At 48.2% G+C, this 57671-nt stretch carries 53 protein-coding genes (2 of these 53 cut by a window edge); 27 read left to right on the plus strand and 26 right to left on the minus strand.

All coding sequences use genetic code 11. The features are described 5' to 3' along the window. Nucleotides 1–595: the end of a UDP-N-acetylmuramate:L-alanyl-gamma-D-glutamyl-meso-diaminopimelate ligase gene (mpl, locus tag BMY62_RS02130; protein ID WP_090655907.1), read on the plus strand. Its footprint begins 791 nt before the window's first position; the window shows 595 of its 1386 coding nt (coding positions 792–1386); its start codon lies beyond the left edge, outside the window; it ends in the stop codon at nt 593–595. A 31-nt stretch (nt 596–626) separates the two neighbouring features. Here the strand turns inward: mpl and BMY62_RS02135 are convergent, their stop codons facing one another. From BMY62_RS02135 to BMY62_RS02150, 4 genes are all read right to left on the minus strand, one after another. After that, nucleotides 627–1070 (minus strand): DMT family transporter, encoded by a 444-nt coding sequence (locus tag BMY62_RS02135; protein WP_090655911.1) that lies wholly within the window; start codon nt 1068–1070, stop codon nt 627–629. 64 nt (nt 1071–1134) lie between these two features. After that, nucleotides 1135–1662 carry an adenine phosphoribosyltransferase gene (locus tag BMY62_RS02140; RefSeq protein WP_090655914.1) on the minus strand — a complete coding sequence of 176 codons (528 nt, stop codon included), beginning with the start codon at nt 1660–1662 and terminating at the stop codon, nt 1135–1137. A 366-nt stretch (nt 1663–2028) separates the two neighbouring features. Next, nucleotides 2029–3132: a copper-containing nitrite reductase gene (nirK, locus tag BMY62_RS02145; protein WP_090655917.1), complete on the minus strand. Its 1104-nt coding sequence runs from the start codon at nt 3130–3132 to the stop codon at nt 2029–2031. A 311-nt stretch (nt 3133–3443) separates the two neighbouring features. Then, nucleotides 3444–5426 carry a monovalent cation:proton antiporter family protein gene (locus tag BMY62_RS02150; protein ID WP_090655920.1) on the minus strand — a complete coding sequence of 661 codons (1983 nt, stop codon included), beginning with the start codon at nt 5424–5426 and terminating at the stop codon, nt 3444–3446. Nucleotides 5427–5885: 459 nt separating this feature from the next. Between BMY62_RS02150 and BMY62_RS02155 the strand changes: the two genes are divergently transcribed. Further along, on the plus strand, nt 5886–6116 hold the full coding sequence (locus tag BMY62_RS02155; RefSeq protein ID WP_090655923.1) for a DUF2798 domain-containing protein: 231 nt from the start codon (nt 5886–5888) through the stop codon (nt 6114–6116). Between the two features lie 177 nt (nt 6117–6293). Here BMY62_RS02155 and BMY62_RS02160 read toward each other — a convergent pair whose 3' ends face one another. Further along, nucleotides 6294–7400 carry an SMP-30/gluconolactonase/LRE family protein gene (locus tag BMY62_RS02160; RefSeq protein WP_090655926.1) on the minus strand — a complete coding sequence of 369 codons (1107 nt, stop codon included), beginning with the start codon at nt 7398–7400 and terminating at the stop codon, nt 6294–6296. 143 nt (nt 7401–7543) lie between these two features. Between BMY62_RS02160 and BMY62_RS02165 the strand changes: the two genes are divergently transcribed. Beyond that, nucleotides 7544–7966 carry a response regulator gene (locus BMY62_RS02165; RefSeq protein WP_256207393.1) on the plus strand — a complete coding sequence of 141 codons (423 nt, stop codon included), beginning with the start codon at nt 7544–7546 and terminating at the stop codon, nt 7964–7966. 46 nt (nt 7967–8012) lie between these two features. Here BMY62_RS02165 and galU read toward each other — a convergent pair whose 3' ends face one another. Further along, a complete protein-coding gene (galU, locus tag BMY62_RS02170) occupies nt 8013–8945 on the minus strand; it encodes a UTP--glucose-1-phosphate uridylyltransferase GalU (protein ID WP_090655929.1) in 933 nt (310 codons plus the stop codon). Nucleotides 8946–9638: 693 nt separating this feature from the next. On the opposite strand from galU, the gene BMY62_RS02175 reads away from it, so the two are divergent. Together BMY62_RS02175 and BMY62_RS02180 are read left to right on the plus strand one after the other, a co-directional pair. Beyond that, nucleotides 9639–10565 (plus strand): glycosyltransferase, encoded by a 927-nt coding sequence (locus tag BMY62_RS02175; RefSeq protein WP_218142919.1) that lies wholly within the window; start codon nt 9639–9641, stop codon nt 10563–10565. Nucleotides 10566–10569: 4 nt separating this feature from the next. Beyond that, the gene (locus BMY62_RS02180; RefSeq protein WP_090655934.1) at nt 10570–11805 is read left to right on the plus strand and encodes a glycosyltransferase family 4 protein; all 1236 of its coding nucleotides are present in this window, start codon (nt 10570–10572) and stop codon (nt 11803–11805) included. A 26-nt stretch (nt 11806–11831) separates the two neighbouring features. Here BMY62_RS02180 and galE read toward each other — a convergent pair whose 3' ends face one another. Beyond that, nucleotides 11832–12890 (minus strand): UDP-glucose 4-epimerase GalE, encoded by a 1059-nt coding sequence (gene galE / locus BMY62_RS02185; protein WP_090655937.1) that lies wholly within the window; start codon nt 12888–12890, stop codon nt 11832–11834. Nucleotides 12891–13389: 499 nt separating this feature from the next. On the opposite strand from galE, the gene BMY62_RS02190 reads away from it, so the two are divergent. Continuing rightward, a complete protein-coding gene (locus tag BMY62_RS02190; protein ID WP_090655940.1) occupies nt 13390–13827 on the plus strand; it encodes a host attachment protein in 438 nt (145 codons plus the stop codon). Nucleotides 13828–13857: 30 nt separating this feature from the next. Further along, nucleotides 13858–14172 (plus strand): HPF/RaiA family ribosome-associated protein, encoded by a 315-nt coding sequence (locus BMY62_RS02195; protein ID WP_090655943.1) that lies wholly within the window; start codon nt 13858–13860, stop codon nt 14170–14172. A gap of 38 nt (nt 14173–14210) precedes the next feature. Here BMY62_RS02195 and BMY62_RS02200 read toward each other — a convergent pair whose 3' ends face one another. The 5 genes from BMY62_RS02200 to BMY62_RS02220 form a co-directional block, all read right to left on the minus strand. Then, complete coding sequence (locus BMY62_RS02200) at nt 14211–14744, minus strand: CNP1-like family protein (protein WP_090655946.1); 534 nt, start codon at nt 14742–14744, stop codon at nt 14211–14213. Further along, nucleotides 14744–15334: a DUF3501 family protein gene (locus tag BMY62_RS02205; protein ID WP_090655949.1), complete on the minus strand. Its 591-nt coding sequence runs from the start codon at nt 15332–15334 to the stop codon at nt 14744–14746. The genes BMY62_RS02200 and BMY62_RS02205 overlap by 1 nt, the downstream gene beginning before the upstream one ends. A gap of 5 nt (nt 15335–15339) precedes the next feature. After that, nucleotides 15340–16731, minus strand: coding sequence for a heterodisulfide reductase-related iron-sulfur binding cluster (locus BMY62_RS02210; RefSeq protein WP_090655952.1), 1392 nt, complete (start codon nt 16729–16731; stop codon nt 15340–15342). Nucleotides 16732–16857: 126 nt separating this feature from the next. Continuing rightward, nucleotides 16858–17277: a rubrerythrin family protein gene (locus BMY62_RS02215; protein WP_090655954.1), complete on the minus strand. Its 420-nt coding sequence runs from the start codon at nt 17275–17277 to the stop codon at nt 16858–16860. A gap of 217 nt (nt 17278–17494) precedes the next feature. Then, nucleotides 17495–18727, minus strand: a complete 1233-nt coding sequence (locus tag BMY62_RS02220) for an NnrS family protein (protein WP_090655957.1) — start codon at nt 18725–18727, stop codon at nt 17495–17497. Nucleotides 18728–18876: 149 nt separating this feature from the next. On the opposite strand from BMY62_RS02220, the gene BMY62_RS02225 reads away from it, so the two are divergent. The 6 genes from BMY62_RS02225 (at nt 18877) to scpB (ending at nt 23874) form a co-directional block, all read left to right on the plus strand. Then, on the plus strand, nt 18877–19716 hold the full coding sequence (locus BMY62_RS02225; RefSeq protein ID WP_090655959.1) for a 3',5'-nucleoside bisphosphate phosphatase: 840 nt from the start codon (nt 18877–18879) through the stop codon (nt 19714–19716). 111 nt (nt 19717–19827) lie between these two features. After that, the gene (locus tag BMY62_RS02230) at nt 19828–20463 is read left to right on the plus strand and encodes an L-threonylcarbamoyladenylate synthase (protein WP_090655962.1); all 636 of its coding nucleotides are present in this window, start codon (nt 19828–19830) and stop codon (nt 20461–20463) included. After that, the gene (locus tag BMY62_RS02235; RefSeq protein WP_090655965.1) at nt 20453–21124 is read left to right on the plus strand and encodes a site-2 protease family protein; all 672 of its coding nucleotides are present in this window, start codon (nt 20453–20455) and stop codon (nt 21122–21124) included. Before BMY62_RS02230 ends, BMY62_RS02235 begins: the two co-directional genes overlap by 11 nt. An 80-nt stretch (nt 21125–21204) precedes the next feature. Then, nucleotides 21205–22407 (plus strand): tryptophan--tRNA ligase, encoded by a 1203-nt coding sequence (locus BMY62_RS02240; RefSeq protein ID WP_090655968.1) that lies wholly within the window; start codon nt 21205–21207, stop codon nt 22405–22407. Between the two features lie 14 nt (nt 22408–22421). Then, nucleotides 22422–23246, plus strand: a complete 825-nt coding sequence (locus BMY62_RS02245) for a segregation and condensation protein A (RefSeq protein ID WP_090655971.1) — start codon at nt 22422–22424, stop codon at nt 23244–23246. Further along, nucleotides 23221–23874: an SMC-Scp complex subunit ScpB gene (gene scpB, locus BMY62_RS02250; protein ID WP_218142920.1), complete on the plus strand. Its 654-nt coding sequence runs from the start codon at nt 23221–23223 to the stop codon at nt 23872–23874. Before BMY62_RS02245 ends, scpB begins: the two co-directional genes overlap by 26 nt. 156 nt (nt 23875–24030) lie before the next feature. On the opposite strand, the gene BMY62_RS02255 is transcribed toward scpB, so the two are convergent. Beyond that, the gene (locus BMY62_RS02255; protein WP_090655974.1) at nt 24031–24873 is read right to left on the minus strand and encodes an inositol monophosphatase family protein; all 843 of its coding nucleotides are present in this window, start codon (nt 24871–24873) and stop codon (nt 24031–24033) included. Nucleotides 24874–25144: 271 nt separating this feature from the next. Between BMY62_RS02255 and BMY62_RS02260 the strand changes: the two genes are divergently transcribed. The 7 genes from BMY62_RS02260 to BMY62_RS02290 all read left to right on the plus strand — a co-directional run bounded on the left by BMY62_RS02260 (nt 25145) and on the right by BMY62_RS02290 (nt 33167). Beyond that, nucleotides 25145–26185 (plus strand): type IV pilus twitching motility protein PilT, encoded by a 1041-nt coding sequence (locus BMY62_RS02260; protein ID WP_090655976.1) that lies wholly within the window; start codon nt 25145–25147, stop codon nt 26183–26185. A 22-nt stretch (nt 26186–26207) separates the two neighbouring features. After that, on the plus strand, nt 26208–27347 hold the full coding sequence (locus BMY62_RS02265) for a PilT/PilU family type 4a pilus ATPase (protein WP_090655979.1): 1140 nt from the start codon (nt 26208–26210) through the stop codon (nt 27345–27347). 43 nt (nt 27348–27390) lie between these two features. Next, nucleotides 27391–28092 carry a hypothetical protein gene (locus BMY62_RS02270; RefSeq protein ID WP_090656178.1) on the plus strand — a complete coding sequence of 234 codons (702 nt, stop codon included), beginning with the start codon at nt 27391–27393 and terminating at the stop codon, nt 28090–28092. A 100-nt stretch (nt 28093–28192) separates the two neighbouring features. Then, a complete protein-coding gene (amrB, locus tag BMY62_RS02275; RefSeq protein WP_090655982.1) occupies nt 28193–28990 on the plus strand; it encodes an AmmeMemoRadiSam system protein B in 798 nt (265 codons plus the stop codon). Nucleotides 28991–29012: 22 nt separating this feature from the next. Next, nucleotides 29013–29612 carry an AmmeMemoRadiSam system protein A gene (amrA, locus tag BMY62_RS02280; RefSeq protein ID WP_090655985.1) on the plus strand — a complete coding sequence of 200 codons (600 nt, stop codon included), beginning with the start codon at nt 29013–29015 and terminating at the stop codon, nt 29610–29612. Continuing rightward, nucleotides 29605–30756, plus strand: a complete 1152-nt coding sequence (gene amrS, locus BMY62_RS02285; protein WP_090655988.1) for an AmmeMemoRadiSam system radical SAM enzyme — start codon at nt 29605–29607, stop codon at nt 30754–30756. The genes amrA and amrS overlap by 8 nt, the downstream gene beginning before the upstream one ends. 23 nt (nt 30757–30779) lie before the next feature. Continuing rightward, nucleotides 30780–33167, plus strand: a complete 2388-nt coding sequence (locus BMY62_RS02290) for a DNA internalization-related competence protein ComEC/Rec2 (RefSeq protein WP_090655992.1) — start codon at nt 30780–30782, stop codon at nt 33165–33167. A 214-nt stretch (nt 33168–33381) separates the two neighbouring features. Here the strand turns inward: BMY62_RS02290 and BMY62_RS02295 are convergent, their stop codons facing one another. The 4 genes from BMY62_RS02295 to BMY62_RS02310 form a co-directional block, all read right to left on the minus strand. Then, nucleotides 33382–34017, minus strand: a complete 636-nt coding sequence (locus BMY62_RS02295; protein ID WP_256207394.1) for a DUF938 domain-containing protein — start codon at nt 34015–34017, stop codon at nt 33382–33384. Then, the gene (locus BMY62_RS02300) at nt 34018–35178 is read right to left on the minus strand and encodes a PQQ-dependent sugar dehydrogenase (RefSeq protein ID WP_256207395.1); all 1161 of its coding nucleotides are present in this window, start codon (nt 35176–35178) and stop codon (nt 34018–34020) included. A 91-nt stretch (nt 35179–35269) separates the two neighbouring features. Next, entirely contained in the window at nt 35270–37348 is a 2079-nt protein-coding gene (locus BMY62_RS02305; RefSeq protein ID WP_090655999.1) for a TonB-dependent receptor family protein, read from the minus strand. Beyond that, a complete protein-coding gene (locus BMY62_RS02310) occupies nt 37335–37712 on the minus strand; it encodes a VOC family protein (RefSeq protein WP_090656002.1) in 378 nt (125 codons plus the stop codon). Before BMY62_RS02310 ends, BMY62_RS02305 begins: the two co-directional genes overlap by 14 nt. A gap of 155 nt (nt 37713–37867) precedes the next feature. Here BMY62_RS02310 and BMY62_RS02315 point away from each other — a divergent pair, with 155 nt between their 5' ends. The 3 genes from BMY62_RS02315 to gshB all read left to right on the plus strand — a co-directional run bounded on the left by BMY62_RS02315 (nt 37868) and on the right by gshB (nt 42012). Next, nucleotides 37868–39463 (plus strand): hypothetical protein, encoded by a 1596-nt coding sequence (locus tag BMY62_RS02315; RefSeq protein ID WP_090656005.1) that lies wholly within the window; start codon nt 37868–37870, stop codon nt 39461–39463. A gap of 299 nt (nt 39464–39762) precedes the next feature. Further along, entirely contained in the window at nt 39763–41037 is a 1275-nt protein-coding gene (gshA, locus tag BMY62_RS02320) for a glutamate--cysteine ligase (protein ID WP_090656009.1), read from the plus strand. A 30-nt stretch (nt 41038–41067) separates the two neighbouring features. After that, nucleotides 41068–42012 (plus strand): glutathione synthase, encoded by a 945-nt coding sequence (gene gshB / locus BMY62_RS02325; RefSeq protein WP_090656012.1) that lies wholly within the window; start codon nt 41068–41070, stop codon nt 42010–42012. Nucleotides 42013–42027: 15 nt separating this feature from the next. Here gshB and hemH read toward each other — a convergent pair whose 3' ends face one another. Together hemH and hrcA are read right to left on the minus strand one after the other, a co-directional pair. After that, nucleotides 42028–43113: a ferrochelatase gene (hemH, locus tag BMY62_RS02330; protein ID WP_090656015.1), complete on the minus strand. Its 1086-nt coding sequence runs from the start codon at nt 43111–43113 to the stop codon at nt 42028–42030. Between the two features lie 44 nt (nt 43114–43157). Continuing rightward, nucleotides 43158–44177 carry a heat-inducible transcriptional repressor HrcA gene (gene hrcA / locus BMY62_RS02335; protein WP_090656018.1) on the minus strand — a complete coding sequence of 340 codons (1020 nt, stop codon included), beginning with the start codon at nt 44175–44177 and terminating at the stop codon, nt 43158–43160. A gap of 347 nt (nt 44178–44524) precedes the next feature. On the opposite strand from hrcA, the gene BMY62_RS02340 reads away from it, so the two are divergent. From BMY62_RS02340 to BMY62_RS02355, 4 genes are all read left to right on the plus strand, one after another. Further along, nucleotides 44525–45397, plus strand: coding sequence for an NAD kinase (locus BMY62_RS02340; protein WP_090656022.1), 873 nt, complete (start codon nt 44525–44527; stop codon nt 45395–45397). Between the two features lie 15 nt (nt 45398–45412). Continuing rightward, the gene (gene recN / locus BMY62_RS02345) at nt 45413–47086 is read left to right on the plus strand and encodes a DNA repair protein RecN (protein ID WP_090656025.1); all 1674 of its coding nucleotides are present in this window, start codon (nt 45413–45415) and stop codon (nt 47084–47086) included. 261 nt (nt 47087–47347) lie between these two features. Continuing rightward, nucleotides 47348–47878, plus strand: a complete 531-nt coding sequence (locus BMY62_RS02350) for an REP-associated tyrosine transposase (protein ID WP_090656028.1) — start codon at nt 47348–47350, stop codon at nt 47876–47878. 177 nt (nt 47879–48055) lie between these two features. Continuing rightward, nucleotides 48056–48865 (plus strand): formylglycine-generating enzyme family protein, encoded by an 810-nt coding sequence (locus BMY62_RS02355; RefSeq protein WP_090656031.1) that lies wholly within the window; start codon nt 48056–48058, stop codon nt 48863–48865. Nucleotides 48866–48968: 103 nt separating this feature from the next. Here the strand turns inward: BMY62_RS02355 and BMY62_RS02360 are convergent, their stop codons facing one another. The 7 genes from BMY62_RS02360 to BMY62_RS02395 all read right to left on the minus strand — a co-directional run. Next, nucleotides 48969–49838, minus strand: coding sequence for a YicC/YloC family endoribonuclease (locus tag BMY62_RS02360; RefSeq protein ID WP_371264062.1), 870 nt, complete (start codon nt 49836–49838; stop codon nt 48969–48971). 29 nt (nt 49839–49867) lie between these two features. Next, nucleotides 49868–51469 (minus strand): peptide chain release factor 3, encoded by a 1602-nt coding sequence (locus BMY62_RS02365; RefSeq protein ID WP_090656034.1) that lies wholly within the window; start codon nt 51467–51469, stop codon nt 49868–49870. After that, complete coding sequence (locus BMY62_RS02370; RefSeq protein ID WP_256207396.1) at nt 51459–53525, minus strand: ABC transporter ATP-binding protein; 2067 nt, start codon at nt 53523–53525, stop codon at nt 51459–51461. The genes BMY62_RS02365 and BMY62_RS02370 overlap by 11 nt, the downstream gene beginning before the upstream one ends. Further along, nucleotides 53522–55060: an ABC transporter permease gene (locus BMY62_RS02375; RefSeq protein ID WP_090656043.1), complete on the minus strand. Its 1539-nt coding sequence runs from the start codon at nt 55058–55060 to the stop codon at nt 53522–53524. The genes BMY62_RS02370 and BMY62_RS02375 overlap by 4 nt, the downstream gene beginning before the upstream one ends. A gap of 189 nt (nt 55061–55249) precedes the next feature. Beyond that, nucleotides 55250–56449, minus strand: a complete 1200-nt coding sequence (locus BMY62_RS02385) for an ABC transporter permease (protein WP_090656048.1) — start codon at nt 56447–56449, stop codon at nt 55250–55252. Beyond that, complete coding sequence (locus tag BMY62_RS02390) at nt 56446–57648, minus strand: ABC transporter permease (protein WP_090656051.1); 1203 nt, start codon at nt 57646–57648, stop codon at nt 56446–56448. The genes BMY62_RS02385 and BMY62_RS02390 overlap by 4 nt, the downstream gene beginning before the upstream one ends. Then, on the minus strand, nt 57645–57671 hold the 3' end of the coding sequence (locus tag BMY62_RS02395; protein ID WP_090656054.1) for an ABC transporter ATP-binding protein. The gene runs 648 nt beyond the window's last position; only the last 27 of its 675 coding nucleotides appear in the window; the start codon falls outside the window, past its right edge; the stop codon is at nt 57645–57647. The genes BMY62_RS02390 and BMY62_RS02395 overlap by 4 nt, the downstream gene beginning before the upstream one ends.

Raw genomic sequence — 57671 nt, forward strand, 5'->3', positions numbered from 1 at the left:
TGAAGGGAGCGTTTCAGAGGTATTCTTCAGGAACGAATTACAAGGTATGCTGCAGTGGAATTTGCTGGGACAACATAACCGTGCCAATGCTCTGGCGGCACTTGCTGCCGCACGGCACGCGGGTGTTCCGGCCAGTACGGGCATCGAAGCCTTGAGTCAGTTTAAAAACGTAAAACGCCGTATGGAAAAGCGCGGTATTGCCAATAATATTACTGTATATGATGATTTTGCGCATCATCCGACTGCGATACAGACAACAATCGACGGATTGCGCGATCATATTGGAGATGCACGTATACTCGCAGTACTGGAGCCACGATCAAATACCATGAAAATGGGCGTATGGAGAGAAAAACTGGCCAGCAGTCTTAACGGTGCTGATGTTGTGTTCTGCTATAGCCATGATGCCGACTGGGTGGAACAGGCGTTGGCAAGTATAGGTAAGAAAGTAAGGTGTTTCAAAGACTTACATCAGCTTGTCTTAGAAATTGCCGATTCCGCAGAGAGCGGTGATCATGTTTTAATTATGAGCAATGGTGGTTTTGGTAATATTCATGAGAAATTAATGATGCAGCTCAATCGTGCTAACGCTTGAAGGCAATAGCCAGCTGACCCAAGAGCTGGCGTCAGTCTGCTCGTACCAGTATGACTCCGATGAGTATCAAAATCAGTCCAATGATTTTTTGCATGCTGACTGCTTTTGTATCCATGCCTATTAATCCGAAATGATCAATAAAAATCGAACCAATTAGCTGTCCTGCAATGATGCAGACAATAAATGCAGCCATACCGAGTACAGGCGCAATAATAATGCTGCTTGTGACAAAAACAGCGCCGGCTATGCCGCCGATAACTATCCACCACGGCAGCGTGGTAATTTGGGCTGTATTTTTGCCGCCGTCGTAGAGCAGCCACAGCACCATCATCAGCATACAACTGATAAACAGGGAAATCGTTGCGGCAAACAGCGGACTATCAAGTATTCTTGCCATTGACGCATTGATAGGCGGTTGAAACGATATGAGCACGCCAACAACCAGGGCGACGAGTATATATGCGGTGTTATTCATGACAGGCAATGCATAAATGCTGCAATTGTATGTATAGCTGTATTATTCCGATTTTATTATAAGATTAGTCGTTACCAAATTCGCATAAAGAAAATACCTTGCAGCCCAATTGCTCCAGGCGTTTACGACCACCGGCATCTGGTAAATCTATTACAAAGCAGCACTCAATCACGTCGCCACCCATCTCCCGGATTAATCTGACAGCAGCCTCGGCTGTACCGCCGGTAGCGATCAAATCATCGACAAGCAAAATACGGTCTCCAGGTTGAATGGCGTCGACGTGGATTTCAATACGGTCGCTGCCGTATTCCAGTTGATAGTCACGGCCGACAGTTTGGGCCGGCAGCTTGTTTTGTTTGCGTATCGGAACAAAACCGGTTTCAAGCTGATACGCCACGGGTGCACCAATAATAAATCCCCGCGATTCAATACCGACAACCTTACTGATGTGTTGTGACTGATAGCGTTTTACGATTTCTTGCACAGTTGTGCGTAAACCGACAGGGTCTTTTAACAGTGTGGTAATGTCGCGAAACATAATTCCCGGGTGAGGGTGGTGGGGAATTGTGCGAATACGGGATTTAATTGGCATAAATGTGTCGGAAAACCTGGAAAAGTGAGTAATAAAGAGATTTATGAAGCCTAAGAGGCTTAACCTGCAGACAGCGCATCACTGTCAGAGTGGCCTGCTGGATTCAGAAGAGAGCAGAATCTTGTTTCGATACAAAGAAACCCAAAAGTCATAATCCAACGCTTCTTCTTTGAGAACCGGCATTTTGGTTTGCGTTCGTTATCCGTTATCAATTGTTTTCGGTGGCATTGATACTGGTTTGGTTTATTGCAATGAATCACCGATTATATTTCTTGTGACTTGCAAATAGAAAACGGCTCCAACCTGTCGGAAGGAGCCGTTCGGGCTAAATCATTAAATCAATATACAATAATGCGAGTATATTGCTTAGTGATCCATGGCTGCTTTGGCGTCAAAGCTGTCAGGGGCCTTGACTTGGGTCATCATGTCGTCGTCCCATTCGCCTTCAACATTCATATGTAGGGCAGCTCCCAACAGAACAGCTTCAATCAGATTGTGACTGAGGTATACATACAGACCTGGCTGATGGAATTCATAGGCTGCAGCCACTGCTGAACCGGCTGGAACAAACCATGTTTCCTGGCTGGTCAAGGGTACATCGCTGAATGAACCGCCTACCCAGTACAGGTCGGCGTGACCACCGATCAGATGCGGGTAGGAAGGACGATTTGCCTGAGAATGGATAAACAATACTTTTTCGCCAACTTTAGCTGACAATGCATTGTCGCCTGTAATTGCACCTACAGCGCCGTTAAATACAACGTGTGTAGGGATCAGGCCTTTAGCCAGCTCAAGCATTTCGTGCATGCCGGCAGCTGGAGTTGCGAATTCTTTGAATTTACCTTTGCCATCGTTAGGCAGATAGTAATCCTGTTCACCGATGTAGAATGCACGGTCATAACGGTATGGTTTGCCTTCAGCGTCTTTCAGGCCGTCACGCGGCAATACCATGATTGCGCCATTCATACCGGAGATAACGTGGAATGGAATCATTGTTCCACCCGGTGCGCAGTGATAAACGAAAACGCCAGGTTTGACCGCTTTCCAGCGTAAAACAACTTCTTCACCAGGCTGAATCAAGGTCAGGCCGGCACCACCCAATGCACCAGTCGCAGCGTGAAAATCGACATTATGTGCGAGTGTGCTTTCTTTTGGATTAACCAGTGTCAGTTCAACATAGTCGCCTTCGTGTACAACGATCAGTGGACCAGGAACAGAACCGTTAAACGTGAGTGCCCAGACATTTGCGCCAGGGGCAACTTCCATGAGTACTTCTTTTGTTTCCATGCGGACTTCAACGACTTTTGGTCCACCTTTAGCGACCTGATCGTGCTTGGGAACTGCGGGCGGTGCCACCAGTTCCTGTTTTACACGCGGTAATTTTGAGATGTCGGTTGCGGCTACAGCAGCTTGTGTAGCAGCAAAACACAACAATCCCAGTCCAAAAACAGCTTGAACAGCTTTAATCATATCTCCCTCCATAAATGATAAATTTTGCGTTTGTTATATACGCCTTCTTATCTGTCGATGTATCATTTTCGTAAATGATGAATATCTACAAACCTTATACATAGACACCTGCCCTTTTTTCAAAGTTTCAAAGAGCAAAGGGCGGAACGCAGACTATACACTTTCGCAGTGAGGCTGTCCATGTCTGTACGCTGAATAAAAGTGAAAAAACCCTTAAAAAAGGGCATGTTGGCAGTAGGGTTACTTGTGGCGGCGCAGGATTTCAGTTTGATATCTGCTCCATGATTGCGTACAACACAGTTGGTGCCGTTTTATCCCTGCATGAGACGGATTTCCGCTGCAGCCAGGTTTTCCTGTGTTCCTCTGAGAACCACGACATCGCCGGCTTCAAGCCGGGTTTCATCCGACGGTAGCAAACCTCTGATATTCCGCCTTCTGACTGCGGTTACTTCAACCGATAAATCGGGCAGGCAAAGTTCGCCGAGTGTTTTACTGACGGCAGCAGCGCCGGGTGTGATTGTGATGGTCAGTAATCGGGGCAGCAAACGCTCATGGCCTTCATCACTTTCATCCGTTACGCCGTAATAAAAACCGCGAAAAAGACTATAACGCTGTTCACGTGTCTGACGGATACGCCTCAATATGCGTCCGGTAGATACATCCATGAACATCAATGCATGAGAAGCCAACATTAAGCTGCCTTCGAGGATTTCCGCAACCACTTCGGTGGCGCCAGCCTCTTTCAATAAATCAATGTCTGAGTCGTCGCGCGTCCGTACAACGACAGTAAGCTCAGGTCGCAATATACGGACATGGTTTAAAATCTTGAGTGCAGAAACAGTGTCTGCATAACTGACGACCAGAACTTTTGCGCGGAGTACGCCCGCGGCTATCAATACTTCTTTGCGTGCTGCGTCACCATAGACAACAGCTTCTCCGGCCATTTTTGCTTCATGAATTCGGCGCGGATCCAGATCCAACGCAATAAAGGGAACAGATTCCTGCTCCAGTAGGCGAGACAGATTCTGCCCACTTCTTCCATAGCCGCAAATAATGACGTGATTCTGCTCCGCTATCGTTTGTGCGGCTATGGTAGTGATTTCCATTGCGCGTTGCATCCATTCGGATGTGTAAAACCGCTGTATGACGCGCTCGCTGTATTCGATCATGAAGGGTGCCAGCAGCATTGACAGTACCATGGCCGCCAAAACGGGCTGCAGTATGGCATTATCAATCAGTCCGTGCATCGTGGCCTGTGCCAGCAAAACAAAACCGAACTCGCCGCCCTGTGCCAGGCTCATTCCGGTACGGAGTGCTGTGTTGGGTTGTGTCCCAAATAGCCGTGACAGGCCCGTAATCAGGATTATTTTCAGAATGATCAATCCGGTGAGAATCACGGCCACCCATAGAAAATTATCGATCACCACCTGAATATCCAGCAGCATGCCGATGGTGACAAAAAACAGGCCCAGCAAGATGTCACGGAATGGTTTGATGTCGTCCTCAACCTGATAGCGATATTCGGTTTCAGAGATCAGCATCCCTGCCAGGAAAGCGCCCAGCGCCAATGATAAACCTGCCAGTTCGGTCAGCCAGGCCAGACCGAGCGTAATTAGTAAAACATTTAAAACAAACAGTTCCGAAGATTTCTGCTGCGCCACTACATGAAACCAGGGACGCATGAGGCGTTGACCAAAAAATAAAATGAGCGTCAGTACAGCCAGAGCTTTCAGTGCGGCGGCGGCAAGCACGTTGCCGTATTCAATGGATTCGTTTTCGAATGAGGTCGCCAATGCCGGTATGACGATCAGCAGGGGGATAACCGCCAAGTCCTGAAAAAGCAATACGCCGATTACCTGCCTGCCGTGCAGTGTATTTAACTCCAGCCGTTCAGACAGCATTTTGATGACGATTGCTGTGGAAGACATTGCCAGCGCTCCGCCTATGACGAGACCAACGCGCCAGTCTAAATTAAGTAGCCAGGCGATCGCCATGACGATAACAATGCTGATGACAACCTGTAAAGTGCCAAATCCGAAGACTATGCGCTTCATGGTAACCAGCTTGGGCAGACTGAATTCAAGGCCGATACTGAACATGAGAAAAACAACTCCGAATTCTGCAAGATGACGAGTCTCTTCATTATCGGGTATCCAGCCCAGAGCATGTGGACCGATCAGCACGCCGGATAAAAGATACCCCAGCATCGGAGGCAGCCGCAGCAGTCTGAAAATGACGACTGCAAATACCGCAGTCGATAGTAAAATCAGTATGGGTAAAAGTGAGTCTGTCATGAATGATAACGTATTGATAAATCGTGAGCCGGTAACGAGATTCTGTCGACTTGCACGGCAGTAAGAGTCATCGTTGAACATCAACCACGTGAACCTATCATATCAAAAAAATAATTTTGCGTATGTTTACTGTTTGTCTACTGTTTCCCGGCGTTGTTTTCCGTTGGATAAAGCCGGTTATTACCGAGTGGATTATTCCAATTTGTCCTATGCCTCCAGGCGTTGGGGTACAAGAATAATAATGATCAGACCTGAGATGTGTTAGTTATTTGATATGATCAAATCGTTTAAGAGCAGCGACCGCAGTTGGTCAACGGTTTTTTAGTGATGGACGCGAACCGAATACCGGGAAACAGATTGCTGTATATTCCGTCTGATGGGTCTTGTTTGTGTGAATTTGCAAATACACTTTATATCGAGATGATTTCCGGGTAGCCTATATCGAAAACTGAGATCGCCATGAAACAAAAAATTTTGCTCCATTTGATTTATAGCCTGATGATGTCTGCAGTAATGACAGGTTGCGTATCTGCAACGGTCACTGCAGTCAATCTTGGTTTCTCAAATGAGTATATAGAAGAATGGCTTTATTCATGGAGCATTGCTTTTCCGGTTGGTTTCGGTTTACTGTTGCTGGTTTCGCCATTCTTAAAACGAACTGCCGAATCGATTGTGGGAATCTGGAATTAGATTGTTCAGGGTCTTTTTTCTTGAATAAACTCATACAGGATGTGACAGGACACGCACGCGTGTTTCAATATCGAACAAGTTGTCCTGATTTTTGAAGTTAACGGGGTATAGACTCAACAGTTATTCTGGAGAAATATGAAATTGATTTGCAGGTCAAATACAATAAATTAATGTTTTTCAATTTCCCAGAACAGTTTCTTTTGCCAGCCAGCCCAAACTGCTTGCGTGCAGGCTCTGGATGTACAGTCTGTTTTCAGTCTCGGTAACAGACGTTGTTTCGGGATATGCCCCCGTCGGGTCCTGCAGGTCGTGCAGGATTTTACCGTCCTCAGTAAATGCCATAACATGCCCATAGGTTTCTGGCATGGGCCAAAAAATACGCGGAAAACGCAGCACAATTTTACGCAACAGGGGTTTATCGGCCATAAAATCAATAATTGTATTTCGTGGCTTGGCAAAACCCAACCAGATTCTGTTTTTATCTCCGCGCATCAGATTGTCGGGATATCCCGGCAGATTGTCGAAAAGAATACTTGCTAGCGGCGATTGCTGACTGATGTCGAGATTGTCAGCGCCTACTGCTATTTTCCATACACGATAACGGCCGGTTTCATTGACAAACAGGGTTTGCTCGTCGCTTGACAAGACTATGCCGTTTGCAAAGCTCAATCCTCTGGCGACAATACGCGCTTGATTGAGTTTCGGATTATATTCCAATACGCGTCCGGTAGCCGACTGTTCGACAATATCCAGCATGCTTGCTTCAAACGTGCCACCCCAGTCGGAAGGTGCGAAACGACCTGAGGAGTCTGTGATGTAAATCATGCCATTGCTTGCCACAACCACGCTGTTGGGATATCGGATCGGGTCGTTGTGGATATGATCTGCCAGCATCGTTACGTTTCCATTTGGCGAAATGGACAGAATACCCTGCATTGCGTCGGCAGCAATGAGATTGCCGTCGCTATCGAAATCAAAACCCAGTACGCGGCCACCGGTGTGAGCGAAAATTTCCAGCGTTGTGCCGTCCGGATTCAAACGCAGGATGTTTCCACTTGCGACAGCGATATACAGTTTTCCATCCTCGCCCATTGCGACATGTTCCGGCCCCTCTTCGTCGTTCAGCGAAATCAGCTGCAATTCGGCAAGCCGGTCATTGGATGTATGAGGGCCGGTATAGCCGGGCGCACCTGGTGCGTTCCAGCTTACCGGTTCGATTGGGACAGGCCAGAACAGGAAATAAGCGACCAGTATGATAAGCAGGATGGCAAGAATTTTTTTCATAAGCCCCCAATTGTACAAGAGATGCCGGCAGAAGTGACATATGGTCAAATCATTTAAAGTCACCCGTTACGGGTGGCGTGTACCGGTGAAATGCCATTATCTGTGAATTTTCCCACACGAATCTGGATCGATTCTTCGGTAAGATGAAATTTTTGCATGGAATTGATATGTTGAGTATTCATACAAAATTTCTTATTGTTGATGATATTGCAAATAAGCAGATACAGATTAAGCCTATACTCAAAGATATGGGTTTCCTTAACGTGGATGAAGCGAATGGCGGACAGATTGCGCTACAGAAATTATTATCGGATGATTTTGATTTCATTATTTCGAGCTGGTACATGTCTGCGATGGATGGGTTGACGGTTTTACGAAAAATCCGGGCTGTAGAAAAATTAAACAAAGTGCCAGTGTTGATGGTGGCGGCTGAAATAAAGAAAAAGGATATTCTTGATGCTGTACAGGCGGGTGCTGATGGCATTCTGACTAGACCATTTACCGCTACTGTGTTGTCGGAAAAACTGGGGCTGATAGCCAGAAATCATATAAACCAGGTGTCATGAGACTGAATCTGGCTGGGCATTTATACGCTGCAGTTAAATGTAAATTTTACACGGCGTAGTCAATTTCGTTTTTCCCGGTTGTGCTGTTCTGTGCAGACTGAACTTTGTTTTCAAGCCACCGGTTAAACGGTTCGCTGACTTCCGGGTGATTGCTCGCCATATCCACAACAGCTTTCAAGTAACCGATTTTGCTGCCGCAGTCATAACGCATGCCATCAAAATGATAAGAGAAAACATGTTCCTTTCTGAGTAAACTGGCTATACCATCGGTCAGTTGAATCTCACCGCCTATGCCGGGTGATTGGTTCTTTAATTCTTGGAGAATAGCGGCTGTCAAGATATATCTTCCAACAACAGCCATTGTGCTCGGTGCTTCGCCTGGTTGGGGTTTTTCAACAATGTTATTCAATCTGAGTAATCCTGAACGAACTTCAGATCCGCTGACGATACCGTACAAATTTGTCTGGCTGCGCGTAACATGTTGCACTGCAATAATGCTTTTTTGAAGTTGCTGATGCTGTTCAACCATTTGTGCCATGACCGGTTGCTCTGCAATCATAAAGTCATCAGCCAGAATTACAGCGAAGTCATCATCACCGATGAGCTTTTCAGCGCACAGGATGGCGTGGCCCAATCCCATTGCCTGGTTCTGTCTGACGTACATGCAATGCATGTCATCAGGGGTGACGTTCCGAACGGATTCAAGCAGCTGCTGCTTTTGTGAATACTCCAGTACTGACTCCAATTCGTAAGCTGTATCAAAATGATCTTCAATAGCCCGTTTTGTACGACCGGTGACAAAAATCATTTGCCGAATCCCCGCGGCATACGCTTCTTCCACAGCATATTGAATCAGTGGCTTATCAACAACAGGGAGCATTTCTTTGGGCGAAGCCTTGGTTGCCGGAAGAAATCGTGTACCCAGACCTGCTATTGGAAACACGGCTTTTGTGATCGTTTTGGAAGGTTTATTACGCATTGGCCTGGCTCCTGGAGACTATCAACTAGTGCTCTTTCAATATGATATTGCCGGATTCAGTGCGCTTGTCAGTGTTCATGGCAAGGCTTGTCTTGCAGGAAATAGTCATTCTATTACCAAAAGACACAACACAGTCCATTGGCGCTGACAAGCGCACCCACCGTGCGTTACCGTGGTGTCCTGCAGCCGCGTTACAGTACTTGAAAAGGGAATAACCCTTTCCCGTGTACTGTGCCTTGCTGCATAACACCACGATAACGCTGTACCTGACAATATCATATTGAAAGAGCACTAGCTTGGTTTGATATCGTTTGTATTGATTTAGATGTCTGGATAAATGGTTTCCAAATCCTGATTTTTAAAAGCCATCAATACAGCACTATGCAAGTCTATTTGCTTCCATGTTATCAATCCGAAAACTGGCGTACATTGATAACTATGACGAATCGGATTTTACATGGTTGTGGCGTTTTCCGAAATGTGACAAATTGCCGCACGTGCAGTCTGTTTACTAATGCTAAACTTATTGATAATGCTATCGCTATACATTGTAATCAGCCAGTGACTCGTGTCGTTATAATTTCTACAGCGCAGTTTGGTTATCATATTGATACATACTATTACTGCAAATATCTGAAGGACAGATGTCGTGTAACCTATATCGGATGGGATCTGGGTTTTTCTCCAATCGATATGGACGGTATACAAGTCATTTCTGTCAGTCGGCAGGGTGGTCCCGTCCGTCTCATCCGTTTTCTGAATACTTTCTGGCATCAAACAAAAAATAATAATGACATTGTATTTATTAAATATTTCAAATTTGTGTCATGGATTTTGAGATTGCTGCGTCCTGACAATCCAATGGTTCTTGATATTCGAACGGGTTCAGTGGAAAAAAACAGACTGGTACGTGAATTTTACGATGCTGTTCTGAAAATTGAAGCTTTGTTTTTTGATAACATCACGGTCATTTCCAGCGGGCTGTCCAAAAAGCTGGGGCTGGAAAAATCAGCTAAAATTCTGCCACTGGGTGCTGAAACGATTTCATCGACTGAAAAAGTCTTTAATGACATCAGATTATTGTATGTCGGTACTTTATACAACAGAAATCTAGAGAATGTTATCTACGGATTACAGGAATATCTTGCGCAGACCGGAGCGATTGGGAAAATTATAGTAACAATTGTTGGCGATGGTTCACCTGGCCAGCTTGGTCAACTGATTACCGAAACAGAGCGTTGCGGGATCAGCGGTATTGTTGTATTCGCAGGCAGGGTGCCGCATGATCAGTTGCAACCATTATTTGATACGCACAATATTGGCTTGTCCTATATTCCGCTGACACCGTATTTTGATGAACAGCCGCCTACCAAAACATACGAATACCTAATGTCGGGTATGCCGGTTATCGGAACCAGAACGGCTGCAAATCAACTGATTATCAATTCTGAAAATGGTGTGCTTATCGGAGATTCACCTCATGATGTATGTGCAGGTATCCAAATCATGATACAAAAGATGAATCAATTTTCTTCTGAAAAAATCAGAATATCGGTACAGAATTATCAATGGCATAGAATCGTGGATCATCTTTTTACCTACCTGTGCGGCATCAGGTGATAAATTGAAAAATACACTACTGTCACTGAATACCTATAATTACAGGCGTGGCGGGTCTGATGCGGTTTTTTTTGACCACCAGAAACTGTTTCAGGAGCTTGACTGGAATACGGTGGCCTTTACCATGCGTCACCCGAAAAACGAAGTATCTGAATGGGAACAATATTTTGTCGATGAATTAGAATTCGGTAATGATTACAGTCTATTACAAAAGATAGTTATGGCTGGAAAAGTGATCTATTCGTGGGAAGCCAGTGCTAACCTTAAAAAACTCATTCAGCGTATTCGTCCGGATATTGCGCATGCACATTGTATTTATCATCACCTGTCGCCATCGGTCTTAGCCGTCCTCAGCGAGGCAGGTATTCCAACAGTCATGACTGCACATGATTTGAAGCTTGCCTGTCCAGCATATAAAATGCTCAATAAAGCAGGTGTTTGTGAGCGCTGTAAACATGGAAATTTATGGCATGTCGTGAAGAATCGTTGTATTCACGACTCATTGTCGGCGAGTATGCTGGTTAGTGTCGAGTCAAGTGTACATAAATTGTTTGGATTATATAAAAAAAATCTTGACAAGATTATTACACCCAGCCAGTTTTATCGGAATAAATTAATTGAATGGGGCTGGCGTCCGGACAAACTTGTTTACATTCCAAATTTTATTCACTATCAATCTTACGTGCCGCAATACAAGGCAGGGGAATATTTCTTGTATTTCGGCCGGCTTGCGCCCGAGAAGGGCGTGGATACGCTTATTAAAGCTGCTTTAATGACCGGTGTTAAACTGAAGCTGGCGGGAACGGGTCCATACGAGAAAAAATTGCACCGACTTGTTCCGGAAGGCTGCAATACGATCGAGTTTCTTGGATATCGCAGCGGGGATACATTGAAGTCGTTGATACAGCATGCCCGCGCTGTCGTGCTGCCGTCCCAATGGTACGAGAATGCGCCGATCAGTATACTTGAGTCATATGCCTGTGGAAAACCTGTAATTGGTTCACGTATAGGTGGCATTCCAGAAATGCTCAAGCCGGGTGAAACAGGTTTCCTGTTTGAAACGGGTAACGTTACGGCGTTAAGTGAACTGCTGCAAGATATTCAGTCAATGCCGGAAACACGATTAGAAGAAATGGGGCGTGCTGCTCACAATTTTGCTACGTCTGCATTCACGGTCGACCGTTACCTTGAGAATATGTGCAGCTTGTATCAGTCGCTTGGTGTGAGGCTTCTGAATTGATGTGTCATTAATGTGTCATTGAAGTATTATCGGGATGTCGTTTCTTGATTCTCCGTTGCGGATTCGTTCTTGCCGCTTTCGGCCAAAGCCAGTTGCCACTTCCAGGCCGTTTTCATCATATCGAGCAGATTATACTGAGGTGTCCACTTAAGTAGTTGAACCGCTTTTGTAGCATCGGCCCAGATTTGTTCGACATCTCCTGTTCTTCGGGCACCTATAACATAGGGTAAAACCATTCCACTGGCTTGCTCAAAAGTCTTTATGACTTCTAGCACACTATGTCCCTTGCCGGTACCCAGGTTAAAAATCTCATAATCCTGGTTCATCCTGAAGGCGTAGTCCAGGGATTTGACATGCGCCCTGGCCAGGTCTACTACATGAATATAGTCCCGTATGTTGGTGCCATCAGCTGTATTATAATCATTGCCAAATACAGTCAGTTTTTCCCTGATTCCTGCAGCGGTCTGGGTGATAAACGGAACCAGATTGTCCGGCACCCCGAGTGGCAGTTCACCGATGCTTGCGGACGGATGCGCGCCCACAGGATTGAAATAACGTAAAATGACTCCCTTGAAGCCGCTGTATCTGCAAAGGTCTTTCAGAATCTGCTCGCATACCAGTTTGGTCGTTCCATAGGGAGAAATGGCCTCGGTTACCGGATGGGTCTCACTGATCGGCGAATGACCGGTATCACCGTATACGGTGCAACTGGAAGAGAATACGAGGGTCCTGACATGAAATTGATGCATGATTCTTTGTAAGCTGATCATGCCGTCGATGTTATTCCGGTAGTATTTGAAAGGATTCTGAACAGATTCGCCAACGGCTTTATGTGCGGCAAAATGAATGACACCGTCAATCACTTCCTTCTTAAATAGGGCAGAAAGTGATAAATCATCATTAATATCGGCGATATACAGTTTGACTGGCTGGCCGGTGATGGAAGTAATTCGTTCTGTAACTTCCCGAATGGAATTTGACAGATTGTCAACTACAATCACATTGTAGTTGCTTTCCTGCAGTTCGACGACGGTGTGACTGCCAATATAGCCCAATCCGCCGGTTACTAAAATGGTCTTTTTCATGCTGCTTTAAATTCGAGTGATCTGTAGCAGGATTATATGTTGAAATAATCGTCGGATATTTGAAGAAAAAGAATGCATGATCATGCTGTTTTGTTGATATGGGGAAGTCTTTGCAGTCGGGCGCAGTGTATCAGTGCGTATTATTATTTAACTGTATCGCAATCAGCGTATTTGAGTGATAATACTTTACCGGTTCAAAGCGGTGAAACTGTCTCCTGATAATGATTGATGGAGATGTGCATCAGCCAGATCAACATTGAGACTGACCACGGTATGCAAATCGCTGCATACGATGTATGGTGAAGCGGGCAAGGTACAAAATTTGATTTACACAATTACGGGTTATTGATATTGCAAGATATTCTAACATTCCTTACAGTATTGCAGACAGGGTATTTGCTAATACACTGTAAACACCAAAGAACGGGAATGTGTTTGAAAACCGGTTTGAATTTCACGGTTGTGTTAAAACTATTAAAATAACAATGGAGTGTTAAATATGACAAAGATATGGATTCTTTCCGCAAATAGCGGTAACGCCAAACTTTTTTCAGCAGACTCACCCATTGGGCCTTTAACTGAAATTGAGACTTTTGATAACCCGGCTGCCCGGACAAAGCAGTCTGACCTGACTACTGACCGTCCGGGACGTAGTTTTGACAGCCATGGCGAAGGACGGCATGCGATGGAAGTTGATGTCAGTCCACATGAACAGGAACAGATCCGTTTTGCAAAATTCCTTGCCGATCGTCTTGAGCAGGGGCGTTTAACGAAAAAATTCGATCGGTTTGTCATAGTTGCGGCACCTGCGTTCCTAGGGTTGTTGCGAGCCAATCTCAGCGCGGCCTTAACCACACTGATGTCTTTGGAAATAGATAAGGATTATACTGCGATGAAAATCGACGAGTTACGTACTCGTCTGCCTGAGCGCCTTTGATTGCTTCCAGGCAGGATAAAAGGAGAACACATGCAGATTCAAATTAATACCGATCGTAACATTGAAGGCCGAGAAGTATTGTCAAATCATGTTAAAGCCATGGTTGAGCATGGATTGGACCGATTTAGTGAACAGCTTACCCGCGTTGAAGTGCACATTAGCGATGAAAACAGTGAAAAGCGGGGAGACAATGATAAGCGTTGCGTGATAGAAGCTCGCATCGAAAACCGGCAACCCGTTGCAGTAACCCATCAGGATGCAGACCTGGACGCAGCCGTGCGCGGCGCCGTCGACAAGCTTAAAAATATGATGAGTAGCATGCTTGGGAGACAGAAAAACAAATAATCGTACGCACCTGCAAACGTGGCGGAATGCCTAATGAATTAACGATAAATGTCAGGGTGAATCCCTTTTTTCAATACGCTGATTGCTTCTTCCCGGCTGTTGACGATTTGTTTGTGCGGGCAAAACAGATTTTTTGATAATTCACGTTGTGCGTAAAACTGTCTGACAAAATCAAGTGACTGCCATTCCGATAATCTGGGTTCCACCCAGGTATGGTCGTCTCTACCAATGGCATACAGTTTTCTTTCATTGGTAATGCAGCGAATACCCTCATAGCTGATATTCATGGCACCTGCTGAGGAACGAGTAACCAGTGTATAGCGAATCACTCCATCCCGGCCGATAGTGATTGAACTAGGATCTATGGCATGACTGTAATCAGTCGTCGGTCCTGCATCAAATTCAATCAGATTTCTCAAATCTGGGTAGGCTGGAAGCTGGGTAAGCTGCTCCATCCATGTTTTCTCACCATCGAATTCGTCCTTGAATTCTTTTTTTGCAGCGCAGGAAACCAGTAGCAATAAAACAATTGTCAGAACAGTCCATGTTGCCGGTTGCCCAGGATCGCTCATTACTGGTCTATAAGGTCGTTGGTCAGCGAAGTACGGATTTGCTCGTCCACGGTTTCTATAACCGCCCGGTATGCCGGATGATCAACACCTATGGATAGATTGCCGTGTTGATGCAGTGCACGGATCATGTCATGTGACAGTTCAAATCTGAGAAAATGTACGGATGATGTTTTCTCAGTATTTTCGCGGTCAAGATCTTCGTCTGCTATTGCGTAAACTGGTGGATAATCATCAATTTTTACCCAGACTTTGTCCTCTATTCCGACCATTTTCGCAAGTTGGGCTGCCCGTTCGGCAGGATCCGGGTACTCTATCATCATGGTTGCCTTCCAGTTAGTACCGTCCGGTATTAACGGGAGATAGGTGTCAAGTTCATGAGTGATTTCGTTTTCCTGAAAAATACGTTCAACGAGCAACATTTCCTGTATTTGATAACGGATGGTAATATCGTCTTCAAATATCAGGGTAATATGACTGCCAAGCGGGACTTTTCGCGCTTTTTTGTGCGTCATGACTTCGCTGCGTTTCTGACTTCGCACTTTGGCGTAATCTTCCAGTGTTAACAAACTGTCACGGGTAATTTTGTTCATTTCCTCTAGTCGGTCGTTGAGTTGACTGGTTGATTGGATAAATCGGATTGCTGGGTGTCTTCAGGATAGCCTTCATAGGCTATACGGAGTAGAGAAAGCGGGTGAAGGTTTTTTGCTGAATTTTCGGGTCCCATGCCCTGTTCGATGTGTCGCGCGGCAATCGGACAGTCCGAACTGATATAATCGGGTCGATTGGCGGCCATTTGGCGAAAAACTGGGCGTCCAATTTTCATCGAATCAGTAAAGTGCTCGCTTTTGATGCCCCAGGTTCCGTCGTGGCCGGAGCAACGTTCAACAACATTGACTTCGGTGTCCGGAATCAGTTGTAAAACATCGCGTGTTTTTTTGCCGATGTTTTGTACACGCTGGTGGCAGGGTATATGGTACGCTACTTTACCCAGTGGTGTTTTAAAGTCTGTTTTCAGCAGTTCATCCTGATTTCTTAACACAAAATATTCGAACGGATCAAACATGGCGGCAGCGACGGTCTGAACGGCCTCGTCATCCGGAAATAACAGCGGCAATTCCTGCTTGTACATTAGGATACAGGACGGTATTGCAGATAGAATGGCGTATCCATCCTCGGCTAGTTTCAGCAATTGCGGGATATTTTCATTTTTCAGTGTTTCCACCGTCTCCAGATCACCTAATTCCAGTTTTGGCATGCCGCAACACGATTCTTTTGACACCAGTCTCGTCGGAATTTCGTTATGTTCCAGTATTTTCAGCAAATCATGCCCAATACCGGGCTCATTGTAATTTACGTAACAGGTGGCGTAGATGGCTACTTTGCCATGTGTTCGTTTACCGTCTTTGACCGTAAAGTGATCATCGGTTCGAGCATTTGAGCGGAATTTTTTGGCGGTATATTCAGGTAAAACGCGGTCGGCATGTATTCCCAGAGTGGAGTCCATTAATTTGCGCACTGCTGATGATTTATTCAGCGTATTGATACCCTGAGCAATTCCCGGTGTCGCAGCAATTTTTCCGACCTGGTCTGTGTTTGATAACAATCGGTCACGGAAGCCGGCGCCTTTGTTTTTGAATTGAACGGCCTTGCTGCGAAGCATTAAATGCGGAAAATCCACATTCCATTCATGTGGCGGTACATAGGGACATTTTGTCATGAAACACATGTCGCACAAGAAACAGCGGTCGACAACTTCCCAGTATTTACTTTTTTCTACGCCATCTAGTTCACCGGTAGTGCCTTCGTCAATCAAATCGAATAAACGCGGAAATGCAGTACACAGATTGACACACCGCCGACACCCATGACAGATGTCAAAGATGCGATCCATTTCATTCTGAAGAGTCTCTTCATTGTAGAACTCAATTTTTTTCCAATCAATCGGATAGCGTGTGGGTGCTTCCAGACTGCCTTCACGAGTAGCCATAGTGTAATCGATATAATAAACAGATTGTATTGCTCGGCGGATGAAATTACTCGCCTGAGGCGATCATTTCAATCCGCTGTGTGTTGCAGGACACTTGTCCTTACCGCAATATATCCGTTTTACAGATTAATCGGTCAGGCTGTCGAGTGCACGCTGGAAACGATTGGCGTGCGAGCGTTCGGCTTTTGCCAGCGTTTCAAACCAGTCGGCGATTTCATCAAAGCCTTCATCGCGTGCAGTTTTTGCCATTCCAGGATACATGTCGGTATATTCATGCGTTTCTCCGGCAATAGCAGTTTTCAGGTTATCCCTTGTCGAGCCGAAAACCAGGCCAGTAGCCGGGTCACCGCATGATTCCAGATATTCCAGGTGACCATGAGCGTGTCCCGTCTCGCCCTCGGCAGTTGAACGAAATACTGTTGCGACATCATTTTGTCCTTCGACATCGGCCTTGGCTGCAAAATACAAATAGCGGCGATTTGCCTGAGATTCTCCCGCAAAGGCTGCTTTTAGATTACTTTCGGTTTTGGATCCTTTGAGTTCCATTGTTTTATCTCCTTTGTAACGTAACGCGTTTCAATATCTACTTGTGATAATTATTATGATCGGAATTATGCATCATTCTGACATAAACGCCAGCATCAATGATAGCCGATTCGGTTATTTTTTGAATGCTGGATTGTTTTGGAAGCGAGACTATCGAAGCGGTTTATGCTTGTCAAGGTCACCGGACAGGCATTCGCTGGGGATAACATGTCAGCCGTTAACCGGGTTTGCCGTCGATACGCGGGCGCCAGAAGACCGGTATGTAGCGAATGGCCCATAAACTGAAGCATGTTAGCCATATCAGCCCCGCAATCAGATACAGTACCGGTGCAAACTGAGACACCGGAGGAACCAGTTCTGGTAGTATCCTGACCACTGCGGCTGCTTGAAAACCTATGAACAGTTGCCATGTAAAATGATCCAGTACCAAGGGCCGGCCTGAGTGTCCGATTGTGACGCGTGATGCCATGCCCAGCACCATGCTGGCAAAATAGCCTATAGCCAATGCGTGCAGCGGTGCCATTCCCAAGTGCCATGTGCTGGCATTGCTCTGCATGAAGATAATACTTTGCAGACCAAACAGCAGCATTGAAATGCTGAGCCAGGCAAAAGCAATGTGCAACACTGCCAGCAGGCTGATCTGAAAGCTGCGCAGCAATCCCCAGCGGATGGACAAGAACAGGGCGCAGATTGCCAGGGGCAAGTCTGCCATCCACAGGTACTGGGTCATGCCCGCCAGTTGCAACAGACCATGCATGATAGTGCATGTCAGCATGAACCAGAGTATCCAGTACGGTTTGAAAACGACATAATTATCCAGCACCCGGCTGGAGAAAAATGGAATCATGCGGTGCGAGACGGCCAGTAAAATCGGCATTAGAAAAAACCAGATGCCTGCCTGGCGTGAAAAATCCAGAAAAAACAGACTGTCTGTAAGTAACCACAGTATATAAGCTGCAACACCCATACAGCCCATCAGTAAGGCCGTGCTGGTAACAGCAGCATGGCGCCTGTCTTGGTCTTTTGCCTGAATCAGAATGTTCTGCAATGATCTGAATGCATTGATGAAACCGACCAGAATTGCGGTAACGCCTGTTATGCTGATCCATTTTTCATGGAAGAGCCCTGTATAAAACAATGCGACACCAGCAATCATAAGTATGCATGTCGTCATATAGACGTGTTTGGCAATTTTTTTTCCGTTCATCCAGTTCGGATAAGTTGTGAACAGAAAACCAAAAATAAAGAATGGAAAAAAACAATAAATCATCAAAAATGCGTGTGCCCAGGTTGGTGCAATGCTCCAGGCTGTACTTGCGCCAAATATTGCATATCTTCCCGCCAGGTCGTATACCCACCATATCAGGGTAAAAATACCTTGTAGTGCGCCTGCTAAAAAAAGACTGCGATGCGGCGCTGCCGAAATGTGATGCCATAAATTAGTGAGCATTCGGAATCCTTTATAACGAATTTGATATAATATAGATAATTTAACAGATGTCGGCTGTCAGATTACTGGTCGTTTGTCCAGTTTTGCTGATTGTTGATACGAATTGAATTACACCTCCTGTCCTATAACACTGCACTTAAGATTTCAACATGCTCGATATTGATTTGCACAGTCATTCAAATATTTCTGATGGCGTTCTGACACCTGCCCAGCTTGTCGATCGGGCTGCCCAGCGTGGCGTAAAGGTGCTAGCACTGACGGACCATGATGATGTGGCCGGGTTAGATGAAGCCCGTTGTGCTGCAGCGAAAAAAAATATCACATTTATAAACGGTGTGGAAATCTCTGTCAGCTGGCGTGGCCGAACCATCCATATTCTGGGACTGAATGTTGATCCAGAATATCAACCGCTTTATGAGGGTCTGGCCGCCATTCGTTCCGGCCGTACGCAACGGGCTCAAAACATTGCGGAAGAGCTGGAGAAAGCAGGCATTACCGGCAGTCTCAAAGGGGCCTACGCCTTCGTTGGTGAGCGCGGTCTGATCGGTCGTACGCATTTTGGGCGTTTTTTGGTGGAAAAGGGATACGCCAAGGACATGAAATCGGTATTCAAGAAATATCTGGTCAAGGGGAAACCGGGTTATGCCCATCATGAATGGGCCGCTCTCAGTCAGGCAATTGCCTGGATAACCGGAAGCGGCGGTCGTGCCGTAATCGCGCACCCGGCCCGATATAATTTAGGAAAGAATGTGTTAAACGACTTGCTTGATGAATTTTCAGCACTGGGTGGTTCCGCTATCGAAGTGATCAGCGCCAGTCATACACCTCAGCAAGTTGAGATTTTTGCGGCGCATGCAAAAAACAGAAACTTGCTGACATCATGCGGATCCGATTTTCATGGACCGGGAGAAAGCTTTTTTGATTTAGGCCGTTTGCCGGAGTTGCCATTCGGGTGCGTACCGGTATGGCATGACTGGAATGCATTTTAAACAACAGGCGTACTGTTAATTTGATGTATCAGCAGACAGCGCGTTGACGCAGCAGCTAAACAACAGTTCGCATATTAATTGACCGACAATCATTTGGTATAATCATCCGCTATGGCTCAATTTTTCACGATTCATACAGAAAACCCACACTTACGATTGATCAAGCAGGCCGTGAATATCGTGCGTAATGGTGGCGTTATTGTTTATCCAACGGATTCATGTTACGCGCTGGGTTGCCAGATCGGTGATAAAAGCGCAATGTCACGCATTCGGACGATTCGTCAGGTGGATGAAAAGCATCACTTTACGCTGGTATGCAGGAATCTGGCAGAAATTTCGCTGTACGCCAGGGTAGACAATGCGCAATACCGTTTACTGAAAGCCAATACGCCAGGCAGCTACACATTTATCTTGCAGGCCAGTAAGGAAGTCCCGCGCCGGCTTCAGCATCCCAAGCGTTATACGATTGGTTTGCGCATTCCAGATCATCCTGTCGCTTTGGCATTACTGGAGGAAATGGGTGAACCTTTGTTAAGCTCAACGCTGGTGTTGCCGGGCGACGAATTGCCTATGAATGATGCAGACTCTATCAGGCAGCGTCTGGAGCAACAGGTCGACCTGGTGATGGATGCCGGATCCTGTGGTCTGGAGATGACCACCGTTATTGATCTGACAGATGAAGTGCCGATGCTTGTCAGGGCGGGTAAAGGCAGCCTTGATCCTTTCGGAATAGAACATGGGTCTTGATGGCATTATACAGGGAATTGCCATATATGCTTTGCCGGTTATATTTGCCATCACCATGCACGAGGCTGCACACGGTTATGTAGCCAGGTATTTCGGGGATTTTACTGCATTCAACCAGGGTAGAATCAGTCTTAATCCGGCAAAGCATATAGATCCGGTAGGAACGATTCTGGTGCCGGCTACACTGTTTATTGTCAGTAAATTAACCATGGGGGCAGGCTTTCTATTTGGCTGGGCCAAGCCGGTACCAGTCAACTTCGCCAATCTGCGCAAACCCAAACAGGACATGTTATGGGTTGCAGTTGCCGGACCAGGAGCCAATCTGATGATGGCTATTTTTTGGGCGCTGTTCATGAAGCTTGCCATTATTCTCCCTGTCAGCGATTTTACCGGACCCATGTTAATAATGGGCAGAGCGGGTATCGAAATCAATCTGATATTGATGGTGTTAAATCTGTTGCCGCTGCCACCACTTGATGGTGGACGTATGGCTATGAGTCTGCTTCCTCATCAAATTGCCAGTCACTTCGCTAAAATCGAACCTTACGGTTTTATGATTTTGCTGATTTTATTGATCAGTGGCATTCTTGGCATCATTGTCTGGCCGTTGATAACATTTATCAAGTTAATGATGGTTTCTTTTTTTGGACTATACATTTAATCGAGTTGTTCAGTGTCTAGAAACTTTCCATTTATTTAATGAACCGAAGATTCATACTATCTGAAATTAGGACATAACATATGTTTGCTGATCGTGTTTTATCGGGGATGCGTCCAACAGGTAATTTGCATTTGGGGCATTATCATGGTGTATTAAAAAACTGGGTTGAATTGCAGCAAAAGTATGAGTGCCTGTTTTTCGTGGCCGACTGGCATGCGTTGACAACTCATTACGACTCCCCCGAAATTATTGAAAAGAATGCTATTGATATGGTGATAGATTGGCTCGCAGCTGGTGTTGATCCATCGAAGGCAGTTCTGTTCATTCAATCAAAAGTACCGGCACATGCTGAATTGTTTCTATTGCTGTCAATGATGACGCCACTGGGCTGGCTGGAGCGCGTGCCTACATACAAAGATCAGCAGGAAAAATTGACTGAAAAGGATCTGAGCACTTATGGCTTTCTCGGATACCCATTGCTGCAAAGCGCGGATATTCTGATTTATCGTGCAAACCGTGTGCCGGTAGGCGAAGATCAGGCGCCTCATATTGAGTTTACACGAGAAATTTGCCGCCGGTTTAATCATCTCTATGGCAAGCAATCAGGTTTTGAAGAAAAAGCCGAAGCGGCAATTAAAAAGCTGGGATCAAAAAAATCAAAGTTGTATAGAGAACTGCGCAACCGGTACCAGGAGCAAGGCATTGAAAGTGCTCTGGAAGAGGGCAAGTCATTGCTGAATACCCAGCAGAATCTGAGTATGGGGGACAAGGAACGTTTGTTTGGATATCTTGAAGGTGGCGGCAAAATGATTCTATGCGAGCCTGAGACGTTATTGACAAAAGCCTCGCGTATGCCTGGACTAGATGGCCAGAAAATGTCCAAGTCGTATAACAATACGATTAGTCTGCGAGAGGATCCGGAAAGTATACGAAAAAAAATTCGTACCATGCCAACCGATCCGGCGCGTGTGCGGCGGTCTGATCCGGGTAATCCTGCAGTCTGCCCGGTCTGGCAGTTTCACTTGATTTATTCGAATGACGAGACATGCAAATGGGTTCAACATGGTTGTACCAGCGCAGAAATCGGGTGTCTTGACTGTAAGGGTCCGGTGATTGAAAAAGTGCTGGCGGAACTGGAGCCCATGCGAGAACGTGCCCGCATTTATGAGGAAGACCCCGTGCTGGTTCGCAATATTATTGCCGATGGTTGTGAAAAAGCAAATCAGCTTGCAGAAGACACGATGCGTGATATTCGCTCGGCCATCGGGCTGAATTATTCCTGAAGTTGTAATAAGTCATGACTTCAGCAGCGGATTCGGTAACCCATGCGTCCTTGAATCAATCCGGACCAGAGCCTATTGCAACGATCTGCGGCGAGCCTTTGATGGAACTTCCGCGGGATTTATACATTCCGCCCGATGCGTTGAAAGTGTTTTTGGATACATTTCAGGGACCGCTCGACCTGCTGCTTTATCTGATTCGCAAACATAATCTTGATATTCTTGATATACCGATGGTGCAATTAACACAGCAGTATATGGCATATGTTGAGTTGATGGAGGTGGAACAGCTTGAACTGGCTGCGGAATATCTACTGATGACAGCTTTGTTGATCGAAATAAAATCGCGTATGTTACTGCCGGTTCCGGTTAGCGAAGATGACGAAGATGTCGATCCGCGAGCTGAACTGGTTGAACGGTTGCTGAAGTATGAACAAATCAAATTGGCGGCAGTACGTTTAAATGAATTGCCCTTGGCGGGTCGTGATTTTTCAACTGTGCAGATCTGGATGGACGAGTGTGTTCCCGATCAACTGCCTGGTGTCTCTGTCGATGATCTTCGCCAGGTCTGGCTGACACTGCTGGCGAGAGCCCACATCAATAAGCATCATCGAGTTATCCGCGAGAAGCTTTCAGTAAGAGCCTATATGAGTCAGGTCCTTAGAGATCTGCGGCAGCGCGGACAAACGGCGTTTTATGATTTGTTCAGTCCGGCAGCAACTGTCGCTGAAGTAATTGTGACTTTCCTTGCAATACTTGAGCTTGCCAAGGAAATGCTGGTTGAAATAACGCAACCTGATACCCTTGGAGCTATTTATGTCAGATCGGCCGATTCAATTTAATCGTTCTGATCCCGATGATGGTAAACCGGTTGTATCTGCATCGAATGCCTTGATGCCACAACAGATCAAGCAGGTGATTGAGACAGCTCTGCTTGCTGCGCAAGAGCCCCTGTCAACAGCCATGCTGAGAAAACTGTTCGATAGCCAGGTTGAATCGAAACAAATAAGCAGCTATCTAGAGGAGATACGCAAAGACTGGACAGACAAAGGTATCGAGCTGGTGCGTGTTGCCAGTGGGTGGCGGTTCCAGGTTAAAGCGGAGATGCAGCCTTTTCTGAATCGTTTGAATCCGCCCAAAACGCCCCGCTATTCCCGTGCAGTAATGGAGACGCTAGCAATTATTGCTTATTATCAGCCGGTTACGCGTGGCGACATCGAAGAAATCAGAGGGATCAGTGTCTCATCATCCATCCTGAAGACATTGACGGCGCGCGGCTGGGTTGATCAAGTCGGCCATCGGAACGTGCCCGGTAAGCCGGCGTTACTTGCAACTACACAACAGTTTCTGAATGATCTGGGTATACGTGCCCTTGAGGAACTTCCACCGCTAGAGGAGCTCGGAACGTTGATCGATACAGAAGTGAATGGCATAGAAGAATCAGAAGTGGAATCTTCAACGAATGAATAACACCCGCCTGAATAACTTTAGGATTCGTACTTGTCAAGCAGGTCTGGAATGCCTTTTAGTATCGTCTGAGATTGTTTGATACAAAAATATTGATACATGATGACATGTGTTAAGAATTAATGATTCCGCTGGCTCTGCATAAAATAGCGTCCAGTTTTACACTGCAGTACTGGTGTTTTTCGCATTGCGATGATTATCAATCAGCGCCTGGCTCAAGTGAGGCTGGATGACCTGCAGCAGCTGTGCAAACACTTTAGGATTGCCCGCGAGGATCTGACCGCTTTCCAGGTAGGAATCATTACCTTCCAGATCGCCAACTAATCCACCGGCTTCCTGTATCAACAGACAACCTGCGGCCATATCCCAAGGAGCCAATCCGATTTCCCAGAAACCATCGTAACGACCAGCGGCCACGTAAGACAGATCCAGTGATGCCGAGCCTGGACGGCGAATACCCGCAACACGTGGAATAATATCTTTAAACATTTTTAGATAGGCTTCTAAATGTGTCAGATCTCTGAATGGAATGCCAGTGCCGATCAAACAGTCTTCAAGGCGTGTACGCTTACTGACACGTAAACGTTGATTATTCAGATACGCGCCGCCGCCCCTGCTGGCAGTAAACAGTTCATTATTATTCGGGTTATATACAACTGCTTTATTGAGTAAACCTTTATGTTTTAATGCAATTGAAACCGCATACTGAGGTAAACCGTGCAGAAAATTTGTGGTGCCGTCCAGTGGATCTATGATCCACTGGTATTCGGCTTGCGCCATAGCTCCACGTGCGCCGCTTTCCTCAGCAAGAATGGCATGACTCGGGTACGCATCATGTAGGATCTTAATGATGGCCTCCTCAGCAGCACCATCGACCTCGCTGACATAATCGCTCCGGGATTTTTTGGAAATATTCAATAAATCCAGGTTTCTGGAAGCCTGGTTAATGATATCACCAGCTCGTCGTGCGGCTTTGATTGCAATATTCAACATTGGATGCATGGTATTTCTAATTTTATTGTTCAAGAATAACCTGACATTTTAATATGAATCAGCAGTGATCAGGCAGAAAAGTGTAAAGACTGCCGCGCTGAAATTGAATGGCTATGCATACCTGATTACTCCAGTTTGACCAGCAAATATCGATGAATACTTAATTTCTGATCGTTTTATCCGTAGATAAGAAAAACAAACCTGTCTTGACCGGCCGTGATCAGGCTGAGCCAGATATATGAAAACTCAAGAATTATTCGAAATTGTCTGAGGGATACGTATGAACATAGTCGAACTGCTCGCATTTGTAGTTAAAAACAAGGCTTCTGATTTGCATTTGTCCGCCGGAATGCCGCCAATGATTCGCGTGCACGGTGAAGTCAAACGAATCAACTTGCCAGAGATGGAGCACAAAGAAGTTCATAGCATGATATATGACATCATGAATGACGCTCAGCGTAAATATTATGAAGAAAATCTCGAGTGTGATTTTTCATTTGAAGTGCCAAATCTTGCCCGTTTTCGTGTTAACGCTTTCAATACCCAGCGCGGTGCTGCGGCGGTCATGCGGACTATTCCATCCAAGGTGCTAACGCTTGAAGAATTAAATGCCCCCAAGATTTTTACAGAAATTGCTCAGCAACCCCGGGGTGTTGTTCTTGTTACCGGGCCTACAGGTTCTGGTAAATCGACAACGCTGGCGGCAATGATTAATCATATTAACGAAAGTGATTTCGGACACATTCTCACCCTTGAAGATCCCATAGAGTTTGTTCACGAGAGTAAAAAATGCCTGATTAATCAGCGTGAAGTCGGTCGTGACACACACAGTTTCGAGAATGCATTGCGTTCTGCCTTGCGCGAGGATCCGGATATTATTTTGGTGGGTGAATTGCGTGACCTGGAAACAATACGGCTGGCCATGACTGCAGCCGAAACCGGTCATTTGGTCTTCGGTACGCTTCATACCAGTTCTGCTGCAAAAACCATTGACCGTATTATTGATGTGTTTCCGGCAGAAGAAAAAGATATGATCCGTGCCATGTTGTCAGAGTCGTTAAGAGCAGTGATATCCCAGACATTGCTTAAAACTAAGGACGGTAACGGGCGCGTGGCCGCGCATGAAATTATGATTGGCACCCCCGCAATTCGTAACCTGATTCGCGAAGCTAAGGTTGCACAAATGTATTCAGCAATACAGACCGGGCAGAGTGTGGGTATGCAAACACTGGATCAGAATCTGACCGACCTGGTCAGACGCAATGTCGTGACAATGACGGAAGCGCGTATCAAAGCAGCAAATAAAGATAATTTCAGATAAATCCGGAAATTCAGGAATAAAAATGGACAAAGCACAAGCTACAAAATTTATGCATGATCTGTTGCGTTTGATGCTCAGTAAAAAAGCATCGGATTTGTTCATCACCGCGGGTTTTCCCCCTGCGATAAAAGTTGATGGAAAAATGACACCGGTTTCACAACAGCCACTTACAACACAGCATACCGAGGCACTAGCGCACGCTATTATGAATGATAAACAGGCTGCTGAGTTTGAGCAGACCAGGGAATGCAATTTTGCTATTAATCCTGCTGGTATCGGACGTTTTCGCGTTAATACGTTTGTTCAACAGCAAAGAGTGGGGTTGGTATTACGTACGATTACAACGAAAATTCCCGACTTTGATGAACTGGGGTTACCGCCTGTGCTCAAGGAAGTGGTAATGAGTAAAAGAGGCCTGGTAATTTTTGTCGGTGGTACCGGTTCTGGTAAGTCCACGTCGATGGCGGCATTAATCGGTCACCGTAACAAGAACACTTATGGACACATTATAACTATTGAGGACCCGGTGGAATATGTCCACGAACATATTAACTGCGTGATCACGCAACGTGAAGTGGGTGTTGATACAGAATCCTGGGAGGCGGCGTTAAAAAATACACTGCGGCAGGCACCGGATGTTATCTTAATTGGCGAGATCCGTGACAGGGAAACCATGGAACATGCGATAGCATTTGCTGAGACAGGTCATTTATGTATGGGCACGTTGCATGCTAACAGTGCCAATCAGGCGCTTGACCGAATTATTAACTTTTTTCCTGAAGAGCGCCGAGCGCAGTTGCTGATGGATCTGTCGCTCAACCTGCGCGGTCTGATTGCCCAGCGCCTGATTCCTAAAAAAGATGGAAAAGGGCGAGCGGCTGCCATTGAAATCATGTTAAATTCTCCATTGATTTCTGATCTGATTTTTAAAGGTGATGTGCATGAAATCAAGGAGATAATGAAGAAATCACGCGAACTGGGAATGCAGACATTTGATATGGCGCTGTTTGAGTTATTTGAAAACGGTTTGATCAGTTATGAAGATGCTTTAAGAAATGCCGATTCTATGAATGAATTGCGTCTACAAATCAAACTGAAAGGAAAGGATGCCAGAAATACCGATTTGACGGCGGGTATAGCCCATTTAGCCATACAGGAATAACCGGTGGTTGCTCGGTGTTGCAAACAGCCTTAGTATTGCATTTATGCAAACTGAGTGGCATTACACTAGGAATCCCGATGATTTTGTGGCAGAGCAGGGCGGCAGTTATGCATTTGTACTGGGCATCGTTCTCGATGATCTTGCGTCCAGTGAAATATACAAATGGTTTCTCGCCGCCCTTTTATATGGAGCGCGTATATCCGAGAAAATAGCTACAAACACATGGCAGGTGTTTAACAGTCACCAGGTTACGTCGCCCGTAAGAGTGCTTGCTACAGGCTGGGATGGTCTGGTTGACCTGTTGGACAAAGGTGGATACGGTCGCTACGACTTTAAAACAGCAACAAAATTATTGTCCGTTAACTTTACGTTGCAAAATGAATATGCCGGTGATTTAAATCGATTACACCAGCTGGCAACAGGACCGCGGAATCTGGAAGAACGTATCATGGCATTGGGCAAGGGCATAGGTAAGGTTACAACGCAGATTTTTTTACGTGAGTTGCGCGGGCGCTGGTGCAAAGCCATGCCACCTTTGTCACCATTGGCTTTGCGTGCAGCAAGGAAACTTGGATATTTGTCTGCTGATGTTAATGCTGATTTAGAAGCCGTAACCCGGTTACAGAGATTATGGAAGGAAAATAAGCAAACTGCCGGTGAATTTGTGCATTTCGAATCAGCACTGGTACGTTATGGATTGTATTTGAGGCATCAGGACAAAAGGTCGCATACCAAAGCGTTATGAGCAGAAGCAGCTGAAACTAAAATTATCCTGGTAGCTGGATTACTTGATTCTGCCCAATGAACCCTTATGTAGTAATTATGTCAGATTGATAAATTGCTATATGACAAGTATACGCTCTAACCCAATTCGCAAGCCGGCTGTGGCTGGCCTTTTTTATCCGGATGATGCGCACAGGTTATCTCAGGATATTCGGGTATTGATAAACAGCGCCCGGAAATATGACCTGACACCAAAAGCGTTGATTGTGCCACATGCTGGTTATATCTATTCTGGAGCAGTTGCAGCAACAGCCTACCGAACATTACTTGCTGTGGCTGAATCCATTAAACGTGTTGTGTTGCTGGGTCCCTCGCACCGTGTAGTATTGCATGGCCTGGCGTTACCCGGTGTAGCGTGCTTTGATACGCCATTAGGGTCCGTACATGTAGATATTGAATCGGCCCGGGCTATTTCGGATTTGTCACAGGTGATCATTAGTACCGATGCGCATTTGCTTGAGCACTCGCTTGAAGTGCAATTGCCATTTCTGCAGCAAGTGCTTACAGAATTTAAATTACTGCCTCTTGCCGTTGGAGTAGCTTCCGCTGAAGATGTTGCCGAAGTGCTTGATAAAGTTTGGGGTAACGACGAGACGTTGATCATAGTCAGTTCGGATCTTTCGCATTATTTGCCTTACCCAGTGGCGCAAAAAGTGGATAAAACGACCGTGCAAACGATTTTGCAACTGAGGCAACCGATCTCACATGAGCAGGCCTGTGGTGCTACGCCTGTGAGTGGCCTGATTGCGGTTGCCCGTAGGCGCCATTTAAAACCACATCTGCTTGATTTACGAAATTCGGGTGATACTGCCGGTTCACGTGAGCAAGTAGTAGGTTATGCGGCGATTGCGTTTTGTTAAAATTGACGGATAATTGAACGGAATGTATTCGAATTCAAATCATAGCGATCAGGGTCAGGTATTGTTGTCATTAGCTCGGACAGCAATTGCAGATGCGCTGCAGATTGACACCACGGATACTGGTGCTTTTGATACTACGGCTGAATGGTTGGTGGAGCCGGGTGCAACTTTTATTACATTGACGCAACAACAACGTTTGCGTGGTTGTATCGGCTCTTTGCAGGCCTGCCAGCCACTATTTGAGAATGTACGCAGTAATGCTATTGCAGCCGCATTCTATGACAACCGGTTTTTACCTGTGACAACATGTGAATTTGCATCAATCATCGTGGAAGTGTCGTTGCTGTCTGAATTACATCCACTCTCGTTTTACAGTGAAAAAGATGCTTTATCACAATTACGTCCTGGTATTGACGGTGTAATGCTGTCTTTCGGTGCACATCACAGCACTTTTTTACCGCAAGTCTGGGAAGATCTGCCGCAGCCGCGTGAATTTTTGGCACAGTTAAAACTCAAAGCTGGAATAGATGCCGACTTTTGGGATGATACGATCTGCTTATCGCGGTATACCGTTCAAAAATGGCGCGAAACGGATTTTATAGAGGAAAGAAGCAATGGATGAACCGATTAGTGCCGAAGCACGATATCCGGCAAAGTACTGGCATTTTCTGGAAGATGGTCGTATACAGTGTGACTTGTGTCCGCGTGACTGTAAATTGCACGAAGGTCAGCGTGGTGCGTGTTTTGTGCGGGGCCGGAGCGGAAATACCATGGTGCTGACTACTTATGGACGATCCTCAGGTTTTTGTATAGACCCAATAGAAAAAAAGCCGCTTAATCATTTTTATCCGGGCAGCAGTGTACTGTCATTCGGCACAGCGGGGTGCAATCTGGCGTGTAAATTCTGCCAGAACTGGGATATCTCCAAATCTCGTAGTTTTGACAAGCTTGCAGCTCAGGCAGCTCCGGAGGAAATCGCTGATGTGGCGGCTGCGCTTGGCTGTAAAAGCATCGCATTTACCTACAACGATCCTGTGATTTTTGCGGAATATGCGATGGATGTGGCGGATGCCTGCCATGCAAAAGGAATTAAAGCGGTTGCAGTAACGGCGGGTTATATCCATCCCAACCCTCGCCGCGAATTTTTTGCCAGAATGGATGCTGCGAATATCGACTTGAAAGCGTTTACCGAAGAATTTTATGTCAAGCAGACTGGCGCACATCTGCAGCCTGTGCTTGATACATTAAAATATCTGAAACAAGAAACTGAAGTCTGGTTTGAGCTGACAACATTATTGATACCCAAACTAAACGACTCGGCGAACGAAGTCGAGGCCATGTGTACCTGGATAGTCAGGGAGCTTGGCGGTGATGTGCCCTTGCATTTCAGTGCCTTTCACCCGGATTATAAAATGACTGAGACTCCATCCACGCCGGTTTCAACATTGATTCAGGCGCGTCAAATTGCACTTGATGCAGGTTTGCACTATGTTTATACAGGAAACGTGCACTACCGTGCGGGTGATACGACGTATTGTCCATCTTGCGGCAGCGAAATAATTGTACGTGACTGGTATGAGATTGAACACTACCACCTAAACGATCAAGGGTGCTGTTCACATTGCGGTGAGCAGATTGCTGGTAACTTTGAACACTTTAGCGGCAGTTTTGGGCGAAATCGCATTCCAGTCGATATACATTCCAGAATTCGTTCCCATTCCCAGGGGAATAACGACGTGCATCACAAGTCGCTTAGTTCTAGCTAACAGCTGTAACAAATACTCAGCCAGTGCCGATACGGCTTGGTATTCTGTTATTTGTCACAGGTGTCAGCCTGCTGCAATGGCAAGCTGAATTACCTGGAACGTATGAAGCTTTGGTGCTGCCGCTGTTACTGACGGCTTGTGTGTTATGCTGGCGAAACCAGACAACCATTTTGCAAACAGTCAGTCGAATTTTGTTTTTATTGCTTTTGTTTGGTGCTGGTTATTTCTGGGCAGCCGCTATGGCGCACTGGCGATTGGCTGATACCTTGCCTAAAGCGTGGGAAGGTAAAGATATTCAGGTAGTCGGTGTGATTTCAAGTCTGCCGCAATACAGTAGTAACAGCGTTCGATTTCAATTCGAAGTCGAGCAGATACTGACGCCTGATGCGCATGTTCCCAAGCGCCTATCACTGGCCTGGTACCTGGAGCGCAAGCAGAATGAAATGCGTAATAGTTTACCGGTTGTGCATGCCGGTGAGCGCTGGCGAATAACGGTGCGTCTAAAGCGACCACACAGTCACGCCAATCCCCATGGTTTTGATTATGAAGCCTGGGCATTGGAACGTGACATTCGTGCTGTGGGCTATGTGCGTTCAGCATTGGACAACTCATTGTTAACGGTACGGGTAAATAAACCGGCATATAGGATTGAAGCCTGGCGTCAACAGATTCAGCAACGGTTTGATTCCATACTTGACGGTCAACGCTATGCAGGCATTCTAATGACTCTGGCAACCGGGGATCAGCGCGCAATACCCACCGATCAATGGCAAGTTTTTACGCGTACCGGAACCAATCATTTAATGGCTATATCCGGATTGCACATTACGCTTGTTGCCAGCATGGTATATTTCCTGGTTTCCAGAATGTGGCGACAAAGTGTGCGTTTGTTATCGTACTTGCCTGCGCATCGGGCGGCTGTTGCAGCAGGATTGATAGCGGCGTGTATTTATGCATTGCTTTCAGGTTTTGCGATTCCTGCGCAACGCGCATTTTTTATGTTGGCCGTAATGGCTGCAGTAATCTGGTGCGGTCGTATGGCAGCACCTACGATGGTGCTGGCCTGGGCGCTACTGCTGGTTGTTGTTATTGATCCCTGGGCGGTGTTGTCAGCCGGGTTCTGGCTTTCATTCGGTGCAATCAGCATTATCATGCTGGTAACGACAGGGCGTATAGGTACCGCGCATTGGCTTGTCAGCTGGGTGCGCGTACAATGGGCGATAACCCTGGGGCTGGTTCCATTGCTGTTGGCATTGTTTCAGCAGGTATCGATGGTATCGCCTGTCGCCAATGCGGTGGCAATTCCGCTGGTCAGCCTGTGTGTCGTGCCGCTTACGCTCCTATCCATTCTGCCTCCGTTTGAATTTATGTTGCCATTGGCGCACGGTATTTTAAGTATCGTGATGGTGTTTCTACAGGGCCTGAATGAATTATCGCAGCCGGTTTGGCAACAACATGTCCCACCCTTGTGGTCAATAGCTGTTGCGGTGCTGGGTATCATCTGGCTGCTGCTGCCTGGCAGTCTGGGATTGAACTTCTTTACGGGATTTCCGGGACGCTGGCTCGGCGTGGTCGCTCTGCTGCCCCTGTTTCTAGTGCTGCCGTCGAGACCACCTGAGGGTGCGCTCTGGTTGACGGTTCTCGATGTCGGGCAGGGACTGGCGGTAGTGGCGCAAACACAGCATCGTACGCTGCTGTTTGACAGTGGTCCGTCATATGCTGTGAGTGACAGCGGTGATCGTATCGTGATACCGTTTCTGCGCGCACAGGGAATCGGCATTCTGGACCGTATGATAATATCGCACGCCGATTCTGACCATAGTGGCGGCGCGTTATCGGTACTTAATACCCTGGATGTCAAAATGTTGTATTCGTCAATGGATATCAATCATCCAGTTTCTCAGGCAGCCAATCGTAGTGCGTTGTGTGTCCGTGGGGAATCCTGGAACTGGGACGGTGTCACTTTTGAAATTTTGTATCCGGATCACGCTATTTATGCCGATCCAGCCCGGAAGACCAACGAAAGCAGTTGTGTGCTGAAAATAACGACTGCAACCGGCAGCATACTCATACCGGCCGATATTGGCCGCGCAGCTGAACGAAAGCTGATTGACGCTAATGATGGCAAATTACCATCGACAGTTCTGATAGCGCCGCATCACGGCAGTTTGACTTCCTCAAGCGTGGCCTTTGTGAATCAGGTCAATCCGGCGGTTACCATTTTTACTGTTGGTTATCGTAACCGTTTTGGTCATCCAAGAGATGACATTTTAGAGCGCTACCGTGCACAGGGGAGTATTCAGTTGCGTAGCGACTGGCACGGTGCGATATTAATCCGTTTCGAACACAAGGGTTTTTTCATTGGCAGCTGGCGGCAGTTACGCCCACGCTACTGGCAGCAAAAATTTTAGTGCACCAGCTGTTTCTGTCCAAGTTGTATTGGGAGAACGGTTGAACCTATCAGCATTGGTTCTCTGATAAAAAAAGTAAATTTGAGTACTCGGAATCAAAATGTTCTGGGTGTTATTTGCTGTCTGTGCTGAGGTATGTTTTTTTGTAGCGATCGCACCGGCGTGCCGATACATGTGACAACGCCTACAGCAGTTATCTTTGAAATAGAAAATGTTACAGTGCCGCTTTAACCGATTCGCTTGCCAGCTTGCGCCAGGCAAGCAAGCGATTATTGGCTGGCATTTCAAAGTTTTCCTGTAATCTTAGACCATTTTGTTCAGCCGAGTACTGCAAATCACGAATATCGCGAATTCCGCTGTTGAAGTCACGGTTTTTCAGCCAACTATCAAATTGCGCATTGCTTTCGCTGGTGTAGCGGCCGTCTGTGTTGAACGGGCCATAGGTGCAGAATAAACCATTTGCAGGCAGTAGACTGCCTACTCGTATAAATAGTTTGCAAACCTGAGGCCAATGGATGATATGCAGGGTATTGGCAGTAAATACAGTGTCAGCCTGAATAGCAATCCAGTTTTGATCGTTATCGATATCCAGCGCAATAGGTCTGGCCAGATTTTCCGACGGGCGATGCAGGCAGTGGCTTAACAACATAGGTAATTTGTCTGGCAGCTCGGAAGGCTGCCAGACCAGATGAGAGAGGGCGGAAGCGAAGTAAACCGCATGCTGACCGGTACCGCTGCCAATTTCCAATACGGATTTACTAGAGGCCAGTAATGTATGCAGTTTTTCCAGAATTGGCCACTTGTTACGCTCCGCCGCTTCAGAATATGCGGCTTGCATCGTTTGAAACAATCATTTTTGCGATGGTACCAGTTTCAGAATCTTGCCGTCATCTTCATCGGTCAACAGATAAATAGCGCCATCAGGACCTTGTTCCACGTCACGATAGCGTAGGGTATTTTTTAGCAACTGGTCTTCGCCCAGTACTTTGTTTTTGCTGACCGACAATCGTATCAGATGCTGGCCGGCAAGCGTGCCGATAAACAGACTGTTGCGCCATCCGGGGAACATGTTGCCTGTATAGAACAGCATGCCGGAAGGCGCAACCGATGGTGTCCAGAAATAAATAGGCTCTTCAAAGCCCTGTTCAGCATGTTCGTCTTTGATCGGTATCATTGAGTAATGCATGCCATAGCTGGCGTTTGGCCAGCCATAATTTTTCCCAGGCTTGGGAATGTTGATTTCGTCACCGCCTCGCGGACCATGTTCATGGATCCATAATTCACCAGTTTCGGGATGTATTGCCGCGCCCTGTACGCTGCGGTGACCATACGACCAGATTTCGGGTTTTGCCTTACTGTCTTTTACAAACGGATTGTCTTCCGGTACAGAGCCGTCTGGCCGTATGCGAATAATGGTACCGATATGATTATCGATATGCTGCGCTTCTTCCATATGATTGCCACGATCGCCAAGCGTGATAAACAGGTTACCGTCTGGCGCAAATACCAGACGCGAACCGAAATGCTGACCACCGTGGGTTTTGGGGTCCTGACGGAATATGACTTTCAGGTTTTTCAAGCTGTTGCCGTCCAGTTCCGCACGTGCTACAGCGGTGCTGGCAATAGTGCCGTCGGATGTGCTGACGGGCTCGGCATAGGACAGATAAATCAACTGATTGGCAGCAAAATCAGGATCAAGTGCAACGTCGAGCAGACCGCCCTGTTTCTCGTGATAGACCCTGGGTACATTGTCTACAGGTTCGGATATGCGGCCGTCAGGCGTAACGATGCGCAGCCGGCCAATACGTTCTGTAACCAGCATTCTGCCATCGGGTAGGAAAGCCATTCCCCATGGGTGATTGAGTCCTCGCGCGAGCAGTTTGACATCAAATGCCGTTTGAATACGCTGAGCGTTTGCAATGGGCGTCAACAGCGAGCCACACAGCAGGATCAACACTAAACCAGCGAAAATTTTATAAAGATGAGTATTCATCGAAATTAGATAAGTCATCTTTTCTCCTCGGTTTTTGAAGTATTGACAGCAATGTATCATCGTTGCGTGACTGTCTCAATAGCTTAACTGCCCAATCCACTGAAGCTGGTCAGAATGGCGTAATACGTATCCTGATACCACCAAATATATTAATGGGCGCCCCTGGCTCAAAATAACGTCCAAAAGCCGCATTGATGCGGGTATTGGCATTATAACGTTCATCAAACAGATTGTTGATGCCTGCAAAAATACCACCTTCGAGCCAGCTGAAACGTTTTTCCCAGCCAAACAGTAGTTGTCCCAGGGTATAGGCATTGTTGGTGATCGAGTTGGAATCGTCGACGAAAAATGTTCCTACATGCTGTACATGGAACTGGCCGTAAAATCCAAACGGATGCGCATAGCGCAGCAGCCCTTCCCAGCGGTGCTCGGGTATCCCTGGAAACACATTATTCTTCAGATTGGCGTTGTCGATAGTATATTTCTCAAATCTGAAATCAGAGTAGGAATAACTGGCCTCGCCGCGCAGTCCGTGCCATTCAGGTGTTGCCATTCGTGTTTCCACACCCAGCCGGCTGGATTCACCTGCGTTGCGAAAAAAAGCGCGTCCCGGTGCCTCGGGTAACTCAAACGGGAGTATTTCATCCCATGAGTAAATATAGAACAATGCGGATTCGTACTGAAATTCCTTTATCAGGCCGCGTACACCCAGTTCCTGGCTGAGTGATGTCTGTGGTTTCAACCCTGTATTAAACCCACCGCGCCCGGTTGGGTTGTTGATGAGTTCTGTGGATGTTGGCGTCTCGAAGATTGTAGCAATGTTGGTATAAATCTGGTGCTGTTGATTCAGATGATATACCAGCCCTGCGGTGCCGCTGCCCTGGGAAAACGTCTTGTCACCGCTCTGGTCGCCATCCGACAGGTATGCATCCTTGGCTTGAAAATGCAGCCAGTCCCAGCGTCCGCCTATAACAAGATCAAGCTTATCATGCATGCGCCATTCATTGCGCAAAAAAGGTCCCACATTCTGTACGCGTTCAATCTGGTTCAGAGTCAATGCGCCACGTTTGCCATCGTTGTTATCGAACCGTTGACGGTCATCATTTTGAATACCGTAATCAAGACCAATAATCAGGCGGTTGGGACGGTCAAACAATCGGTGATCATGCCGGTATTGCACTGCGACACCACCGACCAGCCGGTCAAACCGAACCTGCCCGCCGTCAAAGAAAGGCAGACGATTCTGAAAATCACGGTGCAGCATATGCGCGGTCACTGACAGTTCCTGATTTGCAGTCGGTCTTTTACGAAAACGTATCCCCATTTGCTCCTGGTTTACTTCTTCACCAGCATTGAACTGTATGTTTCTGGATGACGCGCGACCTGGATCGTTACGCGCCTGCTCACGTGTCAGGCCGCCTGGGTCCTTGGACTCAGGCGAATAAAATTTTCGGAATATCAGCATCAGATCCGAATCGTTACCAACTTTGAAATTCATCCTGGCTTGAGAGAAATAGTTCTGCACATTGCTGTGATCGCGCCAGCCGTTCTGTTGGAGGTGGGAACCGAACAGGGTGTAATCAAACTGATCGTAACTTCCCCCGGCAAACAGTTCGGATTTAAACAGACCGTACTGACCGAATACCTGACGTGGTGAAGCCATAAACCGTTCCTGCGGTGCTTTACGTGTCGATATGCTGATCAAACCGCCGGAAGCATTGCCATACAGCGACGCCATCGGACCGCGTACAATTTCCATGCGGTCAATCAATGACGGGTCGATTGAATCAAGCTGTGTCTGACCGTCGGGCAGTGTTTGCGGAATGCCGTCAACATACATCTGAATGCCGCGCACACCAAATGCTGAACGTGCGCCAAAACCGCGGATCGAAATGCGTAAATCCTGGGCAAAATTATTTTGATTCTGAAAAAAAACACCGGGTGTGCTGCGTGCAAATTCATCAATTGTTACGCCAGGCTGAAATTGTTGTTGTGGATAGCGGTCAAACTGTGAAATCGCGTGAGGAATTTCCTGGTTTGAACGTTCGCTGCGCGTGGCCGTCACATTGACGGGTTCAAGCATGATTGTCTGTTGTTTTTTCTGCACCTGTGCAAAAACCGGTAACGCCGTCAACACTAAAGCAATAAATATAAATGCTTTTGCGGATGCGTGGCTATTCCATTTCATAATCAGTCGTCAACATTTCGAGCAGATGCCCGTTTTCGTCTTTGAAATAGACGCCTCTGCCACCATAATTGTGATTAATGCGCATGTTGTCAGGCTCGAAGGGCCCGCTGCCGTAGACAATTTTCTCATCCAGGATACGCTCGAAGATCTGATCGAATTCATCTTCGGATACCTTGAAAGCATAATGATGTGGCTCGAATGTGTCACGATTGGCAAAATCAAGGCATAACGTGTCGTTCACGCGAACAACCTGGAACGAAGCAAAAGCGCCGATACATTCAAACCCGAAGATGCGCGCATAAAATTGTGCGCTATTGTCTTTGTCGTGCGCAGGGATGATTGTGTGATTCAATGTAATGGGCATAACACTATCTCCTTTCTGTGTTGACTACTTTCTGTGTTGTCTATATGGCCGTATAGTAAATATGAATCATTCACCACTATGTAACACTCCTGTCATATTCGCTTGGTAAAGTTCCTACACCGAGGTTTACAGCATACATAAAATTGGAGAAAAGAATGCTAAGGTCAAACAATAAACATTGCAATTTAACAATACTGTCGGCGGTTATGCTAGGCGCGTTTTCAACAAGCAGTTTCGCTGCAGCGACATTTGACCCGGCAACGGGTATTGTCGATATGCCCGTCGTAGAGGTCCTAAATGGGGCATCGTCCGAGTTTTACAGTGCACAGTTGCAACTCAGCGGTGATGGACTGCAGCTAGTTGCCGCACAGTCAATACCGGCGGTCAAAGGTCAACAGCGCGTGGTATTTGATTCTGCAACTACCGCCGTACACGTACCTTCCGTTGTCGTCGGCGCAAATGATTTCTACGCTAAACTCAAACTTGTTCCGGGTTCAAACCCGTTACGTTTTACAGTGGATCAACTGGTCAGCAACAGTTTTCAAGGTTGCCCGAGCTTCTCAACTCCCGGCCCTGTTGAAGGATCGTGCGTTTTGAGCGGTGAATACAATCAGAATATAACATTGACGAAAAATATACAGTGGATTGTATCGAGCGGCGTTTTTATCGGCGGTGATAACGTAAACAGTGCAACACTGACAATCAATCCGGGAACACAGATATTTGGTCAGCAGGGTGCGGATTATCTGTGGATCAGACGCGGCTCAAAAATTATGGCTGAGGGTACACCGGACAATCCGATTGTTATGAGTGGGCCGCTGCAGCAAACCGCCGGTGAATGGGGCGGTCTGGTAATTTCGGGCAATGCGCCGGTAAATGGCTGTAATGAGGGTGTTAGCCCGTGTGAAATACCCTTTGAAGCAATTACATCCGAATTCTTTGGTGGTAACAATCCAGCGGACAACAGTGGTGTAATCAAATATACACAGATTCTGTTTGCCGGTTTTGCCGTGCGGCCTAATGAAGAGCTGAACGGTTTGACACTTAACGGCGTGGGATCCGGTACTGTCATCGATTTCGTGCAGGTACATGAAGGTCTTGATGATGGCGTTGAAATGTTCGGCGGCACAGTTGGATTGAAGCATCTGGTTTTGACCAACATCGGTGATGACAGCCTGGACTGGGGTAGTGGGTGGACTGGAAAAGCACAATTTGTACTGATCAAACAGGCAGACGATGACGGTGACCGTGGTATAGAAGCGGATAACAATGAAGTCAACAACGATATCGAGCCTCGTGCCAAACCAGTTTTGTCCAACATGACCATAATCGGCGCACCAGTTGCAACGCAGGGTGTACTGTTACGTCGCGGGACCGGTGCAAATATCTGGAATTCAGTCATCAGTGGTTTTCCGGATTGCGTTTCAATCGATGGCGAAGCGACATTCATCAACGCAGGTGCACCGGGTAACCTGACGGGCGAATTGACGATGGTTAATTCCTTTGTGAATTGCGGTAACAATTTCCTGGACGGAAACGGCGCTACATTTGCTGTGTCCGACTGGTTTACATCACAGGCCGGCAACAGTCAGGAAGATGCATTGCTGAATGGTTATTTACCAGCTGTTGGTTCTCCGCTGACACTGAGCGGCGCGCCGGTGAACGATGCATTTTTTGATACGGTTGACTATGTCGGCGCATTCGAAGATGCGGATGACGACTGGACCGAGGAATGGACCTTTAATTTCTAAGGACAATACGGCACAAAACGTCTTAAAACAGCAAGCCCCGTTTTTTATAACAACGGGGCTTGTTTTTGCTTTGAATAATTAAAACCTGGTCGTTCAATAATATTGAATCTGTAGTGAATGCGTAGATCTGTTCGGCGCGATTGCAACTACCTGCCAGTATACTTTCCCTGCCTGTTGTCAGAACAACTTTTTTGTTGAAGTGACGTTTTATCGGTATCCAGCAGTGCAAGTCGCGGAATACAAGCTGACAAGCATGATGTATACTAGAGCATCTTGATGAATAGCCACAGTTCTGAGTAATGCCCGTACCTCATTTATCCGCCGCGCTGCGCGGGCCTGTTCTGGATCTGGAAAACCGGATTAACAATGCCAGACCATCGATAGAACACTGGCTGCGTGGCAAGTGGCGCGAATGCAGCATCCCTTTTTACTGTTCGGTTGATTTGCGTAACAGTGGTTTTAAACTTGCACCTGTTGATACCAATCTGTTTCCAGGCGGTTTCAACAATCTGAACCCGGAGTTTTTCCCGTTGTGCGTGCAGGCCGTGATGACAGCCGTAGAGAAAATCTGTCCCGATGCGCACAGTATTCTGCTGATTCCCGAGAATCATACCCGTAACACTTTTTATTTGCAGAATGTCGCGTCGATACAGACGATCATGCAACATGCCGGGTTGAACGTTCGCATCGGCTCATTAATTCCCGAAATCAAGTCCGCGACGGTATTCAATCTGCCCGACGGACAGTCAATCACGCTCGAGCCGGTGGTTCGGAAAAACAATCATTTGTGTGTTGACGGATTTGATCCCTGTGCGGTTTTGCTGAACAACGATCTTTCAAACGGTATTCCCGAGATACTTCAGGATCTGAATCAGACCATTATTCCGCCATTGCGTGCAGGCTGGGCGACACGACGAAAATCAGAACATTTTAAGGCATATAACACAGTTGCCGATGAATTTGCCGAGTTGATCGGAATCGATCCATGGCTGATCAATCCCTACTTTACCTCATGTGGAAAAATTGATTTCAGGGAAAAACAGGGTGAGGACTGTGTGGCCAAATCATCCGACAAAATTCTTGCCGTAATACGTGAGAAATACAGGGAGTACGGTGTCAAGGAAGATCCGTTTGTCATCGTCAAGGCCGATTCAGGCACCTACGGCATGGGTATCATGACGGTCAAGGACGGTGAAGAAGTGTATCAGCTGAACCGCAAACAGCGCAATAAAATGGCTGTTGTGAAAGAAGGAGTGCTGGTTACCAATGTGCTGGTACAGGAAGGAGTTTACACGTTTGAAAACATTAACCAGGCAGTTGCCGAACCGGTGATTTACATGATCGACCATTATGTCGTAGGCGGTTTTTACCGCGTGCATACCGGTCGAGGCATGGATGAAAACCTGAATGCACCTGGCATGCATTTTGTGCCGATTTCGTTTGAGCCGGACTGTCTGTTACCCAGCGGCACCCAGCAACAGGGTTTGATGCCGCAGCGATATTATGTCTATGGAGTCGTCGCACGGCTGGCCATGCTGGCTGCTGCACTTGAACTGCGCCCGACGGCCGGTTGATTCGGCACGATATATTATTCCGGCATTGACATGAAACTGGCCTTTATTCTGGATCCGCTTGAAACCCTTAAAATTTACAAAGACTCGACTTACGCCATGATGCGCGAAGCTGCATCGCGCAATCACGAGATCTATGCGATTCAGCAGGAAGATCTGATATGGAAAGACAATACTGTTGTCTGCTACGCACGCAGTCTGGCGCTGACTGAGTCAACCGGTTCCGGTGTAGACTGGTACCGGAGCGGTGACAGGCACATGCTGCCCCTGCTGGGGTTTGACGCCGTGTTGATGCGCAAGGATCCGCCGTTTAACATGGAATATCTTTATAGCACCTATCTGCTGGAACTGGCGGAAAGGCAGGGGGCGCGGGTGATCAACAGCCCGCGGAGCATTCGCGATTTCAATGAAAAACTTGCCATCGCCCGGTTCCAGCAGTTTATGCCGCCGACACTGGTCACGCGCCAGGAGTCGCTGATCATGGAATTTCTGCATCAACATCGCGACATCATTCTAAAGCCGCTTGACAGCATGGGCGGATCGGGTATTTTTCGAATCCATGACGCGGACCATAACGTCAATGTCATTCTTGAGACCATGACCCATTATGGTACACGCACCATCATGGCGCAGCGCTTCATACCGGAGATCGCCAAAGGCGACAAACGTATTTTACTGATTGCCGGTAAACCTGTGCCCTACGCACTGGCGCGCATTCCCAAACCGGGAGAAACCCGCGGCAACCTCAATACCGGCGGTACCGGCGTTGCGCAACCGTTATCGGATTACGACAAAAAAATTGCGGAAACCCTCGGTCCGGAACTGGTCGAACAGGGTTTGCTGCTCGTCGGCCTTGATGTCATCGGCGACTGTCTCACAGAAATCAATGTGACCAGTCCGACCGGCATTCAGGAAATTTATAAACAGACAGGTTTTAACGCTGCGGGGATGATGATCAATGCGGTTGAAGACAATTAAACATTTCCTTAGTTTTTATTTGTGAGCCCCCATTGCCAGCGCACGCTGTTTTGACTGCTCAAGCATTTCCTGAGACGGCGCCGGTTCCAGCCAGCCCTGCAGATTGGATCTGGTGATTTCGGACAGGGCGTCGATCCAGTCAGCACGTTCGTTCAGGCAGGGAATGTAATGATATTCCTTGCCGCCGGCTTCGGTGAAGGTTTTCTTGCCTTCGATAGCAATTTCTTCCAGTGTTTCCAGACAATCTGAGACAAAACCGGGGCATGTAATGTCGACACGGCGGGTCTGGGCCTTGCCAAGCTGTTCCAGTGTTTCGGCGGTATAAGGCTGCAGCCACTGCGCACGTCCGAAGCGCGACTGGAAACAGACCTGATACTGCTCTTCGCCAAGATTCAGCGCTTCTGCAAGCAGGCGGCCCGTTTTCTGGCAAAAGCAGTGATATGGATCGCCTTTGTCCAGGTTTCTGCGTGGAACACCATGAAAGCTGATGATCAGTTTGTCGGGCTGGCCATGCTGTTCCCAGTAATCGCGTATGTTTTGAGCCAGCGCTGCGATATAGCCCGAGTGATCGTGATATTGCTTGACGGTGCGAATGGCCGGCATATTACGAACCGACCCAAGCGCAGCAAAAACGGCATCCATGGCAGCGGCGGTGCTGCTTGCCGCATATTGTGGAAACAGCGGAATAATCAGAATCCGGTCGCAACCGGCCTCGGCCATTTTATTGACAACACTGGCGACGGATGGGTTGCCGATATTCATGGCGTATTCAACCATTGGTGCCGGGTTGGCCGAATTCTGCAGCGCTTCGGCCAGCAACGCTGTCTGGCGTTCGGTATGCACTTTCAGCGGAGACCCTTCGGATGTCCAGATCAAAGCGTATTTTTCCGCCGATTGTTTGGGCCTGAACGGCAGAATGAATCCGTATAATATCGGCCACCAGATCAGCCGCGGCACTTCGATAACACGCGGATTGCTCAGGAACTCCCGAAGATAGGGTCGCAGCGCCTCTTTGGTCGGGGCGTCCGGTGTGCCCAGGTTGATCAGGAGCACGCCTGTTTTGCTCGGTGTGCCATGCTGGAATTCGGGTTCATTGCTCATGGTTCAAGGCCTTTAGTGCAAATGAGTCGGGAAGTTGCATAGTGTTATTGTTTTGACAGACTGCTGGACAACAGTTTCGCAGTCACATCGACAATCGGAATAATGCGCTCGTATGCCATACGCCTGGGACCGATTACACCGACAGTGCCGACAACCGAGCCTTCCGTTTCGTATGGCGCCGTGATAACGCTGAATTCGTCAAACGCGGCAACGTCGGACTCGCCGCCAATAAAAATTTTAACGCCGTGTGCATTACGGCTGAGCTCAAGCAGCTGCAGCAGTTTTGTTTTACGCTCAAATAATTCAAACAGTTTTTTGAGGCTGGTCAGACTCTCTGATGCATCCAGCGTGTCGAGCAGCCTGCGTTCGCCGGCGAGTACGACGACTTCGCTGCTTTCTTTGACCGCGTCGCCGCCGGCCTCTATCGCCGCGTTCATCAATTTGGTCATGTCCTGTCTGAGCTGTTTCAATTCGGTCTGCACTCTGCTGCGGATTTCATCGAGTGTGCAGCCGGCATAATGTTGATTGATAAAATTGCCGGCTTCAATCAGGTCGGTCTGACTGTAGGGTGTGTCGGTGAAAATGATGCGGTTTTGTACATCGCCGTCGGGCGTTACGATAATCAGCAGAATTCTTTTTTCCGATAATGCCATAAATTCGATATAACGGAAAACAGCGCCGGTGCGCTTTGGCGTCACAACGACACCAGCAAAATGCGTCAATTCAGACAACAGCTGCGAAGCCGCATTGACCAGACGAGTCGGGTTGTCAGGGTGCAAATGGTTCTCAAGTTGATGCAGCTCCTCTTCGCGTAGTGATTTGATCACCAGCAGATGGTCGATAAACAGCCGGTAGCCTTTGGGGGTCGGAATCCGGCCGGCGGACGTATGAGGACTCATGACCAGCCCCATTTCCTCCAGATCAGCCATGACGTTGCGTATAGTCGCCGGACTCAAATCAAGGCCCGAAAATTTGGATAACGAACGTGACCCCACCGGCTGGCCTTCGTGGATATATCGCTCTACCAGTGTTTTTAGCAGTATTTGGGCTCTTTCATTAAGCATATGCTGATTTTACAACAATCTGAGTAATATAAATTGTTCTGTCTGTTTTTGATATCGACGGGTTAGTATAAATTCTTTCATATAATGCTACACTTCCCAATAAGGAATATATGGGCGTAGCGTATTATTTTCATCCTTTTTCAGAAGTATTTCGAATCCGGTATTTGACCAATCATCTTAGCCGGATCATTCGGGGTTACCGCTGTGGCATACTATTTTACAGTTGTTTGCCATACAGTCGGTATGCTAATTTTAACGAATTAACCGGCTTTGTAGAGTACACGCATGACAGTTTGTATACAGACATGAGGCCGGCACAAAAATTGCAGGTTAATTAATATTCAGTAATGAGTTTTCCATTTAAATCGATAGCGTTGATAGGTAAGCATAAGAATCCGGAGATAGCGGCGCCTATTCTCGATCTTGCTGAATATTTGACCAGGCTGGAATTTGAGGTCTTTGTTGATCATTTAACCGCGTCTTATCTGCCGAATGATACGTACAAAGCGCTGACGCTCGAAGAAATCGGCCGTCAGGCCGATCTTGCCGTGGTCATGGGAGGTGATGGAACCATGTTGAATATCGCCCGCATGCTGGCTTCCTATGATGTGCCGCTGATCGGGATCAACCAGGGGCGTCTGGGTTTTTTGACGGACCTGTCGACCGACACCATGCTGGAAACGCTTAACGAGATGCTGCAGGGACATTATTCGGCGGAGCGCCGCATGTTGTTGTATGCAGAGGTAATACGCAACGACAGCAGTGTATTCAGCGCGCTGGCGTTCAATGACGTGGTGCTTTACCGGGGTATGAGCAGCGGTATGGTTGAGTTTCAGATTAGCATCAATAATGAATACGTCAACACGATGCGTTCGGATGGACTGATTATAGCGACACCGACGGGCTCGACGGCTTATGCGCTGTCGTCGGGCGGTCCCATTCTTCATCCAAGCCTGGATCTAATTGCGCTGGTGCCGGTTTGTCCGCATACGCTGAGTAATCGCCCGATCGTGGTCGGGCCCGATGCGAGTGTCGAAGTGCATATGCTCAGTTCGCTTGATGCGCGCGTACACTGCGACAGTCATTCCTGCTACGATCTGGAGCAATCCGACCGCATTATCATCAGACGTTTTCCCAAGACGGTTCGCCTGTTGCACTCCGTCAATCATAGTTATTACCGCATGTTGCGCGAGAAGCTGGGCTGGAGTGAACTGCATTAATCCATAACCTTGACCATGCTCAGACTGCTCAGCATCAGCAATTTTGTCATTGTCGACCGGATGGAACTGGAGTTTTCCGCCGGTTTTACGGTGTTGACCGGTGAAACCGGGGCCGGCAAGTCTATCATGATCGACGCGCTGTCACTGACCCTGGGCGAACGCGGCGATAGCAGCCTGATTCGCCAGGGATGCGAACGTGCAGAGATCAGTGCGCTGTTTGATACTGAAGCGTTACCGGAATTTTGTGAGTGGCTGGATCAGAATGATTTGCAGGGCGATCCGGGTAGCTGCATCCTGCGGCGCGTACTGGACGCCAACGGCCGTTCACGCGCACTGATCAACGGTCATACAGTGACGTTGCAGCAATTGCGTACTGCCGGAGACTATCTGGTGGCCATCCACAGCCAGCACGCGCACCAGGCCTTAATGCAGAAATCGGCCCAGCGCGAATTGCTGGATGCGTTCGCTGGTTGCTTTGAACTTGCGCAAGCCGTTAAAACTGCGTTTCAAAACTGGCAGGATATCCAACAGGAACGGGTCGGCTGCGAACAGCGGTTGGCCGAGTCGCTTGAAAAACGCGAACAGCTCGAATGGCAAAAGCGTGAACTCTCGGAACTCAACCTGACTGCCAATGAGTGGGAAACTTTGCAGACGGACCACAGCCGGCTTTGCAACCTGGCCGGTTTACTGGAGGCGACCCAGAGCGGGATCGAATTATTGTCGGAAAATGATACGGCCGCAGTTTCACAAATCGGCGCGGTGAAAAACCGGTTGCAGAATCTGCTCGAATACGACAGCCAGTTGCAGACTGTAATTGACCTGCTGGATTCAGCCCAGATACAGATACAGGAAAGTATTTACGAACTCAGGCATTACCGGCAGCAACTTGATATCGATCCGCAATATCTGCAGGAAGTCGAACAACGCGTAACAGTTATCCACGGCATGGCCAGAAAATACCGTGTCGCGCCCGAAGCATTGCCAGCTTTGCTTGATGATGTAGCTGCTCAGCTCGAATCACTGGACAGTGGCGGAAATCTTGCCCAATTGACTGAACAGGAGCAGGCTGCACTGGCAACCTATCGCGAACTTGCAGAAAGGCTCAGTGAAAAACGGCGCAAAGCCGGAAAGACTATGGCTAAGGCTGTGACCGAAGCCATGCAGACAATTGCCATGGCCGGCGGCAAATTTTCAGTTGCGTTTGAACCGCTGGAGCAGGCGAGTGCGAGCGGTCTGGAGCAGGTCGAGTTTCAGGTTGCCGCGCACAAAGGACTGGCGCTCAAGCCCCTCGCCAGGGTGGCTTCGGGTGGAGAGTTGTCCCGCATCAGCCTGGCGATACAGGTTATCGCCAGCCAGACCGGTTCGGTGCCGACGCTTGTTTTCGATGAAGTGGATGTCGGTATCGGCGGACGCGTCGCCGAAATAGTCGGCCGGCTGCTCAAACAGCTCGGCCGTTCACGGCAGGTGATGTGCATTACTCATCTGCCGCAAGTGGCCGCCGCAGGCGATCACCACTTGCAGGTGACCAAAACAGAGGAAACCGGCGGTCAACAGATACAAAGTCGCATAACAATGCTCGACAACGATCAACGCGTGGACGAAATCGCACGCATGCTGGGCGGCGTGAAAATGACCGAAGCCACGCGTAAACATGCGGCGGAAATGCTGCAAAACAGTGCGGCAGAATGAAATATGTTTCCTGAAAGAATCGTCCGATTCAACTTGAGATCAACAGATATGCAATATCCAACGAAAGGCACCCATGGGTGTATCTGTTTTGGTGCAATACGCTCTGTTTATTTAAACCCTACCCGTAATTGGGTGATAAATTTCCTTGGTTTGTAGGGTGCAATAACCAGCGGGCATTGCACCATTGGACATATATTTTGGCGCAATGCGCCTCGCTCATTGACACCTTATGGAATCGTGTGGTGTGTCAGGAGGAAAATCATGTCAAATTATCGACGTCTATGGTATCCGGGTGGAGCATATTTTTTTACGGTAAATCTGTTGAAACGGCAAGGAAATGATTTGTTGACGCGACATATTGGTCTGTTGCGGGCATCGGTCGCGACGGTACGAAAGGCGCACCCGTTTGTCATTCACGGTTGGGTGGTGTTACCGGATCACCTGCATTGCGTGATTGAATTGCCGTCAAATGACATGAATTTTTCGACACGCTGGCGGTTAATCAAAATGGGATTTTCCAAAGGGCTGCCGCAAGAAGAAATACGTAACGCTTCACGTACACGCCGTGGTGAGCGGGGTATTTGGCAACGACGGTATTGGGAGCATTTGATTCGGAATCAGCGTGATTTCAATGCCCACATGGATTATGTGCACATCAATCCGGTCAAGCATGGTTTGGTCAAATATGTAGCCGATTGGCCGCATTCGACATTTCATAAATTGGTGGAAAATGGCGTGTATCCACCTAACTGGGCAGGTGGTGATGAGGATGCAGTAAATTGTAACGAGTAAAGAACTGGTCTCATCATCTGGTGTATTGTGCTTCACTTAATGGCACCTTACCGGTTGCGGGTTTGAAAATAGGTCGTACGCATTGCAACAACCGGTTATTTTATGGTGCAATGCGTTTCACTTATTGCACCCTACAAAGCTAAATGAAAGTTACGTATTTACAAAAAATCCATTGCCATGGTTTTCCGTAAACACACAATATTTCCCGAAGAATTTCCTGAAGCCTGGGCGTCCGACTGGGGCGAGGATGAGTACGGGCTGTGGATGGCGTTTACGTATAAAGACGTGCGCCAGGTGTTTCGGTGGTGCGAACCGGGAACGTTTTTGATGGGCTCCCCCAATGATGAGCCGGAAAGAGATGATGATGAATTACAACATGAAGTCACATTAACCAAAGGTTTCTGGATTGCCGATACGCCGGTGACGCAGGCTTTGTGGACGGCAGTCATGGGCGAAGATGATCAAAACCCAAGTCCTCATTTTCCAGGCGATGACCGTCCTGTAGAGAATGTCAGCTGGGACGATGCGCAGGCATTTATCGATACAATGAACGGGTTGAAAGCGGAGTTGAAGCTTTGTCTGCCAACCGAAGCGCAATGGGAATATGCCTGCCGTGCCGGAACAACAACGCCATTTAGTTGGGGTGATCAGATCGATTCATCGTTGGTTAATTTTAAAGCTAATCGTCCTTACTTCAATGGTCGTAACAGCGAGTACCGAAAACATACCATTAATGTGAAAGCTTTGCCGTGTAACAACTGGGGTTTGTACCAGATGCATGGTAATGTTTTTGAGTGGTGTCAGGATTGGTATGGCGAATATCCGTTAACGCCGGTGACTGATCCACGAGGGCCTCAATCTTGGGTCGGGCGCGTGTTGCGCGGCGGTTCGTGGTTCCTCAGCGGCAGGTTCTGTCGTTCTGCCTCCCGCCACCGCTTTGCTCCGTCTATCCGCCGCGTCAATTACGGCTTTCGTCTTTCCCGATAATCGTAGGGTGCAATAACCAACGGGCATTGCACCGTTGGGCGTGACTTTATGGTGCAATGCGCTTCGCTTATTGGCACCCTACAAAGCACCTACAAAACCTTTTTTATTCAATATTCTGCACCTGCTCGCGCATCTGTTCGATCAGGACTTTCAGTTCCATGGCGATTCGGGAGATTTCGATGTCGACCGATTTGGAACCGATGGTATTGGCCTCGCGGTTGAGTTCCTGCATCAGAAAATCGAGCCGCTTGCCGACGGTTCCCCCGGTGTTCAGAATGCGTTCGACTTCATCCAGGTGGGTACGCAGCCGGGACAGTTCTTCGTCGATATCGATTTTGGCGGCAAAAATGGTGATTTCCTGACGTATGCGGTCGTCTTCGCGATTATCGAGTGCCTCCTGCAGGCGTGTGGCCAGTTTTTCTTCAAAGGCTGCGATCAGGTCGGGGATGCGCGGCAAAATTGCCGCCAGGTGTTGCCGCATGGTTGTGGCACGCTCAAGCAGTACCGTTTGCAGTTTTTCGCCTTCGCGCATGCGGGTCGCCTGTAGTTCTGGCAGTACTGATTCCAGTAAAGCCAGCGTGTTTTGATGTAATTCATCGATGGACAGCACACTGCTGCCTAGCATGCCCGGCCAGTTCAGTATTTGAGCAACGGACAAGCCGGCTGCTTCGGGTAGCGCGGTTTTGACCGTGTGATTCAGTTCCAGCAGTTTGTGCATTAGCGCCGAGTTCAGTTGCTGCGGGTTTTCAATGTCCGAATGCGGTGTGAAATTCAGTCGGCATTCGATTTTTCCGCGTTTCAGATGCTGCGCGATCTGTTCGCGGATTTTGGGTTCGAGTGCGCGGAAGTCGTCCGGCAGACGTAACTGAATATCCAGAAACCGGTTGTTGACGGCACGTAATTCCAGCGTCAGCGTGCCGTTAGGGGTCGTCTGCGTCCGGGTGGCGTAGCCCGTCATGCTGCTGATCATCATTGATGCATGCTCCAGTCGTTGGGATGAATTTATTGCGTTTGAAAGACCAGTCCGGCGTGTTCACGCATTTTGTGAAACTGCACGGATGGCCAGTTTTCTTCGGCCACGCTGATTTCGGCGCCGAAGGAAGCCAGGAATGTCGGTGCGTCAACAGCGTCGTAAGCAATCCGGTGCGCATTCGCTTCGATAAAGCGCTGCAATTCACGCGGATCGTCCGCCGTCACCCAGCGTGCCAGCTGGTATTTGGCCGGCGCAATACGGGCGGCAACGGCATATTCATGTTGCAGACGGTGCGCAACGACTTCAAATTGCAAAATGCCGACCGCTCCCAGCAACAGCATGTTGCCGAGATGGGGACGGAATACCTGGATTGCTCCTTCTTCACCGAGTTGGGTCAGGCCAAGCTTGAGTTGTTTGCTGCGCAGCGGATCGGCTATTTCGACGGTGCGAAATATTTCCGGCGCAAAAAACGGCAGGCCGGTGAATTGCAGCGATTCGCCTTCAGTCAGGGTGTCGCCAAGCTGCAGGGTGCCGTGGTTGGGTATGCCGATAATATCGCCGGGATAGGCTTCTTCCAGAATATCGCGGCGCTGCGACAGGAACGACACCACGGTATTGGTACGAATATCCTTGCCGCTGCGCGCGACTTTAAGATTCATGCCGCGCCTGAACTGACCGGAGCAGATGCGCAAGAAGGCGATACGGTCGCGGTGCGCCGGATTCATATTGGCCTGAATTTTAAATACGACGCCGGAAAATTTCTGTTCGTCGGGCAATACTTCGCGCTGCATCGCCTGGCGGGGTTCTGGCGGCGGGGCCAGGTCCACCAGCGCATCCAGCACTTCACGTACGCCGAAATTGTTGATTGCCGAGCCGAAAAAAACCGGTGTCTGCTGGCCGGCAAGAAACGCCATGTGATCGAAGGCCGGAGAGGCCACCTCAATCAGTTCGATTTCCTGTTGTGCATCGCTCAGGGCAGAGCCGAAACGTAATTGTACATCCCTGTCATTCAGGTTTGTAACAAATTCGTTTGCGGTATCGGCACGGTCGGCGCCTGGTTTAAAGACACGCAATCCTTGCTTGCGCAGGTCATATACGCCGTGGAAAGAACGGCCCATACCGATCGGCCAGGTAAACGGCACCGCATCCATACTGAGCGTGCGCTCTATTTCATCGATGAGGTCCAGCGGCGGCTGCACTTCACGGTCCATTTTGTTGATAAAAGTCAGTATCGGTGTATGCCGCGCTCGACAGACCTCAAGCAGGCGCAGGGTCTGTTCCTCGACACCGTTGGCAGCGTCAATAACCATCAATGCAGCATCGACGGCGGTCAGGACGCGGTAGGTATCTTCAGAGAAATCCTGGTGCCCGGGTGTGTCCAGCAGATTAATCACGCAGTCGCGGTATTCCATCTGCATGACCGAACTGGCAACCGATATGCCGCGTTGCTTTTCGATTTCCATCCAGTCTGAGGTGGCGTGTCGGCTGGCTTTGCGCGCTTTGACGCTGCCGGCAATATGGATCGCGCCGGCGTACATTAACAGTTTCTCGGTGAGTGTCGTTTTGCCCGCATCCGGGTGGGAAATGATGGCGAACGTACGGCGCCGCGTGACTTCTTTTTCAATGCTCATGTTGCCTAGTAATGTGCTCCTGTGAATAAAGATAACAATGTGTATAGTGCGTTGGGCTGATTGTGCTGGCTGCCGGATAAGACTGGTTGCAGACCGGCATGGCATGCGGACAACGTGGGTGAAAATGACAGCCTGCCGGTGGTGAGGCCGGCGAGGGCAAATCCCCTTTTAATTTTATCATGGCTGCAGCAGAGGATTCATTAATGACCGGCACTGCGGATAATAACGCCTGCGTATACGGATGCCGGGGATGATCGATCACTTCATCGACCCGCCCGTATTCAACAATACGACCCAGGTACATGACTGCAATCTCGTCGGCCAGATATTCGACAACCGAAATATTATGCGTTATGAATAAAAATGCAAGTCCAAAATCATTCTGTAACGTATTCAGAAGATTCAGAATCTGCGCTTGTACTGAGACATCGAGAGCGCTGGTTGGTTCATCGCAAATCAGCAGACTTGGATTGACCGCCAGCGCCCGGGCGATTGCTATGCGCTGCCGCTGACCACCCGAAAATTCATGTGGATAGCGCCATTTGGCTTCAACGGGCAATCCGACGCAATCGAGCAGTGCATCAACTGCCTGTTCGCGCGAAAGGGGGGGCTGCGATGCCTGAATATTCACGGCAGGCGTGTCGACATTGAGTGCATTCATGCCTTCCTGAAGAATATCGATAATCCGCATACGCGGATTCAGGGATGAATAGGGATCCTGAAATACGAATTGCAAATCTGAACGCAGCGGGCGTAATCGTTCACGGCGCATGCCAACCAGCTCATGGCCGTTATAACGGACATTGCCGGCCGTCGGCTCGATAAGCTGCAGAATGCTTTTACCGACGGTGGTTTTTCCGCAACCCGATTCACCGACCAGCGCCAGTGTTTTTCCGGCAAAGATGTTCAGCGAAACGCCATCGACAGCCCTGACCTGACCGACAACGCGCTTGAACAGTCCTTTGCGGATCGGGAAATGAACCTTGAGTCCGTTAACCTGCAATAACGGCCTGTCGGTCTGTAGTTGCTGTGCTGCGGTTTCGGTTTTCAAGGTAATATCAGGTGCCGGTCTGTATTGTTCGGGTACTGCAGCCGTATCGTAAAGATGGCAGCGGACGCTGTGATTGTCAGCAATTATGTGCCATTGGGGCACGGTATCGTGACAGCGTGCAAAAGCATGCGGGCAGCGGTCAGCAAAGCGGCAGCCTTTGAATTGCTGCGACAGAGAAGGCACCGTGCCGCTGATGACAGCCAGTTCCTGATGGCGTTTCTGTTTGGCCGGAAGCGAGGCGAACAGCTGCTGGGAATATGGATGCGCAGGTTGCGAAAAGAACCGTTCTCGCGGGGATTGTTCGACGATTTCTCCTGCATACATGACCGCGATGACCTGCGCCATTTCACTGACGACGCCCAGATCGTGCGTAATCAGCAGGATTGTCATCTGATTTTGTTGCTGGATCTGGCGCAGCAGATCAAGCACCTGCGCCTGAATAGTAACATCGAGTGCGGTTGTCGGTTCATCGGCAATCAGCAATTCGGGCTGTCCTGCCAGTGCCATGGCGATCATCGCCCGTTGCTTCATGCCACCTGAAAACTGAAAGGAATATTCATGCATTCTGCGGCGTGCATCGGGAATGCCGACCTGTTCGAGCAGTTCGACAATGCGATGTTGTGCGGCCTCATTACTCAGTCGCAAATGCTGTTTCAAAACCTCGTTAATCTGGTCTGCAATAGTCATGACCGGATTGAGGCTGAGCATGGGTTCCTGAAATATCATACTGATCAGTTTGCCGCGAATACGGCGCATTGATGCCTCAGGTAGCTGAAGTATGTCATTACCGCTGAGTCTGACTGCGCCCGACTGTATTTCACCGGTGTCAGGTAATAACCGCATGATGGACAGCGCCGTCATGGATTTGCCGCAGCCTGATTCGCCAAGCAGGGCGAAAGTTTCACCTTTATTGATGGTTAATGACAGGCCATCGACCGCACGTACCGGGCTGTTACCGGTATGCAGTATCGTTTTCAGATTTTCGATTTGCAGCAATGTGTTCATGATCGCCGTGGTGGTTTGTTGACTGTAACGGCAGTAACCGGCGAGACGGATGCCTGTGTCGCCGCTGCCTGATGTGTGGTTGCCGCAGTCGGGATATTAGCCTTTGGCTGGTTGTCGTGGTTCAGATAAGTTCTGACGCGAGGGTCGAGCGCTTTCTGTACTGCGTCTGCAAACAGGTTTGCACAGAGTACCAGGGTGAACATAAATAAAAATGCGGCCAGCAATGCCCACCATACCATCGGTTCGCGGGCCATTTCCAGCCGGGCCGCATTAATCATGGTGCCAAAGCTGATCATGGACGGATCAACGCCCACGCCAACATAGGACAGCACGGCTTCGGCCAGAACCAGCCCACTGAAATCCATCACTGTGGCTATCAGAACAATGTACATTACGTTAGGCAGGATATGGCGGCTGATAATACGCCAGTGCGAGACGCCGAATGCATGCGCCGCCTGAATGTATTCCATTTCCCGAAGCTTCAGTGTTTCTCCGCGTAGCAACCGGCAAAGGCTGGTCCAGCTGGTAATACCCAGAATAATGCATAAAAAAAGCAGACGTATATCCGCACGCGACGCGATCGTTTCAAACATTTCAGGATGAGTTTCAATATACACCTGCATCATGAGAACCGTTGCTGCAATCAGCAGGACACTGGGGATGGAGTTTAGCGTGGTATAAATGTATTGAATCACGTCATCGATCCAGCCGCGAAAATACCCGGCTGTTATGCCCAGCAGCAATGCAAAAGGGAGCATAATCAGCGTGGTCAAAGTGCCGATAATCAGCGCAATGCGTATGCTTTTCAATGAAAGGTACAGTACATCCTGGCCGACCTTGTCCGTGCCCAGCACATGATATTGCATTGCGAGCGATGTAGTTATGCCGATCAGCATGCAAACAATTGCCAGTGTAATAAGAATGGCATGCCATGGAATCTCAGTCGAGCGCCGCCAGATGGACTGAAAACACTGAGCAAAGTTGCGGTCTGAACGCCGCGCCATGCTCAGGCACAGCAGGGCATGCAAACCGCACCATACGAGTAGTCCCAACACTGCACCAGTAGCGGTCCGCCACGCGATATCCGGTAACCGGTCTGATTCCGGGTTCTGAAGGTGCGCGCCGCCAAATTCGAGCCTGGCAAACGTGCGTATCTGGTTGCCGTCCGGTAGGTCGATAGTCTCCTTGGTATATAAATGCGTCGCCAGCGGCGCTGAATAGGTCTTTTCAACGTTGGTTCGCAACGGCGTCAGCACGATATCGAGTACACTAAGCACTTCAACGCTGTACACTCTTTCTCCCTGACTGTTTGTGTGCTGTAAAGCCGGGCGGAAATGCAGCGTATCCAGTAAACCGATAGTAATGAAGACCAGTAAAACGGTAAGTGCGGACATGCCACTGGTACTGTGTCCGACTCTTCTCCAGGGGGCGAGCAAGTGCTCATGTTTTCGGACATACCAGATGGTAACGAGCACGATCAGAACCAGTAAAAATACCAGTGAGTCGGTCCAGAGAATAACGGGCTTGAATGGCATTTCAGTATTCGTTTACAGCAGAGTCAAATGTGGACGGTTTCAGACCACCGGTTATAACATAATTGTATCTGCTTCACCATCACCTTATTCTGTTGCGGTCTCTCTGTTGAGGGTGAAATGGTGTCAACCGGATGCACTTGTTTTTGATTTGCATGCAACAACGCGCTGCTTGATTGCTGCCAGTTCAGTTTATTCGGTATGCAATGCATCGACGGGATTCAGTTGAGCGGCACGCATAGCCGGTAACACGCCGGCTGCAAGACCTATGAATATTGAAATTACCAAGGCACCTAAAACATAGTCCCAGGGAATGTTAACCGGCAAATTGACGACAAAAATTTTGAGTAAACCGGCCAGACCGGAACCGGCAATCAGTCCTGCCATGCCGCCTAATGTCGATAACACCGTCGATTCAATCAGAAATAAAGTCCGAATGCGCGCGCGCGTTGTTCCCAGCGCGGTCAGTAATCCGATTTCGGCTACCCGTTCTGCGACTGCGATATGCATTAATGTGACCATGCCGACAGCGCCGACCAGCAAGGAAATGCCGCCCAGAGCCGCAACAGCGAATTTGAGTACATTCAGAACAGTCGAGAGCGTACTGAGCATTTGCTGTTGTGGTGTGACCGTAAAATCTTCCCGTCCATGACGAGCGATGAGAATATCTTTTAATTCGTCAACAACCGCTTCCAGCGGTGCGTCAGGCTGATAGGACACATTGATTTCCATTACGCCTTCCCGATTAAAAACCTCCAGTGCCCGTGTGGTGGGAATGTAAACGGTATCATCCAGATCGAACCCGAGTACATGACCCTTGGGAGCCATGACGCCGATGATTCGGAACCGGGAGCCACCAGCCTGCAGAATTTCTCCGAGCGGATTTTTGCTGTCGAACAGTTCTTGATGTACTTTGGCACCGAGTACGACATAAGCGCGTGGATTCCGTGGATCGTCGTCCGGCAAAAATCGGCCGATAGCAACCTGCATATTGAACGCACGCGCGAAATCGGGTCCCTGGCCGTACAGCGTGACGCGTCTGCTGAGTCTGTTAGCCTTGATTTCCGCATTTCCCATAACGCTCGGATTGGTATATTCGACATAGCGGGAATTGCCTAATGCAATCGCGTCATCGATGGTCAGCAGACGGGCGCTGCCGATAGCGCCCAGCGAGCCGCCGTGTGTTGTGATTTTACCGGGTGTAATAGTAATGATATTGGTCCCGAACTGGGTAAACTCCGATAATACAAAACGCTGGACACCATCACCGATGGCCGTTAACAGAATAACTGCGGCAATGCCGATAGCGATCCCGGATGCCGATAATGCCGTGCGCAGGGGGTGCGCGGTCAGTGAACGGAAAGCAAAATGCAGTGTATCGATCGAGTTCATTTCTTACTCAATGCTTGAACGGCATCCAGACGCGCGGCCTTGTTGGCTGGCAGAATACTGGCAAGAATGCCGGTTAATAAAGCGACCGTGATACCGGCAATGCTGGCCCATGCTGGTGCCCATGCAGGAAGATCAGGATATACAAGGCGTAGCATAAGACTGCCTAACTGACCCAGCAGAAAACCGAAAGCTGCACCCGCTGTAGACAGCCACATGGCCTCGGCAAAAAACAAGAAACGAATATCGGCGGCTGGCGCGCCTATCGCTTTCAACAGTCCGATTTCCGAAGTGCGTTGATTCACTGCGACCAGCATCACATTCATGACCAGAATACCGGCAACGATCAGGCTGATCGCAGCGATACCGGCAACAGCAAGTGTCAACGCGTGCAAAATACGGTCGAATGTCGCCAGAATTGCATCCTGCGTGATAACGGTGATATCTTCCTCGCCATCGTGACTTTGTTTGAGCGTTTCCAGAATGGCTTCTTTGGCTGGTTCTATGGCATCGTGGCTTTTGGCTTCGACCAGTATGCGAAAAAGAGATGTGGTGTTGAATAAGGATTGTGCCTGCTCGACCGGTATGATCACGATTTCATCGGTATTGTGGCCCATGGTTTTACCCTGAGGGGCGAGAACGCCGGATACAAGAAACCGACGTTCATTCAATCTGATTCGCTGTCCAATGGCCGATGTCAGTGGAAAGAATTCGCTGGCCAGTTGGGAACCAAGGACGATCTGGGCGCTGTAGTCAGCGCCATGCTTCAAAAAGCCGCCTTGAGCCAGTTTCATATGCCGTATGGGAATAAGTTCAGCATTGCTGCCGAGCACGGTAACCTCGCGCAGCCGGTTTGAAGCGGAGAGCTCCGCCTCACCGACGTTCAGTGGTGCGTACCGCCTGACTTGAGGAAGTCTGCCGAGCAATTGCGCATCTTTCAGCGTCAGATCACGTGGTGTCTGTCCCAGCACGGCGCCGGGAAATGCACCGGTAGTTTCTGCGCGTCCGGGCATGACAACTAGTAAATTGGTACCGATTGAGGAGAACTGGTTTACAACATATTTTCGGGCGCCGTCGCCCAGCGCTGTCAACACAACAACGGCGGCAACACCCAGTGTCATCGCAAGAATAATCAAAACCGAGCGCAGGCGGTAACTGACTACGGTTTTAAATGATAAAAAAAAAGTATCGGCCAGTGTCATGTCTTTTTATCGGTCATGATTTT

Source organism: Nitrosomonas marina (genome assembly GCF_900111605.1).
Lineage (GTDB): Bacteria > Pseudomonadota > Gammaproteobacteria > Burkholderiales > Nitrosomonadaceae > Nitrosomonas > Nitrosomonas marina_A.

Bases quoted from the DNA above. Each gene is read 5' to 3' on its own strand.
- BMY62_RS02135 (WP_090655911.1), bottom strand. From the start codon at position 1,070: ATGAATAACACCGCATATATACTCGTCGCCCTGGTTGTTGGCGTGCTC.
- BMY62_RS02140 (WP_090655914.1), bottom strand. From the start codon at position 1,662: ATGCCAATTAAATCCCGTATTCGCACAATTCCCCACCACCCTCACCCG.
- nirK (WP_090655917.1), bottom strand. From the start codon at position 3,132: ATGATTAAAGCTGTTCAAGCTGTTTTTGGACTGGGATTGTTGTGTTTT.
- BMY62_RS02150 (WP_090655920.1), bottom strand. From the start codon at position 5,426: ATGACAGACTCACTTTTACCCATACTGATTTTACTATCGACTGCGGTA.
- BMY62_RS02155 (WP_090655923.1), top strand. From the start codon at position 5,886: ATGAAACAAAAAATTTTGCTCCATTTGATTTATAGCCTGATGATGTCT.
- BMY62_RS02160 (WP_090655926.1), bottom strand. From the start codon at position 7,400: ATGAAAAAAATTCTTGCCATCCTGCTTATCATACTGGTCGCTTATTTC.
- BMY62_RS02165 (WP_256207393.1), top strand. From the start codon at position 7,544: ATGAAATTTTTGCATGGAATTGATATGTTGAGTATTCATACAAAATTT.
- galU (WP_090655929.1), bottom strand. From the start codon at position 8,945: ATGCGTAATAAACCTTCCAAAACGATCACAAAAGCCGTGTTTCCAATA.
- BMY62_RS02175 (WP_218142919.1), top strand. From the start codon at position 9,639: ATGGACGGTATACAAGTCATTTCTGTCAGTCGGCAGGGTGGTCCCGTC.
- galE (WP_090655937.1), bottom strand. From the start codon at position 12,890: ATGAAAAAGACCATTTTAGTAACCGGCGGATTGGGCTATATTGGCAGT.
- BMY62_RS02190 (WP_090655940.1), top strand. From the start codon at position 13,390: ATGACAAAGATATGGATTCTTTCCGCAAATAGCGGTAACGCCAAACTT.
- BMY62_RS02195 (WP_090655943.1), top strand. From the start codon at position 13,858: ATGCAGATTCAAATTAATACCGATCGTAACATTGAAGGCCGAGAAGTA.
- BMY62_RS02200 (WP_090655946.1), bottom strand. From the start codon at position 14,744: ATGAGCGATCCTGGGCAACCGGCAACATGGACTGTTCTGACAATTGTT.
- BMY62_RS02205 (WP_090655949.1), bottom strand. From the start codon at position 15,334: ATGAACAAAATTACCCGTGACAGTTTGTTAACACTGGAAGATTACGCC.
- BMY62_RS02210 (WP_090655952.1), bottom strand. From the start codon at position 16,731: ATGGCTACTCGTGAAGGCAGTCTGGAAGCACCCACACGCTATCCGATT.
- BMY62_RS02215 (WP_090655954.1), bottom strand. From the start codon at position 17,277: ATGGAACTCAAAGGATCCAAAACCGAAAGTAATCTAAAAGCAGCCTTT.
- BMY62_RS02220 (WP_090655957.1), bottom strand. From the start codon at position 18,727: ATGCTCACTAATTTATGGCATCACATTTCGGCAGCGCCGCATCGCAGT.
- BMY62_RS02225 (WP_090655959.1), top strand. From the start codon at position 18,877: ATGCTCGATATTGATTTGCACAGTCATTCAAATATTTCTGATGGCGTT.
- BMY62_RS02230 (WP_090655962.1), top strand. From the start codon at position 19,828: ATGGCTCAATTTTTCACGATTCATACAGAAAACCCACACTTACGATTG.
- BMY62_RS02235 (WP_090655965.1), top strand. From the start codon at position 20,453: ATGGGTCTTGATGGCATTATACAGGGAATTGCCATATATGCTTTGCCG.
- BMY62_RS02240 (WP_090655968.1), top strand. From the start codon at position 21,205: ATGTTTGCTGATCGTGTTTTATCGGGGATGCGTCCAACAGGTAATTTG.
- BMY62_RS02245 (WP_090655971.1), top strand. From the start codon at position 22,422: ATGACTTCAGCAGCGGATTCGGTAACCCATGCGTCCTTGAATCAATCC.
- scpB (WP_218142920.1), top strand. From the start codon at position 23,221: ATGTCAGATCGGCCGATTCAATTTAATCGTTCTGATCCCGATGATGGT.
- BMY62_RS02255 (WP_090655974.1), bottom strand. From the start codon at position 24,873: ATGCATCCAATGTTGAATATTGCAATCAAAGCCGCACGACGAGCTGGT.
- BMY62_RS02260 (WP_090655976.1), top strand. From the start codon at position 25,145: ATGAACATAGTCGAACTGCTCGCATTTGTAGTTAAAAACAAGGCTTCT.
- BMY62_RS02265 (WP_090655979.1), top strand. From the start codon at position 26,208: ATGGACAAAGCACAAGCTACAAAATTTATGCATGATCTGTTGCGTTTG.
- BMY62_RS02270 (WP_090656178.1), top strand. From the start codon at position 27,391: ATGCAAACTGAGTGGCATTACACTAGGAATCCCGATGATTTTGTGGCA.
- amrB (WP_090655982.1), top strand. From the start codon at position 28,193: ATGACAAGTATACGCTCTAACCCAATTCGCAAGCCGGCTGTGGCTGGC.
- amrA (WP_090655985.1), top strand. From the start codon at position 29,013: ATGTATTCGAATTCAAATCATAGCGATCAGGGTCAGGTATTGTTGTCA.
- amrS (WP_090655988.1), top strand. From the start codon at position 29,605: ATGGATGAACCGATTAGTGCCGAAGCACGATATCCGGCAAAGTACTGG.
- BMY62_RS02300 (WP_256207395.1), bottom strand. From the start codon at position 35,178: ATGACTTATCTAATTTCGATGAATACTCATCTTTATAAAATTTTCGCT.
- BMY62_RS02305 (WP_090655999.1), bottom strand. From the start codon at position 37,348: ATGAAATGGAATAGCCACGCATCCGCAAAAGCATTTATATTTATTGCT.
- BMY62_RS02310 (WP_090656002.1), bottom strand. From the start codon at position 37,712: ATGCCCATTACATTGAATCACACAATCATCCCTGCGCACGACAAAGAC.
- BMY62_RS02315 (WP_090656005.1), top strand. From the start codon at position 37,868: ATGCTAAGGTCAAACAATAAACATTGCAATTTAACAATACTGTCGGCG.
- gshA (WP_090656009.1), top strand. From the start codon at position 39,763: ATGCCCGTACCTCATTTATCCGCCGCGCTGCGCGGGCCTGTTCTGGAT.
- gshB (WP_090656012.1), top strand. From the start codon at position 41,068: ATGAAACTGGCCTTTATTCTGGATCCGCTTGAAACCCTTAAAATTTAC.
- hemH (WP_090656015.1), bottom strand. From the start codon at position 43,113: ATGAGCAATGAACCCGAATTCCAGCATGGCACACCGAGCAAAACAGGC.
- hrcA (WP_090656018.1), bottom strand. From the start codon at position 44,177: ATGCTTAATGAAAGAGCCCAAATACTGCTAAAAACACTGGTAGAGCGA.
- BMY62_RS02340 (WP_090656022.1), top strand. From the start codon at position 44,525: ATGAGTTTTCCATTTAAATCGATAGCGTTGATAGGTAAGCATAAGAAT.
- recN (WP_090656025.1), top strand. From the start codon at position 45,413: ATGCTCAGACTGCTCAGCATCAGCAATTTTGTCATTGTCGACCGGATG.
- BMY62_RS02350 (WP_090656028.1), top strand. From the start codon at position 47,348: ATGTCAAATTATCGACGTCTATGGTATCCGGGTGGAGCATATTTTTTT.
- BMY62_RS02355 (WP_090656031.1), top strand. From the start codon at position 48,056: ATGGTTTTCCGTAAACACACAATATTTCCCGAAGAATTTCCTGAAGCC.
- BMY62_RS02360 (WP_371264062.1), bottom strand. From the start codon at position 49,838: ATGATGATCAGCAGCATGACGGGCTACGCCACCCGGACGCAGACGACC.
- BMY62_RS02365 (WP_090656034.1), bottom strand. From the start codon at position 51,469: ATGAGCATTGAAAAAGAAGTCACGCGGCGCCGTACGTTCGCCATCATT.
- BMY62_RS02370 (WP_256207396.1), bottom strand. From the start codon at position 53,525: ATGAACACATTGCTGCAAATCGAAAATCTGAAAACGATACTGCATACC.
- BMY62_RS02375 (WP_090656043.1), bottom strand. From the start codon at position 55,060: ATGCCATTCAAGCCCGTTATTCTCTGGACCGACTCACTGGTATTTTTA.
- BMY62_RS02385 (WP_090656048.1), bottom strand. From the start codon at position 56,449: ATGAACTCGATCGATACACTGCATTTTGCTTTCCGTTCACTGACCGCG.
- BMY62_RS02390 (WP_090656051.1), bottom strand. From the start codon at position 57,648: ATGACACTGGCCGATACTTTTTTTTTATCATTTAAAACCGTAGTCAGT.